45 protein-coding genes and 2 pseudogenes (1 of these 47 running past the window's edge) are annotated in these 57,671 nt (G+C 35.3%); 22 read left to right on the top strand and 25 right to left on the bottom strand.

Features of this window, described 5'->3' with window-relative positions; all coding sequences use genetic code 11:
* The 8 genes and pseudogenes from HHU12_RS14720 to rplU form a co-directional block, all read right to left on the bottom strand.
* Window positions 1–66, bottom strand: partial view of a hypothetical protein gene (locus HHU12_RS14720; protein WP_169657510.1) — the 5' end (the start) only. 126 nt of this gene lie to the left of the window's left edge; 66 of the gene's 192 nt are visible here — the first part of the coding sequence; its start codon is at window positions 64–66; its stop codon lies beyond the left edge, outside the window.
* Between the two features lie 44 nt (window positions 67–110).
* Window positions 111–335, bottom strand: a complete 225-nt coding sequence (locus HHU12_RS14715) for a hypothetical protein (RefSeq protein WP_169657509.1) — start codon at window positions 333–335, stop codon at window positions 111–113.
* A gap of 14 nt (window positions 336–349) precedes the next feature.
* Window positions 350–895 (bottom strand): LPS export ABC transporter periplasmic protein LptC, encoded by a 546-nt coding sequence (lptC, locus tag HHU12_RS14710; protein WP_169657508.1) that lies wholly within the window; start codon window positions 893–895, stop codon window positions 350–352.
* 96 nt (window positions 896–991) lie between these two features.
* Window positions 992–3,787: a hypothetical protein gene (locus tag HHU12_RS14705; RefSeq protein WP_169657507.1), complete on the bottom strand. Its 2,796-nt coding sequence runs from the start codon at window positions 3,785–3,787 to the stop codon at window positions 992–994.
* Window positions 3,788–3,835: 48 nt separating this feature from the next.
* Window positions 3,836–4,990 (bottom strand): annotated as a pseudogene (dnaA, locus tag HHU12_RS14700) (chromosomal replication initiator protein DnaA); the annotation flags it as partial.
* Between the two features lie 699 nt (window positions 4,991–5,689).
* Window positions 5,690–5,878 (bottom strand): annotated as a pseudogene (locus HHU12_RS14695) (DnaA N-terminal domain-containing protein); the annotation flags it as partial.
* Between the two features lie 258 nt (window positions 5,879–6,136).
* Window positions 6,137–6,397 carry a 50S ribosomal protein L27 gene (gene rpmA, locus HHU12_RS14690; protein ID WP_044201390.1) on the bottom strand — a complete coding sequence of 87 codons (261 nt, stop codon included), beginning with the start codon at window positions 6,395–6,397 and terminating at the stop codon, window positions 6,137–6,139.
* Between the two features lie 37 nt (window positions 6,398–6,434).
* A complete protein-coding gene (gene rplU / locus HHU12_RS14685; protein WP_044201388.1) occupies window positions 6,435–6,746 on the bottom strand; it encodes a 50S ribosomal protein L21 in 312 nt (103 codons plus the stop codon).
* Between the two features lie 396 nt (window positions 6,747–7,142).
* On the opposite strand from rplU, the gene HHU12_RS14680 reads away from it, so the two are divergent.
* From HHU12_RS14680 to HHU12_RS14635, 10 genes are all read left to right on the top strand, one after another.
* A complete protein-coding gene (locus HHU12_RS14680; protein WP_169657506.1) occupies window positions 7,143–8,006 on the top strand; it encodes a lysophospholipid acyltransferase family protein in 864 nt (287 codons plus the stop codon).
* 538 nt (window positions 8,007–8,544) lie between these two features.
* Entirely contained in the window at window positions 8,545–9,756 is a 1,212-nt protein-coding gene (locus HHU12_RS14675) for a hypothetical protein (RefSeq protein WP_169657505.1), read from the top strand.
* A 62-nt stretch (window positions 9,757–9,818) separates the two neighbouring features.
* Window positions 9,819–10,970, top strand: coding sequence for a hypothetical protein (locus HHU12_RS14670; RefSeq protein WP_169657504.1), 1,152 nt, complete (start codon window positions 9,819–9,821; stop codon window positions 10,968–10,970).
* Window positions 10,971–11,155: 185 nt separating this feature from the next.
* Window positions 11,156–11,746: a TetR/AcrR family transcriptional regulator gene (locus HHU12_RS14665; protein ID WP_169657503.1), complete on the top strand. Its 591-nt coding sequence runs from the start codon at window positions 11,156–11,158 to the stop codon at window positions 11,744–11,746.
* Window position 11,747: 1 nt separating this feature from the next.
* Entirely contained in the window at window positions 11,748–12,509 is a 762-nt protein-coding gene (locus tag HHU12_RS14660) for an outer membrane lipoprotein-sorting protein (protein WP_169657502.1), read from the top strand.
* 19 nt (window positions 12,510–12,528) lie between these two features.
* Window positions 12,529–13,746, top strand: coding sequence for an ABC transporter permease (locus HHU12_RS14655; protein ID WP_169657501.1), 1,218 nt, complete (start codon window positions 12,529–12,531; stop codon window positions 13,744–13,746).
* 12 nt (window positions 13,747–13,758) lie between these two features.
* Entirely contained in the window at window positions 13,759–14,970 is a 1,212-nt protein-coding gene (locus HHU12_RS14650) for an ABC transporter permease (RefSeq protein WP_169657500.1), read from the top strand.
* Window positions 14,971–15,017: 47 nt separating this feature from the next.
* Window positions 15,018–15,689 (top strand): ABC transporter ATP-binding protein, encoded by a 672-nt coding sequence (locus HHU12_RS14645; protein ID WP_169657499.1) that lies wholly within the window; start codon window positions 15,018–15,020, stop codon window positions 15,687–15,689.
* A 102-nt stretch (window positions 15,690–15,791) separates the two neighbouring features.
* On the top strand, window positions 15,792–16,964 hold the full coding sequence (locus HHU12_RS14640; protein ID WP_169657498.1) for a hypothetical protein: 1,173 nt from the start codon (window positions 15,792–15,794) through the stop codon (window positions 16,962–16,964).
* A 184-nt stretch (window positions 16,965–17,148) separates the two neighbouring features.
* Window positions 17,149–17,589, top strand: a complete 441-nt coding sequence (locus HHU12_RS14635) for a hypothetical protein (RefSeq protein WP_169657497.1) — start codon at window positions 17,149–17,151, stop codon at window positions 17,587–17,589.
* Between the two features lies 1 nt (window position 17,590).
* Here the strand turns inward: HHU12_RS14635 and HHU12_RS14630 are convergent, their stop codons facing one another.
* The 3 genes from HHU12_RS14630 to HHU12_RS14620 all read right to left on the bottom strand — a co-directional run bounded on the left by HHU12_RS14630 (window position 17,591) and on the right by HHU12_RS14620 (window position 19,257).
* Window positions 17,591–17,818 (bottom strand): hypothetical protein, encoded by a 228-nt coding sequence (locus tag HHU12_RS14630; RefSeq protein ID WP_169657496.1) that lies wholly within the window; start codon window positions 17,816–17,818, stop codon window positions 17,591–17,593.
* Window positions 17,819–18,005: 187 nt separating this feature from the next.
* Window positions 18,006–18,767: an LVIVD repeat-containing protein gene (locus tag HHU12_RS14625; RefSeq protein ID WP_169657495.1), complete on the bottom strand. Its 762-nt coding sequence runs from the start codon at window positions 18,765–18,767 to the stop codon at window positions 18,006–18,008.
* Window positions 18,757–19,257: a hypothetical protein gene (locus HHU12_RS14620; RefSeq protein ID WP_169657494.1), complete on the bottom strand. Its 501-nt coding sequence runs from the start codon at window positions 19,255–19,257 to the stop codon at window positions 18,757–18,759. The genes HHU12_RS14625 and HHU12_RS14620 overlap by 11 nt, the downstream gene beginning before the upstream one ends.
* Window positions 19,258–19,468: 211 nt before the next feature.
* Here HHU12_RS14620 and HHU12_RS14615 point away from each other — a divergent pair, with 211 nt between their 5' ends.
* The 3 genes from HHU12_RS14615 to HHU12_RS14605 all read left to right on the top strand — a co-directional run bounded on the left by HHU12_RS14615 (window position 19,469) and on the right by HHU12_RS14605 (window position 21,937).
* Window positions 19,469–20,530 carry a sensor histidine kinase gene (locus HHU12_RS14615; RefSeq protein ID WP_169657493.1) on the top strand — a complete coding sequence of 354 codons (1,062 nt, stop codon included), beginning with the start codon at window positions 19,469–19,471 and terminating at the stop codon, window positions 20,528–20,530.
* Window positions 20,511–21,266 (top strand): LytR/AlgR family response regulator transcription factor, encoded by a 756-nt coding sequence (locus tag HHU12_RS14610; protein ID WP_169657492.1) that lies wholly within the window; start codon window positions 20,511–20,513, stop codon window positions 21,264–21,266. The genes HHU12_RS14615 and HHU12_RS14610 overlap by 20 nt, the downstream gene beginning before the upstream one ends.
* A gap of 89 nt (window positions 21,267–21,355) precedes the next feature.
* On the top strand, window positions 21,356–21,937 hold the full coding sequence (locus HHU12_RS14605; RefSeq protein ID WP_169657491.1) for an outer membrane beta-barrel protein: 582 nt from the start codon (window positions 21,356–21,358) through the stop codon (window positions 21,935–21,937).
* 222 nt (window positions 21,938–22,159) lie between these two features.
* On the opposite strand, the gene HHU12_RS14600 is transcribed toward HHU12_RS14605, so the two are convergent.
* From HHU12_RS14600 to HHU12_RS14560, 9 genes are all read right to left on the bottom strand, one after another.
* A complete protein-coding gene (locus HHU12_RS14600; RefSeq protein ID WP_169657490.1) occupies window positions 22,160–23,587 on the bottom strand; it encodes a PepSY domain-containing protein in 1,428 nt (475 codons plus the stop codon).
* A complete protein-coding gene (locus tag HHU12_RS14595) occupies window positions 23,588–25,879 on the bottom strand; it encodes a TonB-dependent receptor (protein ID WP_169657489.1) in 2,292 nt (763 codons plus the stop codon). It abuts the gene before it with no gap.
* Window positions 25,880–26,289: 410 nt separating this feature from the next.
* Window positions 26,290–26,628 (bottom strand): hypothetical protein, encoded by a 339-nt coding sequence (locus HHU12_RS14590; protein WP_169657488.1) that lies wholly within the window; start codon window positions 26,626–26,628, stop codon window positions 26,290–26,292.
* A 363-nt stretch (window positions 26,629–26,991) separates the two neighbouring features.
* Complete coding sequence (locus HHU12_RS14585; protein WP_169657487.1) at window positions 26,992–28,338, bottom strand: hypothetical protein; 1,347 nt, start codon at window positions 28,336–28,338, stop codon at window positions 26,992–26,994.
* 253 nt (window positions 28,339–28,591) lie between these two features.
* Complete coding sequence (lgt, locus tag HHU12_RS14580) at window positions 28,592–29,461, bottom strand: prolipoprotein diacylglyceryl transferase (RefSeq protein WP_169657486.1); 870 nt, start codon at window positions 29,459–29,461, stop codon at window positions 28,592–28,594.
* Between the two features lie 82 nt (window positions 29,462–29,543).
* Window positions 29,544–30,137: a chromate transporter gene (locus tag HHU12_RS14575; RefSeq protein WP_169657485.1), complete on the bottom strand. Its 594-nt coding sequence runs from the start codon at window positions 30,135–30,137 to the stop codon at window positions 29,544–29,546.
* A 1-nt stretch (window position 30,138) separates the two neighbouring features.
* Entirely contained in the window at window positions 30,139–30,693 is a 555-nt protein-coding gene (locus HHU12_RS14570; RefSeq protein ID WP_169657484.1) for a chromate transporter, read from the bottom strand.
* Window positions 30,694–30,901: 208 nt separating this feature from the next.
* Window positions 30,902–31,648 (bottom strand): hypothetical protein, encoded by a 747-nt coding sequence (locus HHU12_RS14565; RefSeq protein WP_169657483.1) that lies wholly within the window; start codon window positions 31,646–31,648, stop codon window positions 30,902–30,904.
* An 11-nt stretch (window positions 31,649–31,659) separates the two neighbouring features.
* Window positions 31,660–33,003, bottom strand: a complete 1,344-nt coding sequence (locus tag HHU12_RS14560) for a class-III pyridoxal-phosphate-dependent aminotransferase (RefSeq protein ID WP_169657482.1) — start codon at window positions 33,001–33,003, stop codon at window positions 31,660–31,662.
* A 490-nt stretch (window positions 33,004–33,493) separates the two neighbouring features.
* Here HHU12_RS14560 and HHU12_RS14555 point away from each other — a divergent pair, with 490 nt between their 5' ends.
* The 6 genes from HHU12_RS14555 (at window position 33,494) to HHU12_RS14530 (ending at window position 46,561) form a co-directional block, all read left to right on the top strand.
* The gene (locus HHU12_RS14555) at window positions 33,494–36,460 is read left to right on the top strand and encodes a M16 family metallopeptidase (RefSeq protein WP_169657481.1); all 2,967 of its coding nucleotides are present in this window, start codon (window positions 33,494–33,496) and stop codon (window positions 36,458–36,460) included.
* A gap of 188 nt (window positions 36,461–36,648) precedes the next feature.
* On the top strand, window positions 36,649–37,956 hold the full coding sequence (locus HHU12_RS14550) for a transglycosylase SLT domain-containing protein (RefSeq protein WP_169657480.1): 1,308 nt from the start codon (window positions 36,649–36,651) through the stop codon (window positions 37,954–37,956).
* 189 nt (window positions 37,957–38,145) lie between these two features.
* Window positions 38,146–38,646 carry a hypothetical protein gene (locus HHU12_RS14545; RefSeq protein ID WP_169657479.1) on the top strand — a complete coding sequence of 167 codons (501 nt, stop codon included), beginning with the start codon at window positions 38,146–38,148 and terminating at the stop codon, window positions 38,644–38,646.
* 635 nt (window positions 38,647–39,281) lie between these two features.
* The gene (locus tag HHU12_RS14540; protein WP_169657478.1) at window positions 39,282–42,083 is read left to right on the top strand and encodes a TonB-dependent receptor; all 2,802 of its coding nucleotides are present in this window, start codon (window positions 39,282–39,284) and stop codon (window positions 42,081–42,083) included.
* A gap of 240 nt (window positions 42,084–42,323) precedes the next feature.
* Complete coding sequence (gene smc, locus HHU12_RS14535; protein WP_169657477.1) at window positions 42,324–45,929, top strand: chromosome segregation protein SMC; 3,606 nt, start codon at window positions 42,324–42,326, stop codon at window positions 45,927–45,929.
* A gap of 182 nt (window positions 45,930–46,111) precedes the next feature.
* Window positions 46,112–46,561 carry a hypothetical protein gene (locus tag HHU12_RS14530; protein ID WP_169657476.1) on the top strand — a complete coding sequence of 150 codons (450 nt, stop codon included), beginning with the start codon at window positions 46,112–46,114 and terminating at the stop codon, window positions 46,559–46,561.
* 262 nt (window positions 46,562–46,823) lie between these two features.
* Here HHU12_RS14530 and HHU12_RS14525 read toward each other — a convergent pair whose 3' ends face one another.
* Window positions 46,824–47,777, bottom strand: coding sequence for an electron transfer flavoprotein subunit alpha/FixB family protein (locus tag HHU12_RS14525; RefSeq protein WP_169657475.1), 954 nt, complete (start codon window positions 47,775–47,777; stop codon window positions 46,824–46,826).
* A 40-nt stretch (window positions 47,778–47,817) separates the two neighbouring features.
* Window positions 47,818–48,549, bottom strand: a complete 732-nt coding sequence (locus HHU12_RS14520; protein ID WP_169657474.1) for an electron transfer flavoprotein subunit beta/FixA family protein — start codon at window positions 48,547–48,549, stop codon at window positions 47,818–47,820.
* Window positions 48,550–48,880: 331 nt separating this feature from the next.
* Between HHU12_RS14520 and HHU12_RS14515 the strand changes: the two genes are divergently transcribed.
* Window positions 48,881–49,435 carry a ferritin gene (locus HHU12_RS14515; RefSeq protein ID WP_169657473.1) on the top strand — a complete coding sequence of 185 codons (555 nt, stop codon included), beginning with the start codon at window positions 48,881–48,883 and terminating at the stop codon, window positions 49,433–49,435.
* A gap of 81 nt (window positions 49,436–49,516) precedes the next feature.
* On the opposite strand, the gene pncA is transcribed toward HHU12_RS14515, so the two are convergent.
* Entirely contained in the window at window positions 49,517–50,128 is a 612-nt protein-coding gene (pncA, locus tag HHU12_RS14510; protein WP_169657472.1) for a bifunctional nicotinamidase/pyrazinamidase, read from the bottom strand.
* 145 nt (window positions 50,129–50,273) lie between these two features.
* Here pncA and HHU12_RS14505 point away from each other — a divergent pair, with 145 nt between their 5' ends.
* A complete protein-coding gene (locus HHU12_RS14505) occupies window positions 50,274–51,347 on the top strand; it encodes a M42 family metallopeptidase (RefSeq protein WP_169657471.1) in 1,074 nt (357 codons plus the stop codon).
* Window positions 51,348–51,431: 84 nt separating this feature from the next.
* Here HHU12_RS14505 and HHU12_RS14500 read toward each other — a convergent pair whose 3' ends face one another.
* Together HHU12_RS14500 and HHU12_RS14495 are read right to left on the bottom strand one after the other, a co-directional pair.
* Window positions 51,432–51,860 carry a carboxypeptidase-like regulatory domain-containing protein gene (locus tag HHU12_RS14500; protein ID WP_169657470.1) on the bottom strand — a complete coding sequence of 143 codons (429 nt, stop codon included), beginning with the start codon at window positions 51,858–51,860 and terminating at the stop codon, window positions 51,432–51,434.
* Between the two features lie 18 nt (window positions 51,861–51,878).
* Window positions 51,879–55,508: a PD40 domain-containing protein gene (locus tag HHU12_RS14495; RefSeq protein ID WP_205959887.1), complete on the bottom strand. Its 3,630-nt coding sequence runs from the start codon at window positions 55,506–55,508 to the stop codon at window positions 51,879–51,881.
* 287 nt (window positions 55,509–55,795) lie between these two features.
* Between HHU12_RS14495 and HHU12_RS14490 the strand changes: the two genes are divergently transcribed.
* On the top strand, window positions 55,796–57,466 hold the full coding sequence (locus HHU12_RS14490; RefSeq protein ID WP_169657468.1) for a 2-oxo acid dehydrogenase subunit E2: 1,671 nt from the start codon (window positions 55,796–55,798) through the stop codon (window positions 57,464–57,466).
* The last annotated feature ends 205 nt before the right edge of the window (window positions 57,467–57,671 follow it).

Below are 57,671 nucleotides of genomic sequence, written 5' to 3'. Positions count from 1 at the left end.
AAAAAATGGAATGTAGCCGATCACAAAAAAGGCGAAAAACTTAAGTTCTCTAATTAGTATTTTCATTAGTGCTGTAATTTACAAAAGCAGTAAAGGTCTATTTTACCAGACTATTTTCTTTTTCTGCCTTTTTTCTTGTTGTTAGGTTTAGATTTTTTTGTTGGAGCTGTTTGTTTTTCCTGTTCCTCTTTTTTCTGAGAAAACTGAAGTATTAAAAAGCAAATTCCTGAAAGGGCAAAAAGCCAATAGCTCGCCACCACTCCATAGTAAAAAGATTGGTGTACCCCTATAATGAAAAAGGCAGCACCAAGTGCTACCATTATTGTTTTTATCATATTTTTATAGATGCTTAGTCAACATCAGCATAACCGTCGATATCCATGATCTCGTATTCTTCTGGGTTATTCTGATTTGCTTTTAATCCTCTACCAAAAATAATTTCTGATTCTGTAGTCATCTTCACTTTATCTTCCGTGAAAATATCTCCAGTTTCTTTATTAAAATGTAGAGTATCTGTTTCTAATTTCTGTCCTTTTTTATAATCATCTAATACCACATTGCCATAAACAGTATATAATGTGCTATCAGCTGTATAGATTGCACTGTCAGCAATTAAATGCGACTCTTCAGTACCATCTTCTTTTGAGAAAGTAATGATATCAATTCCTTCAGGATAACGCTCATTACCATTTTTATATCTCATTTGAACTTTAGCCTTCATACGGTTTTTTGGCACTGCGTCCTCTGAATGAAGTGTTTCAATATTATAAGCTGTGAAATCAGGTACATCAGTACCCATGGCAATTTGTCTTGCTTCCTTTTTAGTACGTGTCTTCGTGTTACAAGAAAAAACTGCAACAGAGGCAAGAGCTAAAATTAATATCTTCTTAATCATTGTTTGTCTTTTTTTTGAGTCAATAATACTCGACGATACAAAAATATACAAATGATTGATCTTTAGGGATAGATTAACAGTATTTTAGTTTTTCTATCAATTTCTTCGATCAATTGTATACAAACTCACCTTATTTTTCAGGGAAGTAATGAAAATAAATTGCTGAATATCGGAATCGTAGAACATTTTCACCTCTCTGTCATTATTGAATGGTTTTTCTACAAATCGTTTCCCATTTAAATAATAAAGATAAGTCTTACCGGAGTTAGGGAATGTTATACATATAAGTTCGGCGTCAATTCCAAAATCAAAATACTGACCGATTGCTTTTCCTTTTTCATCAAAACGCTGATGGAAAACTACTTTGCCTGAACTGTTTCTTACTTTAATATCGCCATAAATCTGCTCCATCACCATCCACGTTCTTCCTCTTGCTTCATCTTTCAATAAATCAAAAGAACGTCCGTGTGCTCTATCTCCCAACCTTTCACGGCGTAAGACTTGACCTTTGCCATTCACTTCAATAATGTCACCAATGCTTGTGATAAATGAAATTTTCGACTGTCCCAAACTTGCATCTTCCGTCACAAACAGTTGTGGTGAAACGGACTCTCTAAACAACATTGGGAAACCTTTAGCATATTCTCCTTTCTCTGTAAAAATGATCAATTTACCATTTTTTGAAAGCGTGACTACATAGTTTTTTCCATTCGCTTGGAACACTTGTGGTGTTAATGCCAATCTTTCCAAAGTTTTCTGAGGTGTCCAATTTCCTTGATAATTCCCCTTAGGGTCTACTCCATAAATATTACCTAAAGTATCGACAGAAAGGATTAGTCCTTCAATATCTTGGATCAATTCAGTACTTCCTCTTAAATGCCAAGGCAACCACTTCGTATACTCAATTTGGGAATAGATCGGTAAGTTGACTGGGTAACCTTCCAAGTATTTCCCTGATCTATCTATTTGAAGAATCTGATTATTCTGCGTCAAGAATAAAGATGGAATATCAGAATTGATCGACCATACTAATTCAGGTGTAGCTTTGATGACCGAATCAAATTCATGATAGAAAATAGTATCTCCATCAAAATTATAGCCTTCAACTATATTTTCTTCATCAATCAAAAGGAAGCCTTCTTCATCCCCCAAAACATTATCGACCACAATAGGAGCTTTGCTTAATGCAACATCCATTGCTTTTGTCAATATCTTCTTTACTTTTTTAGGCTGATCATCCCCAATTTGACCACTGAAAAGAGCACTGACTTCAATTTTATCATCTGCCAATGACCAAACTTGAAAATTCAAACCTAACAGCAACTGTCTATGACGATCCATAAAAGCCGCATGACTTTTTGAAAGAGCATGCATAAACCCTACCCACGAACTTTCGGTGTTCAGTACGTAAGAGAGTTTCGCTTCATTATTCTGTAATTTATTAATCAGATCATTATAACGTTTCTGAGTCGTCCACCTTCTCTTCAACAGCCAATCTTTCAGCCATTTTGACAAAGTAGGAAGATCACCTGCCATGATCATATAGTTATTTACTCTGAGCACATAAGAGTTTTCGTGATTATCAAAATAGTTTGAACCTGCTAAAGCACCTGATAAGTTCCCTTTTGGAAAACCATAAATTGTAAAACCTTTTAAGCCAATCAACTTTACTTTTTGCTCACTCTCCTCTTCATAGTCTTTCCTCAAGTTATCCAAGACTACATCAAATTCAACAGGATCTTTTAATTCAAAACCAAAAATATTCTGCCATTGACTGCCATCTACACTTAAGATTGTGGCTTTGAAAACATCAGACTTTACTTGTTCCATTAAATCCGAAACTTCAAGTCCTTTCTGCTCAAATTGCTTTACTATTTCCTTTGATGTTGGGATATCATGGTCTTCATCATATTGGAATGCTAATTTTACAAACCCAGAAAAGTCCGATGCATAACATTGCTCATAAAATGATATATCATCCACCATAAAACTATACGCCTCAGTCTTTCCATTATGCAAAGTGGTTTCTATAGTTTTATAATAACTAGAAGATTGATTTCGATTACTGCTCAGTATGGATAATTCATTTTCCTTTTCTTGAATACTTTTCACCAGCATTCCATTCGAAAATTCCGCAATTGTTTTAAAAGGATTCTCAGTTCCCAAATCTGTCATTCTTGCAAACCAATGCTCCACTGAGGAAGGTCTGATCCACACTTTCAAGCCGTCAGGTAATTTTATATCATTAATTTGGTTTGCTAAATCTTGGTTTAGCAAACCGAAGTAATATTCTTCATTAAACCTTTCTCCATTGTTTCTGATGGCTTCTTCAATCCATAAAGCATCAGTAGAGGCTACGAGGAAATTACGGATTTTAGCTACGCTTAACAGATCATTGCCCACTCTATATTCATGAATGTCCTCTCCTTTGTATTTTCTAATATAGGTTTCATTTTGAAGGGAAGTCAGTTGAGTAAAAGGGTCTAAATAGATTCTTTCATCCATCGGAATATAAACAGAAAGGGAAAAGGACTGACTCCCTGTAGCATTGACAGAAAGGTAAACCTGCTTTTTAACGCCAAGGAATGGGTTTTGAATCGCAGAGTCCAATAAGGTGAGTAGTTGATCGGTGGTTTCAAAGGCTTTTTGACCACCTTCCATGTCTTTGAGGGCACGAACAAATGCTGAAGAATCAAGGTAGGTTACTAAATCTTCAGGCTGTTGCATTTCCACAAGTGCAATGGTTTCACTTGCCACAACATGCCAAATGTCTGTTTCGTATGATTTTTTTCTGGTAAGATCTATGAAATAGAATCCTATCAATAAAAAAGATAAAGCTAGTATTTGAGTAATCACTAGCTTATAAGTATCTGATAATCTAAAGTTTCCCACTGAATTATAGGATTATCAATGCTAAAAAAATAGGAAGGGCAGTGTGTACTACCCTTTGCTTTTGATGTTCATTTGATCCAACAGTTCTTCTAGGATTCTATTGTATAAAGAATCTGAAGCTGTACGTTTAGTTACTGCTTTACTTGCATGCACTACAGTACTATGATCACGCCCGCCAAACTGATTACCAATCGTTTTTAAAGGTTCTTTGGTATATTCCTTAGAGAAATACATGGCAATCTGCCTTGCTTGGGCAATATCTTTCTTTCTTGTTTTTGATTTCAACTCCTCTACCGAAATACCGAAGTATTCTGATACAATTTGCTGAATAAAATCAATTGTAATTTCCTTTTCAGTATTTCTTACAATATTCAATAAAGCATTTTTAGCCATGTCCAAATCAATCTCCTTTTGCATTAAAGAAGCGTTGGCTAATAATGACACCAAAGTACCTTCCAATTCTCTGATATTGGAATCAATATTATAAGATAAATACTCCACCACATCATCAGGTACATTCACCCCTTCTGACATCAGTTTTTGCTTTACAATCGCAATTCTGGTTTCGAAATCAGGCTTCTGTATATCGGCAGTTAGACCCCATTTAAAACGGGATAAAAGACGATCTGTCAATCCTTCCAAGCTTCTTGGCGGACGGTCAGTGGTCATAATAATCTGCTTGCCGTTTTGATGAAGACGGTTGAAGATATGGAAGAAGTTTTCCTGTGTTTTTTCCTTTTTTGCTAAGAATTGAATGTCATCAACAATCAACACATCTACCTGCAAATAGTAGTTGGTGAACTGTTGAACATTATTGTTTCTAAGCGCTTCAATAAACTGTGTCGTAAATTGTTCTGAAGTAACATAAAGCACGAACTTACTTGGATCGTTTCTTTTCACTTCATTACCAACAGCTTGAGCAAGGTGGGTTTTACCCAATCCAACACCACCGTAAACTACCAATGGGTTGAATGCTGTTTCGCCTGGTCTGCGTGCAATTGCAATACTTGCAGATCTGGCTAAACGGTTACAATCTCCTTCAATATAAGTCTCGAAAGTATACGTTGGATTCAAATAGGAATCTCTATACGAACTTTCCTGAGCATTAGGTACTCTAAAATGATCTACAAAGCCAGAAGGATTTTCAGCACCCATATTGTTCATATAAGGGCGTTGTTGCTGTTCTTCCGGATTGTTTTTCGGAGCAGAAGAAGATCTGTATTGAGGCAATTGTTGCGATTGACTCTTTCTATATTGTGGAGGATTCTGATAGCGGTTGCTTTGCGTACCGCCTAAATTCTCACTTTGACTTTCACTTGGAAAGGCTGTATTCTGATTTGAAGTTTCTCTCCAACTTTGAGCTGGCTTAGGTGCAGGCTGTTCAGGCTCATTTCTACGCATAGGATTTGGGGTATTGTGTAAATCCTTTGCCTGATGAGCACCAAAAGCATCATTCCCAAAAGGGTGTTGCTGTTCTCTGTTTTCCCTAGCTTCATTACTTCTACCAAATCCCCCTTCTTGTTGCTGAGGAGGTGTTGTAGATGGCGTATTTGTATAAGGGGAAGAAGGAATATCATTCTGACTTGGAGTACTTGGCTCCTGATTCAGAGGTGTATTCGGATTAGGGTACTGAGGTGTTGGAGAAGGTGGTTGCTGTGGAGGGTAACCGCCTGTATTGTTATATTGCTGTTGCCCTTGAGAAGGGTTTTGAGAAGAGGGGTTTGGTTGTTGTCCGTAAGGGTCATTATAATTGTTGCCATACGGATCATACCCGCCTGTATTATTAGGTGCAGGCTGTTGTCTTCTCTGAACTGTAAAAGGTGCATTTTTAGGTCTTCTAGAGACCATAATTGAATATTCTAGTTTACCATTTGGTCCTAGAACGGCATCAATTGCCTTTTTCAATACATGCACATAATATTCTTCCAACCATTCATAGAAAAAAGGGCTTGGAACTGCTATCGTAAGAACGTTATTTTCCAGTTTAACGGGTTTAATAGGCATAAACCACGTGTGAAAACTCTGTGTAGAGATTTCATTTTTGATAATGTTCAAGCATTCACGCCAAACTGTTACACAATCATTAATCATTCAAACTTTCCCCTTTAATCTGATTGAGATATCGATAGGTCTTATAAAGATACTGAAATATTTGCGCTAAAATAAATCAAATGTTACTTATTAAAATACTGTGGTAACATTAATTAAAAAAAAATACTAAAGAAGCATCACATCAATAACGCAAATTATTTTCAAATCATTTCAATTCGCCTTAATTACTTTGACAAAAAAAGGTCCAAACCTGATAGTATCAGGTTTGAACCTTTTGATCATCAATAAACCTACTTACTATTCAGCAGTTGGGATTACTGAGATGAAAGATCTACCTAGTCTTTTCTTCTTGAACTCAACAGTTCCGTCAACTAGAGCAAATAATGTGTGATCTTTTCCCATTCCTACGTTTTGACCTGGGTGGTGAGTAGTACCACGTTGTCTAACAAGGATATTACCAGCTTTAGCTGCTGATCCACCGAAAATTTTCACACCAAGTCGTTTACTTTCCGACTCTCTACCGTTTCTTGAGCTACCCGCTCCTTTTTTGTGTGCCATGTCTTTTTATCGTTATGGATTCGATTTCTAAAATCAATTAGTTAGAGATTCCTTCGATTAGAACCTTCGTGAAGTGTTGTCTATGACCGTTCTTCACTCTGTAACCTTTTCTTCTCTTCTTTTTGAAGACGATAACTTTTTCGCCTTTTACGTGACCAAGTACTTTACCTGTCACTTTAGCACCTTCTACAGTTGGTGCTCCTACTGATACGTTGTCAGCGTTATCAACAAGAAGAACTTTATCAAACTCAACTGCTGCACCCTCTTCAGAGTCTAACTTATGAGTATAGATATATTTATTTTCTTCTACTTTGAATTGCTGTCCTGCTATTTCTACAATTGCGTACATTGTCTCTTCGATATTGTTTTTTCCTCGAAATGCCTGCAAATGTAACTCTATTTTTTATAACAGACAAGCATTTACCCACTAAAACATTGAATAAGAATCCTTAAAGAGTTTAAACGCGGTCTTCGGGGCTATTTTTTTTTGATTTTTGCTCATCATAAACATTTCTTAAGATTTTTTTTATTTAATAAGTGAATGGATTCTTCTTTAATTTGAACAAAAATCAACATTCATTCTCTAACAGGGCAAATCACATGAAAAAACATCGGTTTTAACATTAATAATTTCGTATAATTGTATAAAACCTAGTTTTTAAGAGGTGTATTTAGTATGCATGCATACATAATCATTGCCGCGAATTCATATTATCGAGCTATAAAACGTCATTATTTATATAACATGGAAGACAAGAATAAAGGGAGTAAAGAGGTTGGAACAAAAATTACAGATGTTTTTGATGAGACAAAAGAAATTAATCCTAATAAAAAGAAATTTCAACTTATAAGGAGAGATAACTTCGGGAATATTCTTTTTCTAAAAAGAATGATCATCGGAACACTGGCTGCATTCACCTATCCCCGCTTGAAGTTGCATAACAATTTACAAGTAACAGGTATGGAGAAATTAAAAGATCTCCCAAAAAACAATGTATTGTTTGTTTCCAACCACCAAACGTACTACACTGATGTTATCTCTTTTTATCACATTTTTGCCAGTGCAAAATGGGGATTCAAAAAAGGAGTAGCAGCGTTACCTATATATATGCTTAATCCGCGTGTAAATACTTATTATGTTGCGGCGGAAGAAACCATGAAACAAAGTGGTCTGCTACCTAAAATTTTCTCATTGGCAGGTGCAGTAACAGTGAAAAGATCATGGAGAGCACAAGGAAAGGATGTCAAAAGAGGTGCGGATATTAATGCTCCATTGAAAATCAAAAAAGCATTAGACCAAGGATGGCTCGTTACTTTCCCTCAAGGAACTACAAGCCCGTACGCTCCTGTTAGAAAAGGAACTGGAAACATCATCAAGAGTTACAACCCTGTGGTTGTTCCTATTGTCATTGACGGATTCAGAAGAGCATTTGACAAAAAAGGATTGTTCTTTAAGAAAAGAGGAACAAAACTGAAAGTGGAAATCAAAGATCCGATTCAATTCTCAAATGATGCTTCAGTAAACGAGATAGTACAGACTATTACTGATGCTATTGGGCAAAACCCAAATGACAAGCCAGTGTTTAAAAATGAAGCGAAGGAAGCTTAATTTCTTTTAAGTACTAAGCCGAAAATAAATGATAATTAATTCGTAATTATTTTTTGTGAGTACAACGCGAAAAAACGCATAAATAGTGGTTCTATTTAAAGTTTTTGGAAGGCAGTAATCAGAAAAAATAATATGAATTAGTGTTATTTATTTTTGTCTTAGTACTTAAGTAAAAAAAATTAACTATGATTTATTTTTGACTTTGTACTTAGAACTTCACAAAGAATACAAAAAAGGGTTATGAACTTGCAATAGTTTATAACCCTTTTTCTTACATCAAATTTTAGAAGTCGAAGATAAATATGTATTTTTAAGTTAATGTAATTTAATTAAACACAATCTCGTTAGGTTTAACCCAACATTATTAACAATATTGATTAAGAATCATTCTCTCAATTATACACTAGGTCTTGCTATTTATTGAACAATACCTTTTAAAAGTTTACTTATTCAACAAAAAAAAAAATTCATTAAAAATAATAGATATAAGTTGTCCGTTGTTTAGTTGACGCTCTTCTTATATTATTGGATTAAAATAATGATTTTGTACGCTAGAAGTTATATTATATTACTATCATTACTCTTGACCACCTCTTTATCCTTGAATGCCAGTAACTTCTCTCCATTTTGGGACGGAATTTTATTGACACACAAAACTGATGAGGAAATCACTGCATTTATTGATAAAACTGAAAATATCGATGATTTAGTGATCATTGCGAATATTGATGGAAAAAACATTACTCATAAAGTAAAAGATTTTGGACGGCTTGTGAGAATTGCAATTTCGCCAGAAAAAGATCATAGAGGTTTCATTTTAGTGAAAAAGCTAGGGTTTGTTGTGGCGTCTGTTCGATTAGCAGAAGCAATGTCTTCAAAAGAATATTATATGAATGCCCGTATGTCTGTGATGAAATCAGTAGACAAAAAAAACGGCCGTACATTTATTCCTAGAAGATATGCGGCCATATATAAGGAAAATGAAGATGATGAAGACAAACTGTCTACCAGCGATATTTTATCTACTGAAAATCTTAATCCAGGATTTACATTAGTGGAAGAGCGCGACCCCGATAAAATAAATGCTGTCATAGACACAAGTCAACAATACGTATATACCCCAAGTACTATAATTCTTGATGACAATCAGAATACTGAGAAAACCTCCGACAGAGTAAAAAAAGAGAGTGTAGAAAGCGAAAAATTGAACTATTCTGATTTTATGTTGTTTGAAAAGTATATACATGAATCAAATTTCCCAGTATACAACTCAGAAACAAGTAAAATAACGAAGGAAGAAAAGAAAGATGCTCAACAATTTGATGATGATTACAAAATTATTACTGATTTTCATTCTTGGCTCTACTTAGAGCATAAAGAAACAAAAGAGAAATATTCTTTTGATGGGGATGCTGTTTTTGAAATTAACGAAGATTATTTCAATATTCAATATGAAAATGAGCGACAGATAGAAAAGTTCTTCGTGGAGAATCATTTCTTCGTTAAGCCCTATAATAAAAAACTGCTTGGTATTTTCTATGAGAAAAATGAGCTTTCTGCTTTAAAATCGAATGAGATTTATCATTTTAAAGTCGTAGACGACAATACATTACTTATAACAACCGGCCCAGAAACCTATTCAGTCTACCATGATAATGAGTTTTTGATCATCAAGAATAAAGAAAAAGTCATTCATAAGATAAATAAAGGTATATTTCATCAGGAAGATCATTTTTACTACAAAGAATAATCTCTATTTTTGCAAATAATATTACTTTAATAAATATAAATGTATCTCTTTAATTCAAAATTATGAGAATTTCGCCCTCGCTAAACTCTTTACGATTATTATTACTAACATTAGGAATATTTATAATCAGTGCTTTCAACAATAACCGTACATGGAATGGAGTCTTACTAATTGCTGAAAAAAATGGTGAATATCATGCTTTCGTCGATAAAGTCAATGATCTTAACCAGTTATCACTCCTTACTAGAATCAACGACGTTGAAAAAGAATATCCTATTACTCGAGAAAACAATGTAGTTTCTTTCAAGACTAACCCTAATGATTATGGGTATGTTGCTGTAAAGAAAGATCAACAAGTTGTTTCCTCTGTCAGACTACGCCATATTCAAACAATGGACTACCGCTACTTTAGAAACAGGGTATCTGATGCCAATGCTAGAATGGGCAGACTTGAAAAAAGTACATCTTCTGAATATCCAGAAGTGACTAAAAAAGAAACTGACTCTGTGGCTTACGATCCTCAAAGCATCATCTTTATCAGTGACCAACAACAAGAGTTTGAGGTTATTGATGTAGAAGGCAAGAAAAAGATTGTAGAAAAAGAAGAGGAAGATGAGATTGAAATAGAATTGGAAGATACGATTGAGGAAGTAGTTGTTGCTTCAGACTTGTCTGAAATGGAACAGTTCCTTCTTGGCAATCACTACATTCACAAAGTAGACAACCATGAAAATATCCGCTTGAAAAAGGATTTACCTCCTTCTATCGCTAAAGAAGCTAAATCAATAGAGAAAGATTATGACATCGTCAATAATTACTACTCTTGGCTTCACTTAAAAGAGAAGAAGTCTGGTGATAATATTGCTTTTGATGGTGAATACATGATTGATATTTACAGTGAATACTTCCAAATGATGAACAGTGACAAGTTGAAACTGAAGACTTACCACGTTCACCATGATATTCTATTAAAGCCCCACAACAAAAAATGGATGGGAATTTATTATCAGAACATTCTTTTAACAGAGTTTAAAACGAAATCAGGATACAGAATTGAAGAAGTAGATGAAAATGATTTCTTAGTAATCATGGAACATCATAAGTACAATGTCAATTCTGAAAACAAACAAATCACGATTACTAAAGACAAAAAAGTGGTGAAGCAGTTTCATACAGATTCCTTCAAGGAACGTCCTGCTTTTATCCATAAGTAATATTCAATCACAAATAAGAGTTTAGACAACAACAGCAACATCAAGGTTAAACCTTGGTGTTGCTTTTTTTTGCATTTATCAATTGACTTAGTGGATTTTACTTCAATTTATTTTCCAATTCATTGTTTTAAATATTTTTTTCATTACCTTTAAACCGACCAGTTGGTTTGTTAGATAATTTATTTATGGAAAAAGACAGCAAAGGACAAATAGTAGAGGTTGCATTGCAACTGTTTGGAGATCATGGAATGAAAGACGTTTCCTTCAATCAAGTGATAAAAGCATCAGGACTTTCAAAGGGAGCGGTATATCATCATTTCGCCAGTAAGCAAGAACTTATCAAGGCTTGTGTAATTGCCTTTTGGGAAAAAATGACGATAGAAGTTATCAATGCTCCAATTGAAGAAATGCCATTGAAAGATGTTCTTTCATTTCTTCAGCTGAAGTCTTCTGAAATTATTCAAGAAGGAGAACAGAAAAATGACAGCATTTTTGAACTTTATATTTCAATGCTTTTTTATGTCAGAAAAGAACCTGAGCTGATTCCAATTCCAAAAAAATATTTCGGAGCTTTTAAAGATAAATTGATCAACTGCATCAAAAATGATCAGAAAAGAGGAACAATCAAGAAAGACATTTCAGCCGAAACTACGGCACTTTTAATTTTAAGTGCGGCTGAAGGACACGGCCTGTACACTATATCATGTGTATTGGATGATCCTCAAGAAGAACTGAAAAACCTATTAAACCAAATCTATAATTCAATCACTATATAAAATGAAAAAAGTCAGCACATTATTAATCCACCTTTTGATCTTGTTCTTTTCAGGTTCATTAATGGCTCAGGAAACGGCATCGGAAATAGTAGCCAAAATGCAGGAGCAACAAAGAGGACAGAGCAGTTATATTAATATGACAATGAAAGTGATACGACCGGACTGGACTAGGACGATGGAAATGAAATCATGGTCTAAGGGTACGGACGATTTTTTCTTGGTGTTATTGACTGCTCCCGCGAAGGATAAGGGTTCTGCTTCTTTGAAAAGATATAAAGAAATGTGGTCTTGGACACCGAGTATTGAAAGGACAATCAAAATTTCTCCTTCTATGATGTCGCAATCTTGGATGGGATCTGATTTTACCAATGATGACTTAATGAAAGGTGCTTCTGTAGTGAAAGACTATAGTCACAAACTTTTGGGAAAGGAAGAAGTAAATGGCTATGAATGCTACAAAATAGAAATGATTCCTCATGAGGATGCTGCGGTTGTTTGGGGCAAAGTATTGGTTTGGGTTACTACTGATGGCATTTATAATCAAATCAAAGTTGAAAATTACGATGAAGACATGTATTTGGTCAACACCTTGAATTGCTTTGATGTGAAAGAATTGGGAGACAGAAAAATGCCTTCTAGAATGGAAATGGTGCCTGCTGATGAGGAAGGAAAGAAAACCGTGATGATCTATAATGATGCTAAATTCAATCAGAAAATTGCTGAGAATTTCTTTACGCAACAGAATATGAAAAGAGTTCGATAAAACCCTATAACCACAAACCATGATTACAAAAATTGCATGGCGAAACTTATGGAGAAATAAACGGAGAACTATCACAAGTATCTCTTCCATCTTTTTCGCTGTAATTCTGGCTATCTTGATGCGGTCTTTACAGGAGGGCTCATATGGACAGATGATCGATACTGCCGCCCGTTTTTATATGGGTTATGCTCAAGTGCATCAAAAGGGATTCTGGGAAGATAAATCCATTAATAATCTGATGACAGATTCTGAGGAAACCAGACAAGAAATTCTTTCTGATAAGAATATAAAAGGAGCTTTTGGCCGACTAGAAACTTATGCAATGGCAGCTACAGACACTTTGACAAAAGGTGTGATGATAGTGGGAACTGAACCTGAAGGTGAAGATCAATTGAGCAATCTATCGAAAAAAATCACGAAAGGTAAATACCTCACTTCAGAAAGTAAAGATATCATTGTCAGCGAAGGACTCGCCAACTACCTTGGTATTACGGTCAATGATACGTTAGCTCTTTTAGGACAAGGATACCACGGGGCTAGCGCTGCCGAATTATATAGGATTCAAGGTATTTTAAAACACCCCAATCCGCAGATGAATAATCAGGTGATTTATATGTCTTTGCCCACAGTGCAGGACTTTGTTTCTGCTACTAATATGATCAATGCTTATATCCTTGATGTCAATGACAATCGCGAAGTCGATCAGACGGTAAAAGAATTAAAAGGTAAACTCAACCTTGACGAGTATGAGGTTATGAGCTGGTCGGAATTATCTCCAGAGATGGTTACGCTGATTAATACAGATAGAGAAGGAGGAAAGATTATGGTCTATATCCTGTATGTGGTGATTGCCTTCGGGATTTTCAGTACTATTTTAATGATGACTATTGAAAGAGAAAGGGAGTTTGGAATCTTGACCGCTGTAGGAATGGTGAGAAGAAAAATCTACAGTATGCTTTTGCAAGAATCATTATTTATAGGTTTGATTGGTATTATCACTTCCATTATTGCGGGATATCCAATATTGCTTTATATGGAAAATCATCCAATTCATATCGACGGAGCTCAAGGAGAAGCTATGGCTAAAATGGGAATGGAACCGATTTTAAGGTTCACTGCTAGTTTGGATATCATTTGGCCTCAAGCCTTATTAATGGCTGTGATTATGATCATTTGCACCATCTACCCTATTATTCACGTTGCCCGCATCAAAACTGTAGAAGCAATTCACTCTTAACCCCTTTTTACAATGATGATTACAAAAATATCTTGGCGGAACGTCTGGAGAAATAAAGTGAGAAGCGGTATTCTGATTGCTTCCATTGCTGTAGGCCTCTTGGGTGGAATATTCACAATGGCACTGATTACAGGTATGATGGAATCCAAAGTACAGGAATCACTGATCACAGAAATGGCCCATGTACAGCTTCATAGAAAAGGATTTGAAATCAATAATAACTTCAGAGATTCTATTCCAGATTTTGAAACTATTGTCGAAATAGCAGAGGCTGATCCTCTTACTAAAGGTTGTTCACCTAGAGTGGTAGTTAATGGTATGGCTTCATCAGCGAATGACAGTCAGGGAATAAAAATACTCGGTGTTGATCCTCAGAAGGAAAAAGAAGTTACAGCAATAGAATCCTTTTTGATTGAAGGGGATTACTTTAAAGGAAAAAGGAAAAATCAGATTGTGATCGGTTCTAGCCTTGCAAAAAAACTGAAGGTGAAAATCAGATCAAAAATTGTGATTGCCTACATGGGACCTGAAAATGAAATGATCAATACGGCTTACAGAGTCGCAGGTATTTTCACTACAAGTTCACCTGACTTTGACAAAAGTGTTGCTTTCACTCAATCAAAAGATATGTGGAGAAACACTGGTCAGCAATTTATTCATGAGATTGCAATGACTTCCATTGAAGGTGGTTCTAGTCCTGAAGGGTTGAGAGATCATTTGAAATCTGAAATCAATGAACCCAACCTGAATATTCAAACTTGGAGAGAAATAGCACCTGAATTAAGTGCTTTGGCTGAGTCTGGAAACACCAATAGTTATATCATTTTAGGAATTATTTTGTTCGCTTTGGGATTCGGGATTTTGAATTCGATGACCATGGCCATCTGGGAAAGATCAAGAGAACTTGGCGTATTGATGGCAGTTGGGTTAGAACGTGCTAAAGTCTTTTTGATGATTGTACTAGAAACCATCTATATTTCTATGATTGGCGGTGTAGCGGGTGCTTTGCTTTCAATTGGGTTGATTACCTATTATGGTGAACATGGTATTAAATATTCAGAAATGAGTCTGGCTGGCTTTAATAACGTAGTGTACCCCGTAATGCCCGAATCTTTTATTCCATTATTCTTAATGATCCTGCTTACGGCAATTGTCTCTGCCCTGCCTCCAGCATTCAGAGCTATAAAATTAAACCCTGCCGAAGCAGTAAGGTATAAAGGTTAAGTCTCAAAACAACAACTTTCCATTTTTCAAATTAAAAAAATACTAAGATGATTGAAATCAAAAACTTAGTCAAAACATATAATGCCGATACCATTCCTGTTCAGGCTTTGGATCATGTCGACTTAAAAATAGAAGAAGGTGAATTTACAGCTGTTGTAGGTCCTTCTGGCTGTGGAAAAACTACTTTCCTTAATATCCTTGGAGGATTAGATACGCCTACCGATGGTACAATTTTAATTGACGGGACTGATTTACATAACCGTTCTTCGGCAGATATGATTACTTACAGAAGAGATAATATCGGTTTCGTTTTTCAGGACTATTCTTTGATGCCCGTCTTAACGGCAGAAGAAAATGTGGAGTTTATTATGGAACTTCAAGGCAGACCAAAGGCAGAAAGAGCTGCACGTTCAAAAGAGTTATTAAATGCTGTTGGAATTGGGGACAAAGGAAAACAATTTCCTACCAAACTTTCGGGTGGACAACAGCAAAGAGTGGCAGTAGCAAGAGCATTGGCATCGAAGCCAAAATTGATACTGGCAGACGAACCCACTGCAAATTTAGACTCTAAATCCACTTCAGATTTGCTTGATATTATGCGTCAATTGAATGAGAAGGAAAACATCACCTTTGTGATTGCTACACACGATCAGCGTGTAATGGACAGAGCAAAGCGTGTGATTCAATTTGATGATGGAAAAATTATTGATGTGAAATAATTAAAAATGATGAGTTAAGAATGATGAATGAAAATGATATTTGGTAGTTCATTCTTAACTCTTCATTTTTCATTCAACACCACCTACTCCTTTTTTATTGTAATGAAAAAAAGCTTATTTACCTTCCTCTTTTTAATTCCAATTATTGTATTCTCTCAAGAAGAAGAAGAACAGAAAACTAGTAAGTTTAAAGAGAACTTTGTAGCAAGCGGTTATCTGAAATTTATGCAAACCGTCAACCTCCCTAAAGACCTTGATGATGAATGGTATATTGATAATTTATTTCACAACAGACTGAATTTTAAATACTATGCTTCGGATAAAATTACTTTAGCATTAGAAGGAAGAAACAGATTGATCTATGGAGCGAGCCCTAAAAATATTCCTGGTTACGCCAACGAGTTTGGTAATCAAAACCAATACGCTTTCAATATGTCACATGATTGGGCTACGGGTACTTCTTATGTTTTAAATTCTGAAATTGACAGAGCTTATTTTGATTATTCTTCTGGAGATTGGCAAGTAAGAATCGGTAGACAGCGTATTAACTGGGGTGTGGCTATGGTCTGGAATCCTATGGACCTTTTTAATACCTATTCCTTCTTTGATTTTGATTATGAAGAAAGACCTGGTGCTGATGCAGTTCTAATTAGAAATTATCTAGGTCCAGTGAGTTCAATTGAGGTGGTATTCTCCCCTTCCAATCAATTTGATTACTACAACTTTGCCGCACTTTATAAAACCAATTTATGGCAATATGATTTTCAATTCCTTGCTGGTTATGTTAGAGAAAACTACAACTTAGGCTTAGGCTGGGAAGGACAGATTGGCGGTGCTGGCTTTAAAGGAGAAGGTACCTACTTCTATCCTGATTATGCAGGTGAAGACCCATCTGTGGTCATGGATATCTCATTTGATTACACTTTCAAAAACTCTTTATACTTACATATAGAAAGCATTTTCAACAGTGCAGGAGCAACAGGTCCTATTGGTCCCATTGACCCTAGTTTTCAATTAACACCAAAAACATTATCTTTAGGGCGGTTCGCATTTTTCAATGAATTACAATATCAACTTACACCACTCACAAGACTGGGTGTAAATAACATCATCAATACCAATGATGGTTCGTATTATATTGGTGGAAATGCAACTACATCATTAAGTGATAACTTTGAAATTCTTGTCTTTGGTCTGTTTTTCTTCGGAGACGAAAACTCACAGTACGGACAAGGAGGTTCACAACTAAACTGGCGTTTAAAATGGAGTTTTTAAAGTTGTAATCATTGGTATTACTCAAAAAATTAAAGCAAAAGTAAACTATATTCTTTTTTCTATCATGCAGATAATTAACAAAATCAAACTCCCTTTTATTCTATTTTTCAGAGCAATACCTCAATCAAAATCAAACACAAAAATCATATTTGCTCTTTCTATCATTTTTATATGCCTGTTTACAATGTTTGATTTTTTATTACCCAGAGAAACCACAACTTCATATGTTTATGGTCATCAAACATTGGAACATGGTGGTAATGACGTGCTAATGTGGTCTGATAATACAGCATCATTTGTTATAGACATGGGAGACTCAGCCTATGTACTTACAGATGCTGAAATGTTTGTATTCAGAACACGAATATTAAAACGTATTGACCCAATTGTCCTGCTGAATGAAGACATGATATTTCCTGTGGTTTATAATATTAGAACCTCTTATTTTATCATGCCTATTATTCTAATTTTGCTTTGTCTCTTTTTAATTTTCAATACTTTAGATAAGCATGAAGATGGTTTAATAGATCCTTTTTGTTTCTTATTTATCCTGATTATGTGTTTTGTCAACTTTGCCCTGTACTTCAATCCCTTTTTACAGTTTTACACTGGTAAATTGGAATAGCCTAAAAGTACTTTAATGATTCAAGATCAGTAGTGATCACATGATCATTAAAATGAATTAGTTCGTCAAAATCAATCCCTTTTACGGTATCTATATTTATATGCAGGTCATAAAGGGAGTTATAAAGGTCTTTGATTTCTAATTCATTGTCAGTACCGAAAACAACATTAAATGGTTCACCCTTTCTTGAAACAACACCCTTAATAAAGAAGAATTTAAATCTTTTCATCGTTAATCTGATTAGTTAAGATAGTTTTGCTAATAGCCAATAAATCAACAATTTGCATTGTCGTAAATTAGTTAATAATAAAATTGATGTGATGTGTGCGGGTAATTCTTCAAAACACAAAGGTCATCAATATGTAAATATATATTAATGACCTTCGTTATGGATTTTAGATGTCTCTTATTAGTCTTTAAAAATTAATGGTGCTTAAGTGACCTACTAAGAATGTATTATCATTTTTATAAAGTGTATATTGATATACTCCTTCATTTCCTACAGCTATCAATAAGTCATTCTGGATGATAACATCAAAAGCTTCTTTGTCAATGGAAGTTACAAAGGCTACTTCACCTTCCTGACCTTCTTTGATTTCAAAAACTTTTATTTCATCATCACAAACAATCAAATAATTACCATAAAGACCTAGTCCTTTGGGTTCAATTAACCCTCTTGTATTTAACAGAACTGGGTTATCCGCATCTTTAATATCATAGATTTCTAACTGATTGATATTATTTCCGCAATTTGAATTAGAGTGCAATGTCACGAATGCCAAAGTATCATTCGCAACAACAGGGTCACATGCTGTGAAATGTTGGACAGAAGCCCTATTTCTAGGTTCTTCTGGGTTTTCTAAACTAAAAATATACATACCACCCCTAGAGCCTATATAAAGGAATTCTTTGTAACTAAATAAGGTTTCGATCTCAAAACCTACCCAAATATTGTTGACCAGAACTGGAGCTTGAGGATCTTGTAAAGAAAATACTTTTAATTTTTCGTATTCTACAGTGTAAAGGTAATCTCCTTTTATAGCAAATGTAGCGAGAGAGCCACCTTGCCCTATTCCACTTTCAGAACTTGCATCACTACCATTTTCCATATTTTCTGAACAAGAAAAAAGGATTAGAATAGCTAGAACTTGTGTTATAATATTTAATTTATTCATCATCAATGTCTGTTTTTTCTATCCAATCTACAACTACTTCATCCTCTGTTACATTAGGGTGTCTACCTTGAGGAGAACGTTTTTGGGGAAATACATTTCTCACCCTTTTCGTTAGTGTGTAAGCATTTTGATTTTCATCATAATAAAAAGTGAGAAGGTCGGTAGCTTGATTTACATAAAAATATTGTCCCTTAATGGCAATATCTGTTGCACCAAATGCTTTCAAAAACTTCACCTTTTGTGGTGAAGAAGGGTAGCGATTGTCATAAATATGAAAACCTTTGTTCTTTTCATTGACAAACAAAAATTTTCCATAGACATAAATTTTCCCGGGGTTTTCAAGGGGTTGAGAACTAGTTATACCAACTTCATTTTCAAAGTTGGCTCTAGACATGATTACAGGTTCGTAATCACCTCTAATCTCGTCATCTCCGATGCGGATACACGATTTTAAGGTAAAGGCTATTAAGCCTATCAATAAGTAACGATACATAAAAGCTTGCTTAGAACATGATAAAAAAGAATAATCGATTGAAGTAAATTAGAATTTAGCATTAATTAAAATTGAAACATCTGAAAAAGAATCCATTACAACTTAAAGTCTAATCCATACAATTCAATCAATAATATGACAACTCACAGGAAGTCATAGACAAAAAAAATGGGTATTACCGTATATTTGTAGTGTAAAAAGTATTAATCCTATGTCAAAAATAAATAGTAATTCATCCACAAGATTCAGTTTTGCCTTAAGATTCACAGTAATTTATCTACTGCAATTGTTTATTAAAGCATTTGACTATAGTTTCGGAGGGGTATTTCCATTGACATTTAGAGGTTTAATTTTCTCAGTCACCTTCGTGAGTTATTGGCTGTTTATATGGTATGCTTCAGAATATATTCAAAAGAAGATAAGACATTTAAATGCACCTTCAGTCATTGGTATCAATATTCTGATTGGTATTTATACAGGGTTATCTTCTACAATGCTGTATATGTGGGGAGATACGCTATTTTTCAATAATGGTCATTTGTGGGAAGAAATTCCTTTTTATAACCCCGAATTGTCCGTTGCACTTTGTATCATCTACTTATTGATTTTTACGGTTTTTGGGTATATTCAGAAGATTAACACACTGAAAGAAAAAGAGATAGATGTTGAGAAGTTGGAAAAGGAAATGTTCAAGTCTCAATACATGTCACTCAAGGCACAGATAGAACCACACTTCTTATTCAACAGTCTTAGTGTACTTTCCAGTATTGTGCATACAGATCAAAACCTTGCTTCTGAGTTTATCATTAAACTCTCTAAAACTTTGCGTTATATCATAGAGCAAAATCAAAGGGTTTTGGTGTCATTAGCAGAAGAATTAAAAGTGGTAGAAGACTATTTCTTTTTGTTGAAAACACGTTTTGGAGAGGGTATTCAACTTCAGATTGATATTGATCAAAATGATATTGATGAAGTGATGATACCTCCGGCAAGTATTCAGATTTTAGTTGAAAACGCCGTGAAGCATAATAAGCTTTCATTAAAAAAACCGCTTCAAATCAATATCTCATTAAATGATAAAACCATTCTTGTCACTAACACTTATAATAAAAAAGAAGTGGAAGAAATCTCAACTGGAATGGGTCTTTCAAATATTAATAAGAGATATCAGCTTATTGCTGGAAAAAATATTATTATTGAGAAAAATCAAGACACTTTCAAAGTAAGTTTACCAGCTTTATCTACCATCGATCATGAGAATTTTAATCATTGAGGACGAACTTCCTACTGCTAATTATTTGGCAAAACTCGTTCAGCAGTATAACCCTGCCTATGAGATCATCGCTATTTTATCTTCAGTTGAAGACAGTATTGAGTGGTTTGGCTCCAACGAACAACCTGATTTAATTTTTCAGGATATAGCCTTGAGCGATGGAAACTGCTTTGATATTTACAAAAATGTAAAGGTGAAATCTCCACTCATTTTCACCACTGCTTTTAGTGAATATGCTTTGGACTCTTTCAAACTTAATAGCATCGATTATATCGTTAAGCCCTATGATTTTGATGATATAAAAAGAGTGTTGGATAAGTTTGAATTGTACGGTAATCTCTTCGTTACTGCCAATGCTTCTTCCATGGAAGACATAAAGGAAAGTAATAAGAAGAAAATCAAAAAGCGTTTTCTAGTTTCTATCGGCGAACAATTCAAAACAATTCAAGCCAACGAAATTGCATTTATTCGCTTTGATGAAGGGTTGACTTTTCTGCATTTATTTGATGAGAAAAAATATCCAATAGATAAGAGTATCTCTTTGCTGGAAACTCAATTAGATACGGCTCAGTTTTTCAGAGTCAATAGAAAATACATCATCAATGTGGAGGCCATTAGTAAAATCAATACTTGGTTTAACTCAAGGCTTCAGATTGAAACTTCTCCTTCCCCTTTAGAAGACTTGATCGTAAGTAGAGATCGTGTCAAGGACTTCAAAGATTGGCTGGATCAATAAACTTTAAATAGTATTTCATTTTACTTCCTTGTGAAGATTAAATCATAATTTTAATTCATATTAATTTATTATCATACTTTCATATAATCATGAAAAAATCAATTTTATTTATCATTTTCAATTTATTAGTAATGACGTCCGCTACTGTTTTTGCACAAGACAAAACATTCAACTTCGGTGTGAAAGCAACTGCGGGTATGTCTGGTTTTTCACACAACTTCACTGGTATGTCTGATGATACAAGACAGTCGTGGGAAGGTGGTGTAATGCTAAGAGCTAATATTCCTGTAGTGCCTCTTTATCTTCAAACTGAACTGAATTACACCAACACAGGTGGTACTTTTGAGATGGGTGAACAATCACAAGATCTTGTACTCAACCGTGTTGAAGTTCCTCTTTTGCTTGGTGGTAAATTGGGAATTGGCGGAATCAATGCTAGAGCATTTGGTGGTGTTGTCGCTCAACAAGTAGTGATTGATAATTTTAGCGATTTAAGCCCTGAACTTGATCCTGAAAAATTTGGTTTAGGATGGCAAGTTGGTGTAGGTGTAGATATCAAAAAGTTTACAATTGATGCAAAATACCAACAAAGTGCAAACCTAGTTTCAAATGCTGATACGTCTTTAAAATCTCAGCAATTTATGGTTAGTGTTGGGTATTTTATCTGGTAAGGAATCCACATATAGTTAATACATGTACTAGGACAAAAGCAAACGGGCATTTTAACTTATCTTTTTTATCCTATTCTTCGTTAGATTTTTATCGCGTAACTAAGGCTATGCTCTGCAAATCTGCCTCGATTAGAATAAAAAATCTTAACCTAAAATTGCCCGTTTCCATCTGCCCTAGTACTTATTAGCCATACTAAACGATTGTTTAATGTGGCTTTTTTTTTAATACACTAATTCCTTCGATCTCCTTCTCTTCTTCACTGCCTTCTTTTGATTGATATACATCAAAAGACCTAACAAACTCACTAAAAAGTTTCCTAAAGCAAATAGAGACATAATGGTGTCTCTTGCCTGTTTTCCTAAGAAATCAAACATATGGTATTTATGAAAATAGGCGAATATAAAACCTGAGAAAGCCGATTTATCTTCAATAATTGCCCCAACAAAAGTGGTCGCTGTATCAATATACCATCTTGGGTTTCCTTCCCCTTCAAACTGTATTTTCTGAACCGGCAATAGTTTATTGATAAAACCGTATTCATTGGCAAACTTCTTTACTTCTGTGCTATTTTTCACCTTCGTTAGACCACTGTATTGCTTGGCTAATTGAACGGCATAAATACTATCTCCTTTTATGAGTTCTTCTCCAGAAATACTATGAAAATATCGTTTTGTAATACCTCTTCCGGCTTTAAAATGAAATTGATAATAGTTGATTCCATCAATCTTCAATGGTTGATAATTGATCCAATCTCCTTTTATAGTATCTAAGTCAAAAATCATTGCTTCTTGAGAAAATGAAGTGGAAGATACATAACTCGTTTTATCCAAAGCAGTGTACTTCGGCAACATGTGCATAAAGGCACTCAAAGCAAAAAGAAGTAGTGTGAAAGATAGGCCAATTCCCAATGTTCTATGCCATCTTCTTTGCCAAGGTATTCTTGATTTTTGTTGACATTGATAAGTTTTTCTGAATTTCGTATTAACTAAAATCCCTGTTATTCCAGCAAAAAATGAGATCGAAATAAAGAAACCTAATACCAGCAAACGGAAAGTATTGTTGAAATCAAGGAAAGTCCAACTGTGTGCCCACAGAAAAACACGTTGAAATGTGCTTCTGATGGAATTGGTTGCATAGGTCATTCTATCTGTATTCACATCTATGAATACCCTTAAGCCGTCCATTCTTTTGTACTGCACTTTATGTACAGGAAGTATTCTTGCAATTTTCACATACTCATTGGAAAATTCTTTTTGAATACTGATTTCATCAATTTTCTGTTTCTCTTCTCCTGAATACAACCCTGCCAAATAAGTTGCATAATGAATATCTCCATTCATCAATTTCTCCCCTGATGTGGCATTAATATAGGTATTGCCTTCTTCCCTTTTGAATTGGTAATAAACAGAAGAATCAATGGAAACCAACCGGAAAGACATAATATCCTCCCAGTGGTTCATTTTCATTATGGAATCAACAGACAACTGGAAATGATCCCTTGCCTTCACGTCTTTATTTACGACCAGCCTTTGATTGACATTAGGTTTTAAGTTGGACATCAAAGGGTGCATTACACCACTCAATGTCCATGCTAATACTGGTATTAAAGCAACTAAACTAAGTTGTCTGTGAATTTTATATAAGTTCATTTATTTTTTGCTAATTGTATATCCGATACCCAATTGGAAAGTGCGTGGAGCTCCTAAATTATAGCTTTCACCCCAAGCTGACCTTGACACTCTTGTTGCGTACAACTCATCTGTAAGGTTCATGATATTTAACCATGTATCAAATCCTTTAAATTGATAACCAAAACGAAGATTCATAACTTGATATCCTTCATATTTCTTGGTATTCTGATTGTCCATGTAGTAATCACTTACCTTCTGGAATTCTAATGATGTTCTAAAACCTTTCAAAAACTTAGGCTTATAAGTCAATTCCATATTCGAGATCCAGTTTGGAGCATTGGCCATCGTATTTCCTGAGAAATCTTCCTTACCTGTACTAAACTGATCAAAAGTATGATTAGCATAAGTCCCCCCTACTCTTACAAAAATCTCTGAAATTGGTTTGAAATGTAGAGCTACTTCTATCCCTTCATGGATAGTAGAACCTGCATTTTCATTATTGTAAGATCCATCATCCTGCAACACAGAAACAATCTCATTCTCCCCCTTCATATTGTAATAAGCCACTTCTACATAGCCAATTCCTTTAGGTAAAGAATACCAAGTACCTACTTCTGAATTATTATAATAAGAGGGTTCAAGTGTCGGAACCTTTACTCCTCTGTATAGCTCTGAAACCTGAGGAGGCATAAAACCTACACTGTAATTGGCATAAAAACCTAATCCATTTTCCATAGTGTAAGTTGCCCCTACTCTTGGTGTAATTGCGTTGAAATAATTGATAGAATTTGGAGCTCCTGAGAATGCCTCTTCTCCTAAATTGTTTTTATAATCATATTTAAAATGATCCGATCGAACACCTGCCGTTATAAATAATCGATCAATTGGATTTACCTCAACTTGAACATAAAGTCCCGTATTCAGTAAGTTAGTTTGATAATCCGTCAATACTGAATCAGTGGAAGTGTAACCTACATATCTTCCATTTTCATCTCTTTCAACATCAATATAATTGGCCCAGAAAGCCGTTGGGCTATAGTCCACACTTGCCCCTACTCTTAATGTCGTTCTCAAAGAAGGGATTTTCTGATTATGCTGAATGACCGCACCATAGCTTTCAAATGAACTTTCGTTTACCTCACCTTTGGCAACACTTGGATTGGTCCAATCATTTTTGATTCTATAACTAGGAATTTGTCCTAAAGTGTTGGTACGAAAAAATGCTTTAGCTACAGTTTTGCTGTTCTCATTCCATTTTTTATCCACTGTAAAAGTAGATCTCCATAATTCTATTTCTCTCTTAGTGAAATTATGCAATGATGTAAAATCTCTATCATAGAAAGATGTGCTATCTAATGAAGACCCCATATCTGACTGATACTTCATGTAAGTAGTACTTGAAGTCAATTTCAAGCTCTCATTTACTTTATATGACAATACAGCAGTTACAATTGATTTATTAAAATCACTGTGATCTAAATAACCATTTTCTCTAATGGCAGAATAACCACCAACACTTACTCCAAATTTGCCATTGTCAGTAGTACCTTCCACCACTGCATCGACTCTTTTGTAACCATAAGAATCACCTCTTAACTGTACTTTTACTGTTGGAACCAAAGAAGGTGTTTTTGTAATCATATTGATTGCTCCACCAATAGCTTCAGAACCATAAAGTGCAGAAGCAGGACCTCTGACCACTTCAATGTTTTGAGCCATAGTCATGTTCATCTCATTCAAAGCATTATGGTTAAAAATACCAGTGGGACGAATAGGCAATCCATCTTCTAAGTATAAAAACAAGCTCTTTGTGGAGATAGGTTGACGGATGGCCATCATATGTTGTTCACTTCCTAAGTCTGCCATCAAAACACCCGGTACTTTATTGATTACCTGTTCCAATGACTGTGCCTTTGTCTCCTCCAACATTGTAGTACCGATAGATGTAATGGCCATCGGTGCCTCTTCTCTTTGCTGAGCATCTCTACTTGCTGAAACAACCACCTGATTCAGTACATAATCATCTTGTGCTAAAGAGACTTGTGACTTCAGATTTTTTGCTACACTTGAAAACGTTGAATACCCCAACATTCTAAACTCAATCACATCTGAGGATTCTGCTTCGAAGGAGTAATTTCCACTAGCATCTGATACCGTATAATCATTGGTTTTCAGGTTAACAATGATTGCCCCTACTAAAGGTTCTTTGGATAATTGATCAGTAATAGTACCCGAAATCTCTAAATTTTGGGCATGAAGAGAAGTGATGCTCAAAATCAAAAGTAGAGCACCTAGTAATTGCTTTTTCATTACGTTTTTATTTGGACATAACGAACCACTAACACTTTTAAACGCTAATAAAAATTACGATTAAAAGCCCAGAATAAGGTTGTTATGAAATCTTTTTAAATTAATAGGGTGTAAGAGCATGTTTGAAACATCTCTTTTAGTAAAAATCCACCCTTTCAGAACGTGAGTTTATTAATTTCATCAACCATAGAACCACTATTTTCTCTGAAATTAATTTCCTCACAACCTAAAATGGAGAATTTTTACTTCTAAAATATATGTTCCAAAGATGCTCTAACGACTTGAAGGAGAATTGATTTTGCTTAAAAAAATCACCCTTGAAAAGTATTGAATTAAGTGCTTAAAGTTTAGACACTACAATACCATCATCAAAAAATTGATGTTAAAAAAAGTCGTTAAATGAAAGGCAATTATGCAATGGGAGGATGGAATATGGTAGAAATATAGTCTCCATCTACATTCTCATCCATTAAAGCAGGTAACTGATTGATAATTCTCTTATTACCCTTTAATGAAAACAAAAAGATAGAAAGTGAAAGTGGTTCTGCCACCACTTCTTTGAGGTTGTTTTCATTGCTACTGCTTGACTCTGAAGTAGCTTGATTCGCTAATTTGGATTTTAGCTGACAGCGCCCCCCACAAACCTGTGGAAGGTCTGTTCGGTTTTTGTTCACGCACAAAACATTCGCATAAAAATCCTGACGAAGTTGGAAGTCCATCATTACCAATGGCCCATAAATCGTCTGCATAAATACGAGTGTTGCGAGAAAAAATGTAACTGATATGTTCAGTTTGTTCATCATTAGGGTGTGCTATTTTAAAGAGCAGTGCAAATATACAAACCGAACCGAAATTCAATACTATTTTCAAAGATAAATTTATGGATGCATTTTGTTATCCATCATTTTCAATAAGTACTAAGCCGAAAATAAATGATAATTAATTCGTAATTATTTTTTGTGAGTACAACGCGAAAAAACGAATAAATAGTGGTTCTATTTAAAGTTTTTGGAAGGCAGTAATCAGAAAAAATAATATGAATTAGTGTTATTTATTTTTGTCTTAGTACTTAAAATAAAAAAAGAGGCTCATAAAGAACCTCTTCTACAGCCTTACCTTCTTGATCTACTTGGGGAAACGGATCTTGATGGTGAAGGGCTAGCTGATCTATTGTAATTACTAGGCCTTGTAGTCGCTGGCTTTACCGTTGATGGCCTTGTCTGAGGTCTGTTGTACGACTTATTCATATTATTACTTGGCGAAGTAGTCGCTGGCCTCGTTTTGTTCTGTTTTGTATTCGAATTCGATTTATTAAAATTAGACTTATTGTAAGAGTTATTCTCTCTCGTCTTATTTTGTTTATTATAATTCGATTTATTCGATGGTGTACTCTGCCTTGTATTGCTCTTATTATTAGAAGGGCGTTGAGTAGGCACAGACACCTTATTATTTTTCACATTCGACTTATTTCCCGAACGGTCAGAAGCTGTTTTCCAATCCTTATTGACCTTCTGTCCAGTGGAAACCTGACCCGTCTGCTTATCCTTTAAACTCGGTTGAGTTGGTTTCACAAATTTATCATTTGAAGGCTTAGAAGCTTCTTTAGAATTAGAAGGTCTTTTATCTTTTGAAACACCTTGTTCAGGCTTTGTCGATGGTTTTGTAGCCGGTTTATTCTGAGGTTTTGATTTCACATCAGAAGTTGCTGGCTTTTGTTTCAATTGACTCGCATTCGAAAGGTCCTTATGTCTTTTCTCAAAAGACTTGTTAGGATACTGTTTTGCGTAATCTCTTCTTCTTGCCTGCTTCTGCATTTTTACCGCATACTTACTCCTTCTTACTGTGGTGTGACGGTATTTATGCTTATGATGAATATTGATATTCACCCTCACATTGTTTCTGTAATAAGGCACCGGATAAGGCCTCCATGGTCTATAGTATGGAGGGTAATATCCCCAATAGAAAGGTGATCTCCAAGGGTGGTAATAAGGTCCCCAAAACCATACATAGATGACAGGCTGATGAACGTAAACTGGTTCTACAATATAGTTTGAACCATACATATACACATCTCCTACTACCTGTACCTGAGTTTCTCCTTTCTCATCTTTTACCACATCAATCACCGCTACATCTTGGTATTGATCTTTACCAATCACAGCTTGAATGGTCACAACATGAGTATTCTTCTTAGAAGTGTCCACTACTCTCAAGTAGTCCACTTCACCGTCTTCATTCAGGTCAAGATTAGAAATCTGTTTTTCAGGATCATTTAATTTCTTTTCGAAATCTTCTAAATCTTTAGATTCTCCAAAGACAGCTGCCACTACTTCTAAATCTAAGTTTTGACTAATTTCATCATCAGTAGCAGTAACTGTAGTCACGTCCTGTGCTTTTACCAAAAATGGAATACTCAGGAACAGTGAAAGTATCAATATTTTTAAATCGGTTAAATTCATGACGCAGTAGTTTAATTCGTTGAATGATATTTGTTTTAGCTAATTAAGTTGTGGCATTTGCTTCATTGGTTATTAGAATAGAAATCTTTTGAAGATCGTTTATACACATCACCACATTCTTTTATACGGCGTCAATCATCTAAACAGTTTACTGCATTAAGAATTAATTGGTTAAAATTTAACAAAATCACTCTTATAATTTGTAAAACAACATCACAAAAGCACTGATAATTGGAAATAATTTTATAACAAGCTAAAAAACATCTGACGGCTGATCATTGCCATCTGTTTGTTTTTCAACATCAGAAAATGATCTTTTCCTGCCATAAATAATAAAGCAAACCCCGATTAAAATATAAGGTATACTCAACATTTGTCCCATATTAAAAGACAAACCTTCCTCAAATGGGACCTGGTTTTCTTTAATAAACTCAATAAGAAATCTTGAAGAAAATATTAATATTATTACTGTACCGGATAGGAAACCACTCTTCAAATTAGTTCTATGTTTTTGGTATAGATACATCATTATACCAAAGATAATAAAATAGCAAACAGCCTCATAGAGTTGAGCGGGGTGCCTTGGGATTAAATCTATTCTTTCAAAAACAAAAGCCCATGGAAGATCTGTTGGTGTTCCAATAATTTCAGAATTCATCAAATTAGCCAATCGGATAAAAGCACATGCAATTCCTATTACTACAGCCAACAAATCAACAATATCAATAAAATGGTGATTCGTTTTTCTAGCGTAAAGAATTAATGCAATAGTAAGCCCTATACCTCCACCGTGGCTAGCCAAACCTGCATAACCAACAAATTCAGGACTTCCATCTGGTAAAAATTGGATAGGGAAAATCATTTCTAATGGATTCGACAGGAAATAGGCTGGCTCATAAAGCAAGCAATGTCCAAGACGAGCACCAATAAAAATACCTAGAACGGCATAGATTAATAAACGATCATGATTGGACTGTGGCAAACCTTCTTTCTCAAATATTCTACTTAAGAAATAAGAGCTCAAAAATACTCCTGTCACGAATAATACTCCGTAATATCGAAGTGGGAACCCATTAATATCTAAGATTTCCGGATCAGGGTTCCATATAATATAGTTTAGCATAAGTTGTTTGTAGTCTGTTGATAATTAAGTTTATCTGCGAATATAAAAACTACACACATGCTTTACTATATATATTTTCTCTTTAAAAAAGAAAGATACCAATAACAGAGCACACAGCAATTAATGCTATAGGATGCACCTTTTTTTCATAAAACTTAAGGATTACTCCAACAATTACACACACTGCTATACTCCCCCAATGTACATCTGAAAAGCCTTCTTTAAAGAAAGTAGTTTCTGCTATTTTCCAACCTGCATACAAAATCAAAGCGATCGTCACAGGTTTGATCCCAAAGAAAAAGGCTTGTTTGAATTTATTTTTCTTGAGTTTTTTCAATATTTCAGACAAAGCGACAATACAGACTACAGAAGGAGTAGCCAAACCTGCTGTGGCAAAAACACCACCTATTACTGCTCCTAATCTTCCTCCTACTGCCATTCCAGCTTCATTGCCCACAAAAGTAGCGGAGTTTACAGCAATAGCACCGGGTGTCATTTGTGCCAATGATAAGACATCAAAAAACTGATCAGCGGTCATCCATCCTTGCTTTTGAAATTCAACTACAAAAAGGGGTACCATGGCTAATCCTCCTCCAAAACTGAAAAAACCAATTTTACAGAATACAAAATACAATTCTGCATATGTTTTTAATGCTTCTAATGAAAACGCTTCCATATTATTTCAATAAATCTTTAATCTGTTTTGGGAAAAATACATAAAGGCCAAGTCCCATTACCGCACCTGTGACAATTAATAAAATTGGGTGAAGCTGGAAGGCAAATAATAAAATACAGGCTATTAAGAATATGCCTAGTCCATATCTGTCCGTCACACTTCCTTTAAACATTTTCCATACAGAATGCCCGATCAATGCAACGATACATGCTCTTGCTCCCATAAATGCTTTTTGTGCAATAGGATGTTCAAAACTATGAGAGAATAAATGATAGATCACTGTTATGACTAAGTATGATGGTGCTATCACTCCTGCCGTGGTAAACAAGCCTCCTAAAAATCCTTTTTCTCTATACCCCACAAATGTAGCGGCATTGATAGCTATAGTTCCAGGAGTCATTTGAGCAATAGACATGATTTCCAACAATTCATCGTTGGTCAACCATTTTTTATTTTCTATTAATTCTTTTTCTAAAAGTGGAATCATAGCATACCCTCCTCCGAAGGTAAACATCCCAATTTTGAAAAAGCTGTAAAATAATTCGAAATAGATCATTTGTTTTAGTATTCAGCAGTTCGATATTGAACTGCAAGTATATCATTCTTACAAGCTAATAAAAATGATCGAAGGCAGTATTAATAACTATTAGAAATTTGATCTGAAAAGTGTTACCTAAGAAAACTATTAAAATGAAAGCTTTTACCTAAAAAAAACAGCTATGTAATTTAATCACATAGCTGTCATACCATCAAAGGTTACTTTTTTAACTAATAATATGTTTCAACTGATATGGAGCATCCTCTATTAGCTTGATATTCTTTTTATTAATATCCAAACGGTATTCATCACCCAAGAAGGATCTGTTTTTCAATAGAGTACTCCTTTTGGGTGTAAAATCAATTGGAGCATAACTATTCGCTGGATAATAATCTGTCAATAACCCTATATCAATATATGATTGAGCCACAATTTGACTACAGAAATAAGTATTATCATTAATTTCAACATTGTGAAGTCTACCTTGCTTGAAATTAGTAATATACCTACTCACTGGCTTACAAAAATCTCCTCCGTGCATTTTCAGAATTGATGCTGATAAATCCTGATATAACTGAATACTGCGATCAGTGTATAGCGGTCTATAAGCAAATTTTGTATCATACCTCATCTTATAATTGTAGACTAACCTGTCTTTCAAACTCACTAGTGTAGGTCCGCTTTTTGTTACCCCAGTGAGTTGGTCTATCACAGGAGTCCTTAAGTTTGACTCCCATAAAAGTAAAGGGTCTTCATGATCTACTAGCGGTAAAAATCCTTCCACATCCTCTCTTCTAATAATTATTGAGGAGTGAGACCAAAGTGATCTTTGTACAATTTCTGATATACGGCTTACTTTATATGTGCCATGCATAAAAAAGAGGTCTCCAGTTAGTGCATTTTCAGTAAATTCTTCATAGGTAGTTTTTCTCTTAGGCACATAGAAATAGTTGAACTTTTTTAATAAATCCATAGTAAAGTTTTTTATAGTCCAATTGCAAATTCTTTTACTTTTTGGTTGATTCTCTCAGGGAACCTATACAGTTTGTATTCTTCACAAACTTGATGAAGGGTATCTACAATAATTGCAGTTTCCTCATTTGTAAGAGTCAAAGGAGGCTCAACTCTTATTACATTATTCAACTCGCCATAGTAGCCAACATACACACCCATTTCTACACATCTAAAAGCAATTTTCTTAGCTAGTAATTCATCTTTCTCTACATCTATTTCAATACCAATCATTAACCCTTTGCCTCTTACCTCCTTTACAAAGTCATAATGCTGAAGTTTAAATTGAAGCTGTTTTCTAATACGTTCACCACATTCTGATGCATTTTGAATGAGGTTTTTATTCATGATATAGCGAATAACTTCTATGGAAGCTGCGCAGGAAGGTGGATGTCCTGCCAAAGTAAGTACATGCTGACCTGGTATCATTTGATCTTCAAAATCTGCCTTAATGATAGTAGCGGCAACTGGTGCATAACCGCCTCCAAGGCTTTTCCCTACCACCATTATATCAGGGACTATGTTATAATGTTCAATAGCCCACCATTTTCCAGTTCGCCCCATTCCAGTTTGTACTTCATCGATGGAGAAGATAACATTGTACTTTCTTGTGAGTTGAAAAAGTGATTTCAGGAAATGATCAGATAATAGTAAAATACCAGCATCACCCTGAATAGGTTCTAAGATTACTGCACCAATCTCTCCTGTAATAAACAGTTTACTGATAACAGCTAAAGTATTCTGTTCTTGAAATTCGTTCTTTGGATAACGAAGCCCGATATAATCCTCACTGAAATTATAAAGGTTATCATTAAAATTTTTAAAGTTTGAAACTTGCTGCGAAAAACCTGTAGTACCGTGATAGCTGTTTACAAAATAGAGAATTTTCTTGTTAGGTTTTTGAGAACGAATAACCTTGATAGCAGCATCATTTGCATCTGAACCAGATAATCCAAGTATCACTTTTCTATTATTTCCTCCAGGTGTAATAGATAGTAGTAGCTCTGCAAATTCTATCACTTTGGAATGAGGAGAGTAGGTAAAGCATGAATGCTGTATCTCTAAACATTGCTCATAATAAGCATAAGCCGCTTCATTGTTATCATAACCTATAATATTAACTGATGCTCCAGTTAGACAATCGAGGTAATGATTTCCATCAATATCTGTGATAGTATTGAGTTTTGCTGTTTTCAAGGTAATACCATATAAACCCATAAAATTTGTAGTGGCAATGATATTTTTGAGTTTTGAAAGATAGTATAATGACTGCCTACCGGGTGGAGTAGTCATTACAGAATGAGAAGTTAAATTCATAAAGTAGCAATTTCAGTTCACTTAAAATATTCTTATAATTTAACCAAATTATTTCAATATCAATCACTTAACAGCATTAAAAGGTGAAAAAATTTCACTATAACACTTTTTATTCTCGTTTTTCAATTCAAAAAAGATAGACCATAAAAAAGTCTATTCCCAGTAACTTTTATACAATAATGATAAGATTAATTAAAGCTAAGAAAAGAAGTTCATGCAATACTTCCAGATGTGTTAAAGGGATTTTTTATACGGCTAACTCTCATCATTTTATACACACAAACTGACCAAATGATTTTCTGACACACCTCAAATAATAAATAACGATAAGAACCAATGTTTTTAGAAGGGGATTTTATAGAGTAAAATAAATTCTGTAATTTGAAAAAAGAATTCCGTTTTACTCCTTATCAAGTAACTAAATAGTGTCAAAATAATACGGTGGTAAAACATACTTCTCAAATCAATTATATTCATAAATTAACTAAGCATGACTTATACGAATGTCATAAAAAGTGTACTATTAGGAAGTGCACTTCTTTTTGGTGGTTGTAATGCCTCCGAAATGAGTACTGGAGAATCCGCTTTTCCATACAAAACTGTAAAAAACGACCCGCTCAACACTAGGATTTATACGTTGGACAATGGATTGAAAGTGTATTTATCTGAATACAAAGACGCTCCTAGAATACAGACTTATATTGCAGTGAAAGCAGGCGGTAAAAATGATCCTGCTACTTCTACCGGACTTGCTCACTATTTAGAGCATATTATGTTCAAAGGTACTTCCCACTTCGGTACAAAAGACTGGGCTCAAGAATCTGTTTATTTAGACAGTATCGAAAACATGTTCGAGCATTACAGAACATTAGACGATCCTGCTGAAAGAACAGCTTATTATGCCAAAATTGATCAGGTATCAAATGATGCTTCTAAGTTCTCTATCGCCAACGAATATGACCGTATGATCGGTATGATCGGTGCTAAAGGAACCAACGCTTATACTACTGAAGACCGTACGGTTTATGTCAACGATATCCCTGCAAATGAATTAAACCGCTGGCTGGAAATTGAATCAGACCGTTTTAGAGAAATTATCCCTCGTTTATTCCATACAGAATTAGAAGCGGTATATGAAGAGAAAAACCGTGCTTTGGATAATGATCAACGTAAGGTATTTGAAGCCATGTTTACGTCATTATTCCCTAATCACCCTTACGGAACTCAGACAGTAATCGGTACAATCGACCACTTGAAGAATCCTTCAATCACTGAGATTAAAAAGTATTTCAAGAAATATTATAGACCGAATAACGTAGCCATTTGTTTGAGTGGTGATTTAGATCCGGACAAAACAATTGAATTAATTGATAAATACTTCGGTTCATGGGAGCCGGGCGATATTCCTGCATTTACTTACAAGGAAGAAGCTCCGCTTACACAGCCAATCAAGAAAGAAGTTTACGGTCCACAGACAGGAATGGTGTTTATGGGCTATAGAATGCCTGGTTTAAAAACCAACTCTAGAGACGTTCTGAAAGAACAACTTTGCGATATGATCCTTGCCAACAGCAGTGCAGGTTTGATAGACCTTGATTTGAATCAGCAACAAAAAGTATTGAACGCAAGTAGCTTTGTATATCCTTTTAATGATTATACTGTTCATACTTTATATGCTATTCCTAGAAACGGTCAGACACTTGAAGAAGCACAAGCTTTACTTTTAGAGGAAATTGAAAAGTTGAAAGCTGGTGATTTTGAAGATTGGTTGATTGAAGCAATCGTCAACGACTTCAAAAAATCAGAAATCAAGAAACTGGAAAGCAATGGTGCTCGTGCTGATGCATTTGTACAGGCATTCACAAGAAATATCCCTTGGGAAAACTACATTGATGATATTGAGGAAATGCAAACAATCACAAAAGAAGAGATTGTAGCTTTTGCCAATGAGAACTATAAAGACAACTATGTTGTTGTATATAAACGTACGGGTGAAGACCCGAACAAACAGCAAGTAGAAAAACCTTCTATTACGAAAGTGGAATTGAACAGAGGTGAAAAATCTGAATTCTTCAAGAAGATAGAAGGACAGGAAGTGGAAGCATTGAATCCTTTATTCTTAGATTATTCTAAAGATATTCAGGAAACAAAAATGAACAGTGATGTAACTGTTCGCTATAAGAAAAATGTAGAGAATGATCTTTTCGAATTATACTATATTATTAATGTAGGAAAAGATACAGACCCTACTTTAAGTACTGCTATCCAATACTTGGAATACCTTGGCACTGATAAGTTGACTTCGGCTCAAATCAAGCAGGAGTTCTATAAATTAGGTGCCGGTTTCAGTGTAAATACTTCTTCTGACCAAGTGTATGTTTCTCTTAATGGCTTGACAGAAAATATGGTTCCTGCTATGAAGTTATTCGAAGACCTTCTGAATAATGCAAAAGCAGATGAAGCAGTTTTGCAAAACATGATTGCCATTGAGAAGAAAGGCAGAGAAGACACGAAGAAAAATAAAGGAGCAATCTTATTCACTGGTTTGATGAACTACGGTTTATATGGCAATAACAACCCTGTAACAAATGCTTTATCAAACAAAGAATTAGACCTTATCAAATCAGAGGAATTGATTTCAAGAATCCATCAATTAACGAAGATGGAGCACAGAGTACTTTACTACGGTCCTGAAACATTGGACAAAGTAGTGGCTACTTTAAATGCGGAACATAAAATTCCTTCTGATTTACAACCTGTTCCGAGCGCAAAAGAATTCTATATCAAAGATGTTGAGCAGCCAAAAGTATTCTGGTCACACTATGATATGGTACAGGCTGAAGTAATTTTCTTAGCGAAGGGTCAAAAATATGATCCGAAGAGAATTGCTGCCGCTACTTTATTCAATGAGTACTTTGGAGGAAGTATGAATGCCATCGTGTTCCAGGAAATGCGTGAAGCACAAGGTCTCGCTTATTCTGTATTTAGTAAATATGGAGTGGCAAGTGAGAAAGGTAAGAGTGATTATACTTTGGCTTATATCGGTACGCAGTCGGATAAATTGACGGAAGCAATGGCGGGTATGAAAGGTTTATTAGAAAACCCTCCTAAAAACTATCAGTCATTTGATGCCGCTAAAAAAGCGATATTGAGTAAGCTGGAAAGCGAGCGTATAACAAAGAGTGGTGTTTTATTTAATTATGAAACAGCATTGAAAAAAGGAAATGATCATGACATCCGCAAGGACGTTTACAATGCCATCAAAACAATGACAATTGATGATGTTATGAAATTCCACAGCGACTTTATCAAAGGCAAAAACTACAACGTATGTGTAGTAGGCGACCGAGGTAAGCTCAATATGGAAACTTTAGCAAAATATGGTCAAGTACAGGAATTGTCATTAAATGATCTTTTTGGTTTTGATAATAAGCCAAGGGTCAAAAAAGAACAATAACAACTAACATATTCCAACAATTCAGGTCATTCTGCTTGCAGAATGGCCTTTTTCATGTTTAAATAAGTGATTTATTGAGATCTAAATACTATCTTAATATATGCTGAGTAAGCTTTCCTTTAAACTTTGTTTGAAATTAAATAGAATTCGCAATATCTTTATTGCCTAATTAATGACTTAACTCGTGTATGAAGACAAGCAAAAAACTATTTTGTATTATTCTCTTGAGTATTTTCTTTACTCAACCCCTACTTGCCAACCCGGAAGTAAGTCTGCCTAGTTCATTTAATTTAATGGGCTCTAAGGTAGTGGTAACACAGGGTGGAATGGAAAAGATTATGGCCAAATACAATAGTCTTACCCGTTCACAAAAACACTATGATATTCTTTTAGAAAGATGTAACACGTATTTCCCATACATCGCCCGTGAACTTCAAACAAGAGGCGTGCCTGAGGAATTCAAATACCTTGCATTACAAGAATCTCTTTTGGATGGCAATGCCATTTCAAATGCTACTCCTCCTGCTGTTGGTTTCTGGCAGTTCAAAGATTTCACTGCTGAAGAAAGAGGCATGATCATCAACAGAACTGTAGATGAAAGAAAAAATGTGGTTGCGGCTAGTATTGGCGCGGCAGATTACCTTTCAAAAAACCATTATTATCTTGGCAACTGGTTCTATGCCATGATTTCTTATCATGATGGATTGACGGGAGCAAAAAATCACATCAAGAAGAATAAATTGAACTATTATTCTCAGGTGACTATTAATGAAAAAACACATCCTTATGTACTTCATTATTTAGCACACTATTTTGCTTTTAAAGATAAAGTAGGAAAGGATCAAAATCATATGGTATTAATTGAACTGCCTACAAGTGGTTATTCTTTATCACAGGTTTCTAAATTTACTGGTCAGCCATTGAATATTATTTCTTCAAATAATATCTGGCTTTCAGGAAGCTACATTCCAGAAGATAAAGTTTACTCTGTAATGATTGAAGCGAAGCCCGATGAAATCAATCAGTTGGTGGCCAAGCTTTCTCCTTATGCTAAAACAAGGAAAACAAGAGCGAGAAGCGCCATCTTCCAATTCTACGCTGACAGTATCCAAGACGACTATCCTTTTGTATTGCCTACCCATACAGAAAGTGATAACAGCAAATATGACTTTGCGATTGTCAACGGTGTGAAAGCTGTGATTTTGAAGGAGGAAATGACTCAGAAGGAACTTATTAAATCTTTAGGAAGCATTTCAAAAGGCAAACTGAAGAAGTATAATTATATCAAGGGTAAAGATAAGTTGTTGAAAGACACTCATTATTACATCGAGCCTTTACCGACATCAATTCCTGTTTCCTACCACGTCTTGAAGGAAGGGGAATCATTAAATTATATCGCTATCAAATACGGTATTGATCTTAATGCATTGAAAAAAATCAATGAAATGTCAAAAGAATCTGATGCTAAAGTAGGTGACAAGATTTACTTCAACTAGTCTTAAACTTTCCCAAAAAAAGCTCATGAATACAGTTCATGGGCTTTTTTTATTTAAACAATCTTAAACCGGATAGGTGTTTCGATTTCATTCTACACTTCTAACTGTGTAAAGCTGAATGTGTTCTCATAGCATAAAATAGCTACAGTAGAAGGATACATTGTATTATTGTTTAAATGAAAAATACCTATGAAATCAAATGTTTATTTCAAACTACTCCATAAAGGATTAAATAAATTAGCATCAGCCTTAAGAACTGATAATAACCTTTCGAACAGCAATCCTGCTAATAGTAGAAATCTAAAAGCTGTTTCATACAAAGGGTTATTTCACGAAACGAATGAAAGCATTTTCGTTCAGAATTATATATTCTACCCTGATAACACATTCAAAGTAGAAAAATATGAAATGAGATTTGAAAATGATGTACCTGTGAACTACGAAATTGTTGTAGACAATGGAAGATATGTGAAGCAAGAAGGTATTTATACCAATATGATCGTTGAAACAGGCTTTTCAAATTACATCAGAGAAGGTAATACTTACAAAAACTTGAAGAAGGGAGTTTTAAAGAATAAGATTACCGAAAGTATTGATTTCACAAAAGAAGCACTTTCGGGTATTCCATGGGTAAATGAGTACATCGACCCTATCGTTTTCGAAAATAAAATAAAAACAATTGCGAGTTAAGAGCATGTTCGATACATACACAAAGCCCCATCAAAATGTATATTTAGTACAACTTTGATGGGACTCAAAAATAAAATGCTTTATATCTTCTTCTAGATATAAAGCATTTTTTTCAATGAAGGGGTATTAATCATTTCGTCTTGCTAGACTGAGGAAACAACTTTTGTTTAGCTACTTCTAATTGGGCAAGCATAAGTTTGTCTAAGTAGCTTGATTCTTTTGTTGGCTTCATTGAAGAATTGTCTTGCTTTTGAGATACATTAGACGTCTTCATATGATAATTGAATTATATTGAGTAACGTTAAATAACTGTGTACCTGCAAACTAGCCAAAATTTATCATTTTTCAAAGAAATATTACATACTACGTACCAGTAATACGTTCTTCAATTGGATATTTACGAAATTCTAGTTCATTGAATTAGAATGTTTTATCCGCATAAAAGCCACATCCTCTGAGTGTGGCTTTTTGTTTATGTCATATTAGGTTGAAATCAAATTCAAAAAAGTAATAATCCATTCATATTTACGGTTCTCAACTTCATCAATTATCATCTATTCTTCATCTATGAACAATAACCAAATAATATTGGGATAGTTCTTTTGCATCAACAACTAATTTTCAATCTATACAACATGAAACATTTCTACAAGCTATTGGTAATGACTATTTTAGTCACTTTATCAACTTATGTAAACGCTCAAAATTCATCTATTACAGGTGTCATTGTTGATGAAAACGACCTTCCATTGATTGGTGCCACCGTACGTGTATCCAATCATCAGTATTTAGGTTCGCTGACAGATGCATCGGGTAAATTTATCTTAGTAAACGTACCTGAAGGAACACAGGAATTAGAAATTTCTTACTTAGGATTTGAGACTTTAAAACAAAGTGTGGAATTAAAAGCAGGTGAGGAAGCGAACTTGAAAGTCATTAAAATGAAAGGCAGTATCATCCTTGGTGACGAAGTTGTCATCATGGGTTCTAATCTTCAAGGTCAAGCGAAAGCTTTAGGACAACAAAAAAATGCCAATAACATTATGAACGTGATCAGTGCTGATCAAGTGGGTAAGTTTCCAGATTCAAATGTTGGTGATGCATTGAAAAGAGTTCCAGGTATTACAATGCAGTATGATCAAGGTGAAGCAAGATTTGGTTTAATCAGAGGTACTTCTCCAGACTTGAGTTCAATCACTATTAATGGTGAAAGAGTTCCTTCGGCTGAAGGTGAAACAAGAGCTGTACAATTAGACCTTATCCCTGCCGATATGGTACAGTCGATTGAAGTATCAAAAACGCTGACTCCTGATATGGATGCTGATGCAATTGGCGGTTCTGCCAACTTGGTTTTAAGATCTGCTCCAAATGATCTTCGTGTCTCAGGTACTTTGGGTACAGGTTATAATTTCCTTTCTGAAAAAGCAATGCTGAATGGTGCTGTAGTTATTGGTAACCGTTTCTTCAATGATAAATTAGGTGTGATTGTAAGTGGATCTTATTTTGACCACAACTTAGGTTCTCACAATATTGAAGCAGAATGGGACAATGAGTCTAATCCTGAAATGACTGACTTCCAAATCAGAACGTATGACGTACACAGAATCAGAAGATCGCTTTCTACTACTTTGGATTATGCTTTAGGAACCAACTCTAAAATCTATGTAAGCGGGATTTATAACCACAGAGACGACAGAGAAAACAGATACCGTTTCAGATATAAAGATATTGAAGCCAATGGTGATGACACTTACACTGCTGAAATCAGAAGACAAACAAAAGGTGGTTTAGATGACAACAACAATAAAAATACACGTTTAGAAGACCAAAGAACTTACAATGTCACTTTAGGTGGTGAGCACTTGATTGCTAATCGTTTCAAATTAGACTGGTCAGGTACTTTAGCGAAAGCTTCAGAAGAAAGACCTCACGAACGCTACATTAACTGGAGACTGAAAGATGTCGTTTTAACTCAAGACCTTTCTAACCCAGAAAAACCTAATGTAAATGATAACGGTGCTGGTGTTGATTACGGTAGTTTTGATCTGAAAGAAATCACTGAAGAATATCAATACACTGAAGAGCTTGACCAAAACGCTAAAATCAACTTAGAAATTCCTTTGAATAACACTCGTAACAAAAGCATCATTAAAATCGGAGCTCGTTATAGAGGAAAGGAAAAGATGAGAAGCAACAACTACAGCGAGTTCGAGCCATCAGTTGCCAATGAGGAGAACTTTAATTTTATGATAAATCAACCTTTGAAAGATCAAACAAGAGATCCTTTCTTGGCTGGAAATCAATATAAAGGAGGAAAATTCACCGATCCTTCTGCCCTTGGAAAATATGACTTGAACAACCCTACACTTTTTGAAAAGTCAGATCTTCCAGAGGAATATTTAGGTGGAAACTATAATGCGAAAGAGCAAATCACTGCTGGGTATGCGATGTTAAAGCAAAGCTTAGGTACAAAGTGGTTCTTCATTGCTGGTGCTAGAGTTGAAAATACACAAGTAGAGTACACAGGCTACCAAGTAGAATTTAATGAAGAAGGAGATTTTGATCCTGCTGCTTCAAAAACAATTGAAGGGACAAACAGCTACACTAACGTTCTTCCATCAGTTCAAGCACGTTACAATATCAATGAGAACACAATCATCAGAGCCGCTTGGACCAACACTTTAGCTAGACCACGTTATTTTGATTTGGTACCTTACCGTGAAATCAGCAGAGAAGACAATGAACTTTCAGAAGGTAATCCAGGCTTGAAACCTACTACTTCTATGAACCTTGATTTAATGGGTGAGCATTATTTCAAATCAGTAGGTATTATCTCAGGTGGTTTATTCCACAAAACATTAAATGACTTTATCTATAACTATCAAGCACGTAACTATACGGACCCTGTAAGCGGAAATGTTTATGATCGTTACTCACAACCTCGTAATGGTGCTAAGGCAACTTTAACAGGTTTCGAAGTGGCTTTCCAACGTCAATTAGACTTTTTGCCAGGTGCATTAAAAGGATTAGGCATCTACACAAACTACACTTACACTTCTTCTGAAATCAAAGATTTAGGAATTGAGGAAAGAGAAGATGAGAAGTTATCATTACCGGGTACAGCACCGCACACAGTGAACGGATCACTTTCATTTGATTCAAAGAAATTAAGCTTCAGAGTTTCATTAAACTACACTGCGGCTTACATCGACGAGTTAGGTGATGAAGCATTCAAAGACAGATATTATGATCAGCAATTGTTCCTTGATGCCAACGCTTCATATGCATTCACTGATCAATTGCGATTATATGTTGAAGCCAATAACTTATTAAATACTCCTCTAAGATATTACCAAGGATCGGAGCAATATACTATGCAATCGGAATACTATAATGCTAGAGTTCAATTAGGATTGAAATTCGATCTATCAAAGTAATCTGAATTCCACTACAAATAGTCAAAACGTAGAGGTGCGGTTTTTCAAACTGCATCTCTTTTTTTATTGAACTTTTTTAAGATAATAAATCACTTCTTCTGTGTAATTGCTTTACATTTTACCCCTGTAAGTTTTAAAATTTTATTTATCTTAGGCAAAATTCTAGAATTACTATCTTGCAAACTTTATGGGTTACCGAAAACTCATACAGCTTCATTTTTTGATCGGGGGACGTAAATAATGTTATTAAGTAAATTAGAGATAAAAGGTTTTAAAAGTTTTGGTGAAAAAGTAACACTAAACTTTGATAAAGGTATTACTGCCGTAGTTGGACCAAACGGCAGTGGTAAATCCAATGTAGTTGATGCTATCAGATGGGTGCTTGGTGAACAAAGTACCAAGGCATTGCGTTCTGAAAAAATGGACAACATCATTTTTAATGGCACCAAAAGTAGAAGGCCATTACAGATGGCGGAGGTCTATCTTACTTTTATCAATAATAAAAACTTACTCCCTACTGAATATACAGAAGTGACCATTGGTCGCCGTTTTTACCGTTCAGGTGAAGGTGAATATTCCCTAAATGGTGTCCCCTGCCGTTTGAAAGATATTCATGGTTTGTTCCTAGATACTGGTATTGGTTCAGATAGTTATGCAATCATTGAGTTGAAAATGATTGATGAAATCTTGAACGATACACAAAATGCAAGAAGAACCCTTTTTGAAGAAGCGGCAGGAATTTCAAAGTTCAAGAAAAGTAAGAAAGAAACACTAAAGAAACTCAAGGACACAGATGCTGACTTAGAACGTGTGGATGATTTACTTTTTGAGGTGGAGAAAAATATGCGTTCACTGGAGCGTCAGGCCAAGCAGGCACAGCGTTACATCAAACTCAAGAAAACATATAAGGAGTCGAGTATTCAATTGGCCCTTAAAAAGGTAGATTCTCAAGCGAAAGAATTAAACGAACTGGCAGATAACATGACTGCCAAGAATGAAGAAAGAAACCTTACGATCAAAACAATCGATGAACTTGAGGCTTCGATTGCAAAAGAGAAAAAGGAATCTATTGATAAGGAAACTCTTTTCGCTTCAAGACAAAAAACACTGAATGAACACATCTTAAAGATGCGTCAGATAGAGAGTGAAAAGAGAATCAAAGGGGAAAGAAAACGTTTTCTGGAAGAGAAAAAACAAACGCTCGAAACACAATCTACTTTGGATAGAGAGGCTGTAGCATTAGCACAGCAAGGTATTGAGAGTTTACAGATTCAGTTGAGTTCCATTGAAAGAATGGTCAATGAAACGGAAGCTGAATTGACGAAAACACAACAGAAACGTGATACACAGACACATAAATCGGATGAACTTGAAGTAAGAACTAAAGAGTTTGAGCAACAAGTAAAAAATAAACAATCCATCATTTTTCAACTCAAACAAAAAGTTGAAATCAATGAGGTACAACTTTCTGCATTAAAGCAAGAGTTGGAAAGAGCACATGTTGAGTCTTCTGAAAAGTCTTCAAGCTTGGCAGAGTTTGATACACAATTTGCTTCTTTAGAAGGTGAAAGACTGAGTGCGAGCATGCAATATGAAGAGGTGAAAGAGAAACACGACCTCCACCAGCAAAAAATTCATGATTGCAGAGAAGAACTGGAAGGTATTAAAGATAGGTCTTCTGAAATCCTCCGTTCATTGGATGCCAAAAGAAATGAGCATGCTTTGACAAAATCATTAGTGGATAATTTAGAAGGTTATCCAGAAGCCATCAAATACCTGAAACAGGAAACCGATTGGGCCAAGGAAGCTCCTATGCTATCGGATACATTGCACTGTGAAGATGATTACAGAGTGGCTATTGAAGGCTATCTTGCTCCTTACTTGAATTACTTTGTACTTGAAAATGAGGACGAAGCTTGGCGTGCAGTCAACCTTTTGGAAGAAATGAAAAAAGGTAAAGCCAACTTCTTATTGTTAGATAAATTTGAAGGCTATTCTCCTTCGCCTCGTAAAGCAATCGAAGACGCTATCTCTGCTATTGACGTAGTAGATTTTGATGATAAATACGCTTCACTGATCACTTACCTGCTGGATGGTGTTTATATCGTTCATAGAAATCAAAATAACCTTCCTAAGAACGACAGTGTTATTTTAGTGACTAAAAATGGTAAGGCTATTCGTAGAAAGTCAGCGATCACAGGTGGTTCTATTGGCTCTTTTGAAGGTAAATCTTTAGGTAGAATCAGACACCTTGAAAATCTGACGGAAGAAATTAATGCACTTGAAAAAGAGGCTGAAGAGATTCATATTAAGAAAGTTGAAAAACAGCAACTTCATAAAGATCTTCTTCAAGTTAATTTCTCTCATGAATTAGAAAGTGCACAGCACAACCTTCAAGTCGTTTCTCAGGAATTAATTAAAATCAAAACGCAGAAAGAAGAGTTTGCGAAATTCCTGGAAGCAAGTGCCAATAAGAAAGAAGAGATTCTGGAAAGAATTGGTGATGCTGAAATTGCCATAAGCGAAGGCAAACCTCAACTGGAAGATGAAACCTATGCAATGGAGTATATGGTAGAACAGTTGGAGGAAATGCAAGAGAACTTGGCGATCGAAAAAGAGAAAAAGACTGAGTACTCAAGTAAATACAATCAACTTCACATTAATTTCCTTCAGCAAGAAAACCAGTTCAATGGGCTTCAGAAAGAGATTGATTTTAAAGATGAAGAATTGGTAAAAGCTCAGAATAGAATTGATCAGAATATAGAGGAAATAGAAAAAGTAGAGCAAGATTTATTGCGTGCTGATTCTTTGGACGAGGAAGGTGATCAAGAGCTAATTAAACTCGAAGAAGAAAAACAAAATATAGAACACGGTGTCCAAGAAGCGGAAAAAGCTTATCAAGATGCCAAGGATTTGATTTCTGACACTGAAGTCGATATCAAGCTTAAACAAGTACATAAAGAAGAAATTGATCAAGAGCTTTTAAAAGCCAATGAGAGAATCAATGCACTTCGTCTTTCTTTAACTTCTGTAAAAGAGAAAATTGCAGTTGAGTTTGAAGTTGACATTGAGCAAATGCTTCTGTTTAACCCAAAATCTCCTTCTACCGAAAATGAGGAAGAAGAAAAATCAGAGGAAGAAGAGAATCCATATAAAGAAATGGGAATTGCAGAATTGGAGCAAATCAGCGAAGATTCTAAAAGAAAATTAGGTTCATTGGGAGCTATCAATCACACCGCTATTGATGCTTTTAATGAAATCAAGGAAAGAAACTCATTTATCTTAAGCCAAAGAGAAGACCTTAATAAGGCCAAGGAACAGTTATTACAAACTATTGAAGATATTGATGCCGTAGCTCAAGAAAAGTTCATGAAGGCCTTCGTGCAGATCCGTGAGAACTTTATGGAAGTGTTCAGGTCATTATTTACAGATGAAGATAACTGTGATTTACGCTTGGCTGATGATAATGACCCCTTGAATGCAAAGATTGAGATTTTGGCCCAACCGAAAGGTAAACGACCTCTGACGATCAATCAGCTTTCTGGTGGAGAAAAAACATTAACGGCAACGGCATTGTTATTTGCCATTTACCTAATCAAACCTGCACCTTTCTGTATTTTTGATGAAGTAGATGCCCCACTTGATGATGCCAATGTGGACAAATTCAACAGAATCATCAACAAGTTCTCTTCTAACTCACAGTTTATCATTGTGACGCACAACAAGAGAACGATGTCAAGTACTGACGTCATTTATGGTGTAACGATGATCGAACAGGGTGTTACTACTGTAGTTCCTGTAGATATCAGAAATACACCACAGTTAGACGCCTTTACTTCAAAATAAAATATTGCTTTTCAGGTATTTCACCTACTATTTCTGTTCATAATTTGAATTGACGTTCATTTGTGAACATTTACAAAATCACTTAAAAATCATAAAAAACTGAATATCAATTAGTTATGTATTTTTAAGTGATTTTTGGTATGTATAAAAGTGTTGTAATAAAACTCACATTTATTTTAATCATGAAATACCGAGTCGCCCTTCTGTTACTATTACCTCTGTTTGTTTCATTATTCTCTTTCTCTCCCGTTAAATCTAACCCTACATTATCAGCAGAAAACGATAAAACGAAACAAGACAGAACCCGTAAGAAAGATAAACTTTCTGAAGAGTCTGATTGGCTTTACTATGCTGAGTCAGCAAAAGAAAGAATTATCAATAATGAAAACCTTCAAGATGCACTAGAGTTGATTGACCAAAGCTTGGATTTACAAGTCAACTCTACCAATCTAGAAATTAAAGGCGATTATTACACAAAAGTAGGTGATCTTAACAATGCTTTTGAACAGTATCAGAAGGCTATTGAACTTTGTGTTTTTGATATTAAAAAGAAACATCAATTGAAGTCACTTCAGACCAAAGCAATTGGTATTCGTCAACTTCTGGCTTCCAAAAAAAATGTAGAGAAGTAAAATGATAATTAGGTAAAAATTAAAACCAAAACCATTATAAATGACTGAACCTTACCACTTTCATGGTAAGGTTCTTATACGATTTTCATCAGTAGTTTTGCCAGAATGAGGAAAAAATTCCGACTAAGTTTAAAAAATCTTCGTAAAAGACAATTAATCCTTCGAAGTATTACAAAGATATAGAACTATTAATAATTATCAACAGATCAAATGTTAATTAACAAATAAATCTTAAAAATAGTTTCTAATTTACACTTATTACTTAATTCTGGTTGTTTTTCAGAGCTTCAATCAGCTTCGGCACTACTTCAAATGCATCTCCAACTACTCCATAATCAGCCGCTTTGAAGAATGGTGCTTCAGGGTCTTTGTTGATCGCTACTATAACTTTAGAAGAGTTTACCCCTGCCAAATGTTGAATCGCTCCTGAAATACCTACTGCAATATATAATTGTGGTGCTACCTTGATACCCGTTTGTCCTACGTGCTCATGATGCGGTCTCCAATCCATATCTGATACTGGTTTTGAACAAGCTGTTGCCGCTCCAAGCGTAGAAGCTAAATCTTCAATCATCTGCCAGTTCTCAGGACCTTTCATTCCTCTACCTGCAGAAACTACTAAATCTGCTTCCGGCAATAAAATATCTCCTTCTTGCTTGTGAACACCCACTCGCTTCACCCCAAAATCAGCATCATCAAACGCTACAGAAATTTCTTCTACCGCTGCATCTGATCCACTTTCCTCTAGTTGAACTACATTTTTAGTAACCGTAAGGACTTTTTTACCTTCAGGAACTTCTACATAGGCAAATGCCTTTCCGGTAAATACACCGCGTTTTACTACAAAACCATTAGAAGTATCTGGTAACTCTTGAACGTTAGCTACTACACTTGCACCCATTTTGATGGCTACTCTTGCCGCTACTGCATCAACCAAAGAAGAACGTGACATAATCACAGTCTCTGTTCCAGCTTGATTCGCCGCTTCTGCAATTAATTTGGCTGTTGCCGAAATTACACCATCATTCAATCGGTCATCAGAACAATGTAACACCTTTGACGCTCCATATTTACCGACACTCGCTAATTCGGAAGCATCAATACTTCCCATAGCTACGGCTGTAACGTCACCTAATTTTGAACCATATGCAACTGCTTCCAATGAAGATTTCTTGATCGCTCCATTATCTGCTTCTATAAATACTAATACTGACATGTCTTTTTGATTATTTTATGTGTTAAGTTGGGATAATAAATTATAGTACGCGGGCTTCATTTTTCAACAAACCTACAAGTTCGTCCATCTGACCTGCGTTTACCATTTTACATTCACCTTTGGCTTCAGGCAACTCAAATGATTTATAAGTTGTTACTCCATCTACGCCAACAGGCTCTACTACTTGAAGAGGCTTCTTTCTTGCCATCATAATACCTCTCATATTAGGGATTTTCCACTCCGCAATTGGCTCTTGGCACCCTGCCACAAATGGCATTGCTACCTCAACGTCTTCGTGTCCTCCTTCGATCTCTCTGCTTAACTTTGCAGTAGAACCATCCACTTCAAGTTTCATAGCAGGTGCAATAGAAGGCCATCCTAATAACTCCCCTACCAAACCGTGTACAAGTCCAGAATTGTAATCAGAAGACTCACGGCCCATTAAAATCATATCATAATTTTCAGATTTTGCATGCTCTACAATTTGTTGAGCTACAAAAAGAGAATCAGTAGGAACTGCATTTACTCTTACAGCGTTATCCGCTCCAATTGCCAATGCTTTTCTGATAGAAGGTTCCGTATCAGCCTCACCTACGTTCAGAACAGTTACAGTTCCGCCAGTAGCTTCTTTGATTTCTACAGCTCTTGCCAGTGCGAAATCATCATAAGGCCCGATGATAAATTGAACTCCGTTAGTGTCAAGCTTATTATCTGCAAACTTGATTTTAGTAGTGGTGTCAGGTACGTGACTAATGCAAACTAAAATTTTCATGTGTTGTGTTATTAATTGGTGATTACTTTCCGTGCTTGAAAGCAATAATTATCTTAAATTCATTTTATTGGTAGAGCTAAAATAGTATGCAAGCATAATAAATTGCAAGTTTTATTTAGAATAAATATAAAAGAATCGCATAAAAGTGGTTTCTTGATATAGTATTAAACATTTTCAAACACAAAAAATTATATTAACAAGTAAGTACTTGGTCAAAAGTTAACAGAGAGTTATACCTTTGCTATTGTACTTAATCAGTATAAACAGTATATCATTGAATTTCTGTAATAGAAATTTAAAGAATAACATTTACACTCAAAAAAATTTTCAAATGGGAATTGCAAAAAAAAGATTACAAACCGCTTTAGACGGTAATGTTGAAAAAATGCTAAATCAGCAAGTTCAACTTGAAGATCAATCTTCTCAATTTTATCTTTCATTTGCCTCTTGGTGTGAACGTGAGGGGTACGTAAAATCAGCGGAGTTTTTATACGATCATGCAGAAGAAGAACGTCAGCATATGTTGAAGTTTTTTAAATATATTAATGCCGTAGGTGGTCATGCTTTAGCTGCAGAAATCACTACTGTGCCACATGAGTTTGAATCACTTCGTCAGATTTTTGAAATGGTGCTCGAACATGAGGTGAAAGTAACGAAAGCTATCAATGAAATCGTAGATTGCTGTTTTCAAGCCAAAGACTTCTCTACATTCCAGTTTTTACAGTGGTTTGTAGCAGAGCAACGTGAAGAAGAAGAAACAGCACGTACAATCTTAGATGCTTTTGATTTGATAGGTGAAGACAGTCCACAAGGTTTATGGCTTATTGATCAGGAAATTGGCCGTATCGGTCAGCAGACTGAAGAAGATCCATCAGCTGAGGCTTAATCTGCTTTATAAAAATAGGCTGCATATCTTCTAATATATATGCAGCCTATTTTTTCATTTCAGATGTATGAATGGGAAGTATTAAACTTCTGTACTTTGAATGACTCTTATTCCAGAAACTTTCATATCTGTGATTGCATTCTGTACATCATTAGGTTTTAAATTAACTCCTCTTGTTGCATCTTCAATTAGGAATGTTCTAAATCCGCATGTAATCGCATCTAATGCGGTAAATTTGACACAATAATCAGTAGCAAGCCCAGTGATATAAACCTCAGTGACTCCTTTATTCTTTAGGTAATCATTTAGTCCAGTGTCCTTTCTTTTTCCATTATCAAAAAAGGCACTATAACTATCAATACTTATATCGGTTCCTTTTTTATAAACCGCATCTATATTGGTAGTATCCAACGAAGAAACAAATTCTGATCCTTCTGAATTCTGGACACAGTGTATAGGCCATAAAATCTGAGGAAGTCCGTTCAAGTCGATAATTTGTCCTAGTTCCTTGCCTTCATGATTGTCTGCAAAGCTGAGGTGCTCTTCAGGGTGCCAATCCTTAGTAGCAACTACAAGATCGAATTTTGATGATATTTTATTTATTGTTGGTATGATTTGATCTCCTTCGGGTACTTCTAGGGCACCACCTGAAACAAAATCATTCTGCACATCGACGATTATCAGCGCTCGCATATGTAAGTTTCAATATTTTTATTTTCAAATAATATTACAATTTACAATAACATTTAAAAAAATACATAAAGTTGTTATTAGAATAAATGTATCTATGTAACTTAACGTAATTGATTCTATTATACACCATTAATTTTTTGGAAAAATGGATAAAAAAAGCAAAGACTTTTTATATAAATATTTAAATAACCCCTCTCCTACTGGACACGAAGCTGAAGGTCAGAAAATATGGCTTGATTATATCAAACCATACGTTGATACTTCGTTTGTAGACAATTATGGTACTGCAGTGGCAGTGGTTAATCCTGAGGCTCCTTATAAAGTAGTCATCGAAGCACACGCTGACGAAATTGCCTGGTATGTGAATTATATCACTCCAGAAGGGTATATCTATGTGATTAGAAATGGTGGTTCTGACCATCAAATCGCTCCTTCTAAAAGAGTTCTACTACACGGTGAAAATGGTGTAGTTGAAGGTGTATTTGGATGGCCTGCTATTCATACACGTAAACCTGGTAAAGAAGCGAACCCTTCATTAGAAAATATCTTTATTGATGTAGGAGCAGCTTCAAAAGAGGAGGTAGAAGAAATGGGTATTGTGGTTGGTACTGTTATTACTTATGAAGATGAACTTCGTGAGCTAAATAAAGGACGTTACTTCTCTGGCAGAGCACTAGATAACCGTATTGGTGGCTTTATGATTGCTGAAGTAGCAAGAAGACTCAACGAGGAAAAACACGAGGTCCCATTCGGTTTATACGTTGTCAATGCAGTACAAGAGGAAGTAGGTTTGAGAGGTGCAGAAATGATCACACAAACACTTAAGCCTAATGTAGCAATCGTGACTGACGTATGTCATGATTCTTCCGCTCCTATGTACAACAAACAATTGGAGGGAGATACTAAAGGTGGTAACGGTCCTGTACTTACAGTTGCTCCTGCGGTTCAGAATAACCTTTTCAAGATGTTGGTTAACACTGCAAAGGAAAAGGAAATTCCGTTCCAGCGTGCAGCTTCATCAAGAGTAACAGGTACTGATACGGATGCATTTGCTTATTCTAATGGAGGTGTGCCTTCAGCATTGATCTCATTACCATTAAAATATATGCATACTACAGTTGAAACGGCTCATGCGGATGACATCGAGAATACTATCAAATTAATGACAGAATTCTTGAAGCAATTACCTAATGAGCATGATTTCAGATATATCAAATAAACTCACATTGCTATTTTAAGCACAAAAAATCCTCTTAGTTACTGTTGTTAAACCAAGAGGATTTTTTATGTGAAAAGAAAAAGCTTATTGTTTTTTACCGCCTGATACTTTAGGAATTGACATTCCATGATTCTTTGAGACGATTACATTAATCTTATTCATTTTATTCTTTTTCAGTTTCGATGATTTCAAATCATCCTCGCTTCTCATATCTCCTTTTGTTGCTACTACATAGTAAGAGATCTCTTTAAGACCTTTAGTAAATTTCACTCTACCATTTTCATTCGTCTTTGTTTTGGCTTTGATTCCATTCACTTCATCAAAAGCATCATCTTCATTATTATAAAGTACTACATCTGCACCTTTTACAACATTTCCTTTCTCATCTAAAACCGTCACTTGAAGACCGATTAAAGCAAAAGGACTTTCTGTTTTAGTAGGCACATTGAAACTTGAAGCCACGCTTAGTAAAACAATCCCTAAAAAAATTGATAGTAAGTTCGTTGTTTTCATAAAAAGATAAATTAGAGTTTAAAAATCATGTCCTAAAGTTACATAATACTTTGGGTTTGATTGTCTAAATCCATCTTCAATTCCCCATGCAACGTCTAATTTTAAGTAATAACCTAATAAAGTAGTACGTGCACCGACTCCATGTCCCATTAAGAACGGGTATCTGAAGTTTTTCACAGTGGCATCAAACGAACCTACAGGCCCTATTTCCTCAGTATTCAAACTGTTATCTTCCTCAAATGGGTTGACTCCTGTCCAAGCTGACCCTATATCAAAGAATACTGTAAACTGTAAATCTCTCAATAGTTTCGATTTCACAGGACGCTTTGTAAGGAATTTCATCACCGGCATTCTCAATTCAGCATTGAACAACATGTAATTCTCTCCTTCCCATTTGTTCCAGTTAAATCCTCTCAACGGACCCGTAAATTTTGTAAACATCAAATCCGTTAAATCAGGAATATCATTTACTGATTCTGGCTGTACTCCTCTTGGATCGTTGTCCATATTACCAAATGCCCAGTTATCCATTCCGCCCAATCGGTACGTTTTAGGACTTTGACCAAAGAAAGAACCTGCCGAACCTCTCAATGCAAGTGTCATTGAGCGTAATACCTTTTGGTAATGTCTGATATCAAAGGAGATATTTTGGAAGTTCTCCGAAATACTATTCAGACCTACATAATTTTCATATCTGATTTTTGCTCTAGTGCCAATCAACATGTTCTTCCCTCTCTCCAAGCTATTATCAAATACATATTCTACATTAAAACCTGTCCAATATCGGTTGACATCATTTTTATCTAAACCTGGATTGATGGAAGTATCTGTAAAACGTGTATTGGTCAAGAATGGCAACACTTGTATTCTACTTCGAATACTCACAGGTAAGGATACTCCCGCCTCATAATAGTTCTTACTATAACGGTGGAAAAGCTGATCAACATCCAAAGATTGTCTCTCATATCGAATACTGTAATCTAAACGATGCTTCAAATAAAGATACTCAGCAAAGAAATTACCATTATTCAATGAGAAGGTTCCGAATAAACCAGCATTGATCTTATGGTTCTCCATGGCATCAGTCATCATTACTTCAAACTGCAAACCAGAACCCATCAACGGATCAAAACGCATATTGGTATTAAAGCCATCTACAGAAAAACGAATTTCATAATCTTTAGACTTTGAGAACATCGACTTTTTCTTCGAAGCATCTTGCTTAGCCTTTAACCTATCATTGTATTTACTCCAGAAAGCATCTCTTTTATTTTTACTGTAAGAGAAAAACTTATAATTATCAGTATTTGCTTTATCTTCATCTTCAGCTTCCGTGTACGTAGGTTTTTGAGGAAGAAGACCAATATCAGGTCCATTATTTCCAGATCCATTAGTAGTAACAAATGAATAATTCTCAAAATCTATTTCTTCGTCAAAAGGATCTTTTTCTTCCACTTTAGGCTGTTGTTCTACTTTTACAACCTCTTCAGGCTGCACTTCGTTATTTTTCACAGTATCTTGAACAACCACTGACTGAGATTTATCTTCCACTTGTATTGTATCAGCATCGTCCCAGACTATATCGTCTCCTTCATAAATTGTATCTACAGTATCGCCTAAAATTTTTCTTAATTGTTCTTCTTCTTCTTTTGCTTGATAAATAGAGTCCTGCACTCGCTTCAACTCTTTTTGTCTCTGCTGTTCTCTGAAAAGTGCCATTCTTGCTTCTGCTTCACGCTTACGCTTGGCCTGCAGTTCTTTTTTCTTTTTAATTTCCCTCAACTCACGAAGGTCCATAATCTGTTGCCTTTTTGTCTTAGGCGTGAATATGGTATTATTGACTTCTATACTTCCTGTATATATATGTTCCTTTTCGTTACTGTAGGCCACATAGGCAATATCTCCTTTATAAGTAGTATAATCTTTAATACTGTACTTGAAATTAGAAACCTGTCGTGCTAAAGAGTCTTTCAAGTCATAGACAAAGAAATTGGTAATACCTTTTCTATCACTCAAAAACAGAAGATGATTCTCATCTAAAATCGAAGGCTTGAAATCTTTACCTAGATTATTTGTAATTCTTTCTAGTTTTTGTGGATTTGATTTTGAATAAACAAATAAATTAAATGTTGCATTGATATCTTCAAGATCGCCAGTTTTTGTTTTTGTGGAATCAACAGACCTGTTGGAACTAAAAATAATGTCTGATCCATTCGGCAGATAAGACGGCGTGATATCATCAAAATAATCTTTTGTGATTTGTCTCGTTCTACGTCTAGCAATGTTGTGTTCGTAAATATCAGTCTGTCCTCTACGTTCAGCACTCATTGCCACTTTCTTTCCATTTGGAGAAACAGAAATATCATTAATATGGTCAAACTTGAACTCAATCTCCCTTTTCAGGTACCTGAAGAAAGTATTGAAACCACCTTTCGAAAGGTTATAAATAAACATATAGTTTTGACCTTTCCGCTGGGAGAAAATAACTAATTCGTCTTTACTGATCCAATCTACAAGAGGCACATCATAATCAATCTGCTGATTCACTACTTTATAACCACTCTTAAAAACTGTTCTTATTTTCTTCTTATTAAGATCGTAAACATTAATCTTATACTTTCCTCTTTCATTTTCAGTATAAGCCAATCGAGTACCATCAGGGCTAATATTGATCTTATTATAGATTCTTGACTTTCTATTACTATTGATTGATTCTTTTTCATCAATATCAACATAATTCTTTTCTAAAGATTCGTGTTCGTCCAAGTAAAACTTTTTCCATCCTTCTATAAACTCTTCATAAGAAATACCCAGAGTATTTTGAATAGCCACTTTCTCATCCCTTACGATTCTGGTCAAGTTAAGAATAGAAGCCATATTGCTTTTACCATATTTCTCTACGAGGTAATTCCAAATAGACTGCCCCACTATTTTAGCATTCTCACCTTCTAAATATCTAATGTTCGGGAATTTTTTTGGATGTCTTGAGAAGAAATCTCTGACTTTGTCATCCATATCTCTTGACCAACCTCTAGCAATATAATCTGAAGCTCCCACTATGAACCAATTGGGAAGATTCATCAGATAACTTGATTTGATCATATCTTTTAAAGAACCGCCATACATCATTTCAAAGATGAGTGCATCAGCAATACTTCTTTTTACATCTTCTTCAAACAGATACTTGGCACCACTAAACGCCACTTCCACTTCAGAACGTATAAAACTTGTTTGTCCTGTGATGGCATAGCCCTGCTGATTAATACCAATATTACTTTGACGAAGATCCTGTATAGAATTATACACTAGAATCTTTGTCTTATAATAAGGAGCATAGCCTACCGTTTCGGTGATATTCTGATATTCTCTCTCAGCAATTTCACCGGCTATTTTGGCAATAGTAATACCATAGCCGTAATAGTAGAGTTCGAAATGTTCTGTTTCAATAAAACTCCAATCAAAAATTTCATACTGCACCCTATTTTTCCCGAAATTCTCAAGACGGAAAAAATGCTGTGCATTTGCACTCGTTGCAAATAATAACGAGATGAAAATGGAAATAAATAATTTGCAGTGTCGGTTCATATTATAAAGGTTGCTCGTTCTAGGAGCTGTCAGATTTATAAAGAGATAGATAATGTTGCACACGATTTAAATTAATCCCGCACATCACAAAAAGAGTTAATAAATAATAGCTCACTCTCGGCCGTACCGAAATTAAGATATTTTTCGAGATTGATTACAATTAATTTAATAAAAAAAATTGATGATTGTTTACTAAAAAATACAAAAGATCACCATTTTCTGCTTTTGATCATTTTTTATTGGTGACTTAAACCTAATATTTTTCTGATATTCTCAAATAATCTGTTTATTTTTGGCTTGAAAACGAAAAATTGGTAAAAGACAATAAAAAATACAGTCTTAATTAGATTATGGCAGAAGTAATCAGAATGCCTAAGATGTCAGATACGATGACAGAAGGCGTAATAGCATCTTGGTTAGTAAAAGTAGGCGATGAAATCGCTGCAGGCGATGTGATCGCAGAGGTAGAAACTGACAAAGCAACTATGGAGTTGGAAAACTATGAAGATGGTACTCTACTTTATATTGCAGTTCAAGAAAAAGAAGCAGTTCCAGTAGATGGAATTATTGCTATTGTTGGTGAAGAAGGAGAAGATTTCCAATCTCTTCTTGATGGTGGCAACGCTGCTCCTGCACCTGCTGCGGAAGCTCCGGCTCCTACTGAAGCACCAGCTGCAGCTCCTGCTCCTGCTGCAGAGGCAATTGATACTTCAGGTATTAATGCTGTTGTAGTAAAAATGCCAAAAATGTCTGATACCATGACTGACGGTACCATTTCACAATGGTTAATGAAAGTGGGTGACGACGTTGAAGCTGGCGATATCCTTGCTGAAGTTCAAACAGACAAGGCTACCATGGAATTAGAATCTTACGATGAAGGTAAGTTATTATATGTAGCTGTTGAAGACGGCGGTTCTGTTCCTGTTGATGGTGTAATTGCTATCATCGGTGAAGAAGGAGCTGACTATGAAACTTTATTGAAAGCTGAAGAAGCTAATTCGGCAGCACCGGCACCTGCTCCTGTGGCTGAAACAGCAGCTCCTGCTCCTGCAGCGGCACCTGCTCCAGCTCCAAAAGCGGCAGCTCCGGCTTCTAAAGCAGCTCCTGCAGCAACAACTCCTCAATCTCGTGATGCAGCTCCAGCTCCTGAGCATGATGGCAAAAGAGTTTTTGCTTCTCCATTAGCGAAGAAAATGGCAGAAGACAAAGGTTTCAACATTGCTATGATTCCTGGTTCTGGCGAGCACGGTAGAGTAATTAAGAGAGACGTTGAAGCTTACGTTCCTGCTCCAACAACTGCACCTGCAGCTCCTGCGGCAGTAGCAGCGCCAGTTGGTGTAGAAAGCTTTGATGATCAACCAATGAACAGCATGCGTAAGGCTATCTCAAGAAACCTTACTGCTTCTCAATTTGGTGCTCCTCACTTCTACTTGACAATGGACATCGACATGGACAATGCTATGAAAGCAAGAAAGTCTATGAACGAGCTTCCTGACGTGAAAGTATCTTTCAACGATATCGTAGTGAAAGCTGTTGCCGCTTCATTGAAGCAACACCCTATGGTAAACTCTTTAGTAGAAGGTGATTCTATCAAAGTAGCTAGCCACGTAAACGTAGGTGTAGCAGTTGCAATTCCTGACGGTTTAGTAGTACCAGTAATCAGAAATACTGACTTGATGTCATTATCTCAGATTTCTAGCACTGTGAAAGAAATGGCTGGTAAAGCAAAAGACAAGAAACTTTCTTTAGATGAAATGTCTGGCGCTACGTTCACTATCTCAAACTTAGGTATGTTTGGTATTGAGCAGTTCACTTCAATCATCAATGCTCCTGCTTCTTGTATCTTAGCAGTAGGTGGTATTAAGCAAGTTCCTGTAGTGAAAAACGGACAAGTAGTACCAGGTAACGTAATGAAAATTACACTTACTTGTGATCACAGATCTGTTGACGGTGCTATCGGTGCAGCCTTCTTACATACATTGAAAGGTTTATTAGAAGATCCAGTTAGAATCTTAGTATAATTAAGATCTCAAAAATAAATTCAAAAGCGGCTTTACTTCGGTAGAGTCGCTTTTTTTTACGAAAAAAAATAGAGCCACTATATCTAAAGAAACACAAAACGGTCACCCCTATTTAGGGAAGTACAACTCTTAACGGGTCAGTACCAAAAGTTGGGCACAGACCATAATGTTGCTACCTTTGTAATATTATGAATGACGATTTATT

The organism is Flammeovirga aprica JL-4, assembly GCF_012844305.1.
In the GTDB taxonomy this organism is placed as follows: Bacteria; Bacteroidota; Bacteroidia; order Cytophagales; family Flammeovirgaceae; genus Flammeovirga; species Flammeovirga aprica.
The sequence above is the reverse complement of the archived record's forward strand: the minus strand, read 5'-3'. Positions and strand labels throughout refer to the sequence as shown.

Coding starts and splice junctions, on each gene's coding strand:
- HHU12_RS14715 (WP_169657509.1), bottom strand. CDS start 335: ATGATAAAAACAATAATGGTAGCACTTGGTGCTGCCTTTTTCATTATA.
- lptC (WP_169657508.1), bottom strand. CDS start 895: ATGATTAAGAAGATATTAATTTTAGCTCTTGCCTCTGTTGCAGTTTTT.
- rpmA (WP_044201390.1), bottom strand. CDS start 6,397: ATGGCACACAAAAAAGGAGCGGGTAGCTCAAGAAACGGTAGAGAGTCG.
- rplU (WP_044201388.1), bottom strand. CDS start 6,746: ATGTACGCAATTGTAGAAATAGCAGGACAGCAATTCAAAGTAGAAGAA.
- HHU12_RS14680 (WP_169657506.1), top strand. CDS start 7,143: ATGGAAGACAAGAATAAAGGGAGTAAAGAGGTTGGAACAAAAATTACA.
- HHU12_RS14675 (WP_169657505.1), top strand. CDS start 8,545: ATGATTTTGTACGCTAGAAGTTATATTATATTACTATCATTACTCTTG.
- HHU12_RS14670 (WP_169657504.1), top strand. CDS start 9,819: ATGAGAATTTCGCCCTCGCTAAACTCTTTACGATTATTATTACTAACA.
- HHU12_RS14665 (WP_169657503.1), top strand. CDS start 11,156: ATGGAAAAAGACAGCAAAGGACAAATAGTAGAGGTTGCATTGCAACTG.
- HHU12_RS14660 (WP_169657502.1), top strand. CDS start 11,748: ATGAAAAAAGTCAGCACATTATTAATCCACCTTTTGATCTTGTTCTTT.
- HHU12_RS14655 (WP_169657501.1), top strand. CDS start 12,529: ATGATTACAAAAATTGCATGGCGAAACTTATGGAGAAATAAACGGAGA.
- HHU12_RS14650 (WP_169657500.1), top strand. CDS start 13,759: ATGATGATTACAAAAATATCTTGGCGGAACGTCTGGAGAAATAAAGTG.
- HHU12_RS14645 (WP_169657499.1), top strand. CDS start 15,018: ATGATTGAAATCAAAAACTTAGTCAAAACATATAATGCCGATACCATT.
- HHU12_RS14640 (WP_169657498.1), top strand. CDS start 15,792: ATGAAAAAAAGCTTATTTACCTTCCTCTTTTTAATTCCAATTATTGTA.
- HHU12_RS14635 (WP_169657497.1), top strand. CDS start 17,149: ATGTTTGATTTTTTATTACCCAGAGAAACCACAACTTCATATGTTTAT.
- HHU12_RS14630 (WP_169657496.1), bottom strand. CDS start 17,818: ATGAAAAGATTTAAATTCTTCTTTATTAAGGGTGTTGTTTCAAGAAAG.
- HHU12_RS14625 (WP_169657495.1), bottom strand. CDS start 18,767: ATGATGAATAAATTAAATATTATAACACAAGTTCTAGCTATTCTAATC.
- HHU12_RS14620 (WP_169657494.1), bottom strand. CDS start 19,257: ATGTATCGTTACTTATTGATAGGCTTAATAGCCTTTACCTTAAAATCG.
- HHU12_RS14615 (WP_169657493.1), top strand. CDS start 19,469: ATGTCAAAAATAAATAGTAATTCATCCACAAGATTCAGTTTTGCCTTA.
- HHU12_RS14610 (WP_169657492.1), top strand. CDS start 20,511: ATGAGAATTTTAATCATTGAGGACGAACTTCCTACTGCTAATTATTTG.
- HHU12_RS14605 (WP_169657491.1), top strand. CDS start 21,356: ATGAAAAAATCAATTTTATTTATCATTTTCAATTTATTAGTAATGACG.
- HHU12_RS14600 (WP_169657490.1), bottom strand. CDS start 23,587: ATGAACTTATATAAAATTCACAGACAACTTAGTTTAGTTGCTTTAATA.
- HHU12_RS14595 (WP_169657489.1), bottom strand. CDS start 25,879: ATGAAAAAGCAATTACTAGGTGCTCTACTTTTGATTTTGAGCATCACT.
- HHU12_RS14590 (WP_169657488.1), bottom strand. CDS start 26,628: ATGCAGACGATTTATGGGCCATTGGTAATGATGGACTTCCAACTTCGT.
- HHU12_RS14585 (WP_169657487.1), bottom strand. CDS start 28,338: ATGAATTTAACCGATTTAAAAATATTGATACTTTCACTGTTCCTGAGT.
- lgt (WP_169657486.1), bottom strand. CDS start 29,461: ATGCTAAACTATATTATATGGAACCCTGATCCGGAAATCTTAGATATT.
- HHU12_RS14575 (WP_169657485.1), bottom strand. CDS start 30,137: ATGGAAGCGTTTTCATTAGAAGCATTAAAAACATATGCAGAATTGTAT.
- HHU12_RS14570 (WP_169657484.1), bottom strand. CDS start 30,693: ATGATCTATTTCGAATTATTTTACAGCTTTTTCAAAATTGGGATGTTT.
- HHU12_RS14565 (WP_169657483.1), bottom strand. CDS start 31,648: ATGGATTTATTAAAAAAGTTCAACTATTTCTATGTGCCTAAGAGAAAA.
- HHU12_RS14560 (WP_169657482.1), bottom strand. CDS start 33,003: ATGAATTTAACTTCTCATTCTGTAATGACTACTCCACCCGGTAGGCAG.
- HHU12_RS14555 (WP_169657481.1), top strand. CDS start 33,494: ATGACTTATACGAATGTCATAAAAAGTGTACTATTAGGAAGTGCACTT.
- HHU12_RS14550 (WP_169657480.1), top strand. CDS start 36,649: ATGAAGACAAGCAAAAAACTATTTTGTATTATTCTCTTGAGTATTTTC.
- HHU12_RS14545 (WP_169657479.1), top strand. CDS start 38,146: ATGAAATCAAATGTTTATTTCAAACTACTCCATAAAGGATTAAATAAA.
- HHU12_RS14540 (WP_169657478.1), top strand. CDS start 39,282: ATGAAACATTTCTACAAGCTATTGGTAATGACTATTTTAGTCACTTTA.
- smc (WP_169657477.1), top strand. CDS start 42,324: ATGTTATTAAGTAAATTAGAGATAAAAGGTTTTAAAAGTTTTGGTGAA.
- HHU12_RS14530 (WP_169657476.1), top strand. CDS start 46,112: ATGAAATACCGAGTCGCCCTTCTGTTACTATTACCTCTGTTTGTTTCA.
- HHU12_RS14525 (WP_169657475.1), bottom strand. CDS start 47,777: ATGTCAGTATTAGTATTTATAGAAGCAGATAATGGAGCGATCAAGAAA.
- HHU12_RS14520 (WP_169657474.1), bottom strand. CDS start 48,549: ATGAAAATTTTAGTTTGCATTAGTCACGTACCTGACACCACTACTAAA.
- HHU12_RS14515 (WP_169657473.1), top strand. CDS start 48,881: ATGGGAATTGCAAAAAAAAGATTACAAACCGCTTTAGACGGTAATGTT.
- pncA (WP_169657472.1), bottom strand. CDS start 50,128: ATGCGAGCGCTGATAATCGTCGATGTGCAGAATGATTTTGTTTCAGGT.
- HHU12_RS14505 (WP_169657471.1), top strand. CDS start 50,274: ATGGATAAAAAAAGCAAAGACTTTTTATATAAATATTTAAATAACCCC.
- HHU12_RS14500 (WP_169657470.1), bottom strand. CDS start 51,860: ATGAAAACAACGAACTTACTATCAATTTTTTTAGGGATTGTTTTACTA.
- HHU12_RS14490 (WP_169657468.1), top strand. CDS start 55,796: ATGGCAGAAGTAATCAGAATGCCTAAGATGTCAGATACGATGACAGAA.